This window comes from Ruegeria sp. G2 (assembly GCF_056533505.1).
Map to the genome: position 1 here is coordinate 57,288 of NZ_JBQFON010000001.1, position 57,671 is coordinate 114,958.

Annotated in this window: 51 protein-coding genes, 1 pseudogene and 1 riboswitch (2 of these 53 cut by a window edge); of the genes and pseudogenes, 23 read left to right on the forward strand and 29 right to left on the reverse strand. The window is 56.2% G+C overall.

All coding sequences use genetic code 11. The features are described from left to right. Positions 1-869 carry the 5' portion of a precorrin-6y C5,15-methyltransferase (decarboxylating) subunit CbiE gene (gene cbiE, locus ACR0DU_RS00270; RefSeq protein ID WP_480871813.1) on the reverse strand. 331 nt of this gene lie to the left of the window's left edge, so the window shows 869 of its 1,200 coding nt (coding positions 1-869); its start codon is at positions 867-869; the stop codon falls past the left edge of the window. Here cbiE and ACR0DU_RS00275 point away from each other — a divergent pair. Next, entirely contained in the window at positions 868-1,599 is a 732-nt protein-coding gene (locus ACR0DU_RS00275; RefSeq protein ID WP_480871815.1) for a cobalt-precorrin-6A reductase, read from the forward strand. The two genes, cbiE and ACR0DU_RS00275, sit on opposite strands and share 2 nt — an antisense overlap. Here the strand turns inward: ACR0DU_RS00275 and cobJ are convergent. Genes cobJ through ACR0DU_RS00310 form a run of 7 tightly spaced genes read right to left on the reverse strand, consistent with a single transcriptional unit; the run spans position 1,590 to position 9,572 of the window. Further along, a complete protein-coding gene (gene cobJ, locus ACR0DU_RS00280) occupies positions 1,590-2,354 on the reverse strand; it encodes a precorrin-3B C(17)-methyltransferase (protein ID WP_480871817.1) in 765 nt (254 codons plus the stop codon). The genes ACR0DU_RS00275 and cobJ overlap by 10 nt on opposite strands. After that, the gene (gene cobI, locus ACR0DU_RS00285; RefSeq protein ID WP_480871819.1) at positions 2,351-3,079 is read right to left on the reverse strand and encodes a precorrin-2 C(20)-methyltransferase; all 729 of its coding nucleotides are present in this window, start codon (positions 3,077-3,079) and stop codon (positions 2,351-2,353) included. The genes cobJ and cobI overlap by 4 nt, the downstream gene beginning before the upstream one ends. Then, positions 3,076-3,705, reverse strand: a complete 630-nt coding sequence (locus ACR0DU_RS00290; protein WP_480871821.1) for a precorrin-8X methylmutase — start codon at positions 3,703-3,705, stop codon at positions 3,076-3,078. Before ACR0DU_RS00290 ends, cobI begins: the two co-directional genes overlap by 4 nt. Continuing rightward, a complete protein-coding gene (locus tag ACR0DU_RS00295) occupies positions 3,705-4,844 on the reverse strand; it encodes a cobalamin biosynthesis protein CobG (RefSeq protein WP_480871823.1) in 1,140 nt (379 codons plus the stop codon). Before ACR0DU_RS00295 ends, ACR0DU_RS00290 begins: the two co-directional genes overlap by 1 nt. Then, entirely contained in the window at positions 4,841-8,134 is a 3,294-nt protein-coding gene (gene cobN / locus ACR0DU_RS00300; RefSeq protein ID WP_480871824.1) for a cobaltochelatase subunit CobN, read from the reverse strand. Before cobN ends, ACR0DU_RS00295 begins: the two co-directional genes overlap by 4 nt. 5 nt (positions 8,135-8,139) lie before the next feature. Next, the gene (gene cobW, locus ACR0DU_RS00305; RefSeq protein ID WP_480871825.1) at positions 8,140-9,195 is read right to left on the reverse strand and encodes a cobalamin biosynthesis protein CobW; all 1,056 of its coding nucleotides are present in this window, start codon (positions 9,193-9,195) and stop codon (positions 8,140-8,142) included. After that, positions 9,192-9,572: a DUF1636 family protein gene (locus tag ACR0DU_RS00310; RefSeq protein WP_480608527.1), complete on the reverse strand. Its 381-nt coding sequence runs from the start codon at positions 9,570-9,572 to the stop codon at positions 9,192-9,194. Before ACR0DU_RS00310 ends, cobW begins: the two co-directional genes overlap by 4 nt. Positions 9,573-9,657: 85 nt before the next feature. Next, positions 9,658-9,860, reverse strand: a riboswitch (cobalamin riboswitch). Between the two features lie 145 nt (positions 9,861-10,005). Between ACR0DU_RS00310 and ACR0DU_RS00315 the strand changes: the two genes are divergently transcribed. The 4 genes from ACR0DU_RS00315 to ACR0DU_RS00330 all read left to right on the forward strand — a co-directional run bounded on the left by ACR0DU_RS00315 (position 10,006) and on the right by ACR0DU_RS00330 (position 13,948). Next, positions 10,006-10,953: an NAD(P)-dependent oxidoreductase gene (locus ACR0DU_RS00315; protein ID WP_480871827.1), complete on the forward strand. Its 948-nt coding sequence runs from the start codon at positions 10,006-10,008 to the stop codon at positions 10,951-10,953. 290 nt (positions 10,954-11,243) lie between these two features. Beyond that, a complete protein-coding gene (locus tag ACR0DU_RS00320) occupies positions 11,244-12,251 on the forward strand; it encodes a glycosyltransferase family 2 protein (protein ID WP_480871828.1) in 1,008 nt (335 codons plus the stop codon). Continuing rightward, positions 12,244-12,855, forward strand: coding sequence for a class I SAM-dependent methyltransferase (locus ACR0DU_RS00325; protein WP_480871830.1), 612 nt, complete (start codon positions 12,244-12,246; stop codon positions 12,853-12,855). Before ACR0DU_RS00320 ends, ACR0DU_RS00325 begins: the two co-directional genes overlap by 8 nt. A gap of 94 nt (positions 12,856-12,949) precedes the next feature. Next, positions 12,950-13,948, forward strand: coding sequence for a glycosyltransferase family 2 protein (locus ACR0DU_RS00330; protein ID WP_480871832.1), 999 nt, complete (start codon positions 12,950-12,952; stop codon positions 13,946-13,948). Between the two features lie 294 nt (positions 13,949-14,242). Here ACR0DU_RS00330 and ACR0DU_RS00335 read toward each other — a convergent pair whose 3' ends face one another. After that, positions 14,243-14,839, reverse strand: coding sequence for a hypothetical protein (locus tag ACR0DU_RS00335; RefSeq protein WP_480871833.1), 597 nt, complete (start codon positions 14,837-14,839; stop codon positions 14,243-14,245). A gap of 612 nt (positions 14,840-15,451) precedes the next feature. Here ACR0DU_RS00335 and ACR0DU_RS00340 point away from each other — a divergent pair. The 3 genes from ACR0DU_RS00340 (at position 15,452) to ACR0DU_RS00350 (ending at position 18,352) form a co-directional block, all read left to right on the forward strand. Then, the gene (locus ACR0DU_RS00340; RefSeq protein ID WP_480871835.1) at positions 15,452-15,856 is read left to right on the forward strand and encodes a SnoaL-like domain-containing protein; all 405 of its coding nucleotides are present in this window, start codon (positions 15,452-15,454) and stop codon (positions 15,854-15,856) included. Positions 15,857-16,123: 267 nt separating this feature from the next. After that, complete coding sequence (locus ACR0DU_RS00345; protein WP_170468929.1) at positions 16,124-16,627, forward strand: Hsp20/alpha crystallin family protein; 504 nt, start codon at positions 16,124-16,126, stop codon at positions 16,625-16,627. A 150-nt stretch (positions 16,628-16,777) separates the two neighbouring features. Continuing rightward, a complete protein-coding gene (locus ACR0DU_RS00350) occupies positions 16,778-18,352 on the forward strand; it encodes a trypsin-like peptidase domain-containing protein (protein WP_480871836.1) in 1,575 nt (524 codons plus the stop codon). 9 nt (positions 18,353-18,361) lie between these two features. Here ACR0DU_RS00350 and ACR0DU_RS00355 read toward each other — a convergent pair whose 3' ends face one another. Together ACR0DU_RS00355 and ACR0DU_RS00360 are read right to left on the reverse strand one after the other, a co-directional pair. Further along, positions 18,362-19,978, reverse strand: coding sequence for an MFS transporter (locus ACR0DU_RS00355; protein WP_480871838.1), 1,617 nt, complete (start codon positions 19,976-19,978; stop codon positions 18,362-18,364). 48 nt (positions 19,979-20,026) lie between these two features. Continuing rightward, the gene (locus tag ACR0DU_RS00360) at positions 20,027-21,247 is read right to left on the reverse strand and encodes an APC family permease (RefSeq protein ID WP_480871839.1); all 1,221 of its coding nucleotides are present in this window, start codon (positions 21,245-21,247) and stop codon (positions 20,027-20,029) included. Between the two features lie 264 nt (positions 21,248-21,511). On the opposite strand from ACR0DU_RS00360, the gene ACR0DU_RS00365 reads away from it, so the two are divergent. From ACR0DU_RS00365 to ACR0DU_RS00395, 7 genes are all read left to right on the forward strand, one after another. Next, positions 21,512-21,982, forward strand: coding sequence for a c-type cytochrome (locus tag ACR0DU_RS00365; RefSeq protein ID WP_480871841.1), 471 nt, complete (start codon positions 21,512-21,514; stop codon positions 21,980-21,982). A gap of 133 nt (positions 21,983-22,115) precedes the next feature. Further along, positions 22,116-22,565, forward strand: a complete 450-nt coding sequence (locus ACR0DU_RS00370) for a phasin family protein (protein WP_480871843.1) — start codon at positions 22,116-22,118, stop codon at positions 22,563-22,565. A 60-nt stretch (positions 22,566-22,625) separates the two neighbouring features. Then, positions 22,626-23,033, forward strand: a complete 408-nt coding sequence (locus tag ACR0DU_RS00375; RefSeq protein WP_480871845.1) for a universal stress protein — start codon at positions 22,626-22,628, stop codon at positions 23,031-23,033. A 570-nt stretch (positions 23,034-23,603) separates the two neighbouring features. Further along, the gene (locus ACR0DU_RS00380) at positions 23,604-24,467 is read left to right on the forward strand and encodes a hypothetical protein (protein ID WP_480871846.1); all 864 of its coding nucleotides are present in this window, start codon (positions 23,604-23,606) and stop codon (positions 24,465-24,467) included. A 235-nt stretch (positions 24,468-24,702) separates the two neighbouring features. Beyond that, positions 24,703-25,005 carry a helix-turn-helix domain-containing protein gene (locus tag ACR0DU_RS00385; protein ID WP_058260762.1) on the forward strand — a complete coding sequence of 101 codons (303 nt, stop codon included), beginning with the start codon at positions 24,703-24,705 and terminating at the stop codon, positions 25,003-25,005. Beyond that, positions 24,998-26,218 carry a type II toxin-antitoxin system HipA family toxin gene (locus ACR0DU_RS00390; protein ID WP_480871848.1) on the forward strand — a complete coding sequence of 407 codons (1,221 nt, stop codon included), beginning with the start codon at positions 24,998-25,000 and terminating at the stop codon, positions 26,216-26,218. Before ACR0DU_RS00385 ends, ACR0DU_RS00390 begins: the two co-directional genes overlap by 8 nt. Positions 26,219-26,525: 307 nt before the next feature. Further along, positions 26,526-26,723: a hypothetical protein gene (locus ACR0DU_RS00395; RefSeq protein ID WP_035262952.1), complete on the forward strand. Its 198-nt coding sequence runs from the start codon at positions 26,526-26,528 to the stop codon at positions 26,721-26,723. Positions 26,724-26,898: 175 nt separating this feature from the next. On the opposite strand, the gene ACR0DU_RS00400 is transcribed toward ACR0DU_RS00395, so the two are convergent. From ACR0DU_RS00400 to ACR0DU_RS00435, 8 genes are read right to left on the reverse strand one after another with little or no spacing between them, the layout of a single operon-like run. Then, positions 26,899-27,621 carry a hypothetical protein gene (locus ACR0DU_RS00400; protein WP_298842927.1) on the reverse strand — a complete coding sequence of 241 codons (723 nt, stop codon included), beginning with the start codon at positions 27,619-27,621 and terminating at the stop codon, positions 26,899-26,901. Then, the gene (gene pglZ / locus ACR0DU_RS00405; protein WP_480871849.1) at positions 27,602-29,614 is read right to left on the reverse strand and encodes a BREX-3 system phosphatase PglZ; all 2,013 of its coding nucleotides are present in this window, start codon (positions 29,612-29,614) and stop codon (positions 27,602-27,604) included. The genes ACR0DU_RS00400 and pglZ overlap by 20 nt, the downstream gene beginning before the upstream one ends. Further along, positions 29,611-32,424 carry a DEAD/DEAH box helicase gene (locus ACR0DU_RS00410; protein WP_480871851.1) on the reverse strand — a complete coding sequence of 938 codons (2,814 nt, stop codon included), beginning with the start codon at positions 32,422-32,424 and terminating at the stop codon, positions 29,611-29,613. The genes pglZ and ACR0DU_RS00410 overlap by 4 nt, the downstream gene beginning before the upstream one ends. Continuing rightward, positions 32,421-35,285, reverse strand: coding sequence for a DNA methyltransferase (locus tag ACR0DU_RS00415; protein WP_480871853.1), 2,865 nt, complete (start codon positions 35,283-35,285; stop codon positions 32,421-32,423). The genes ACR0DU_RS00410 and ACR0DU_RS00415 overlap by 4 nt, the downstream gene beginning before the upstream one ends. A gap of 12 nt (positions 35,286-35,297) precedes the next feature. Further along, complete coding sequence (locus ACR0DU_RS00420; RefSeq protein WP_480871855.1) at positions 35,298-36,647, reverse strand: hypothetical protein; 1,350 nt, start codon at positions 36,645-36,647, stop codon at positions 35,298-35,300. A gap of 5 nt (positions 36,648-36,652) precedes the next feature. Then, positions 36,653-40,384: a DUF6079 family protein gene (locus ACR0DU_RS00425; RefSeq protein WP_480871857.1), complete on the reverse strand. Its 3,732-nt coding sequence runs from the start codon at positions 40,382-40,384 to the stop codon at positions 36,653-36,655. 14 nt (positions 40,385-40,398) lie between these two features. Then, the gene (gene brxF, locus ACR0DU_RS00430) at positions 40,399-40,857 is read right to left on the reverse strand and encodes a BREX-3 system P-loop-containing protein BrxF (protein ID WP_480871858.1); all 459 of its coding nucleotides are present in this window, start codon (positions 40,855-40,857) and stop codon (positions 40,399-40,401) included. Beyond that, positions 40,854-41,750, reverse strand: coding sequence for a BrxR family helix-turn-helix transcriptional regulator (locus ACR0DU_RS00435; protein ID WP_480871860.1), 897 nt, complete (start codon positions 41,748-41,750; stop codon positions 40,854-40,856). The genes brxF and ACR0DU_RS00435 overlap by 4 nt, the downstream gene beginning before the upstream one ends. A 584-nt stretch (positions 41,751-42,334) precedes the next feature. Here ACR0DU_RS00435 and ACR0DU_RS00440 point away from each other — a divergent pair. Continuing rightward, on the forward strand, positions 42,335-43,213 hold the full coding sequence (locus tag ACR0DU_RS00440) for an ArdC family protein (protein ID WP_480871861.1): 879 nt from the start codon (positions 42,335-42,337) through the stop codon (positions 43,211-43,213). Between the two features lie 126 nt (positions 43,214-43,339). On the opposite strand, the gene ACR0DU_RS00445 is transcribed toward ACR0DU_RS00440, so the two are convergent. Beyond that, positions 43,340-44,143: an SHOCT domain-containing protein gene (locus ACR0DU_RS00445; RefSeq protein WP_480871863.1), complete on the reverse strand. Its 804-nt coding sequence runs from the start codon at positions 44,141-44,143 to the stop codon at positions 43,340-43,342. A 469-nt stretch (positions 44,144-44,612) separates the two neighbouring features. Here ACR0DU_RS00445 and ACR0DU_RS00450 point away from each other — a divergent pair, with 469 nt between their 5' ends. From ACR0DU_RS00450 to ACR0DU_RS00480, 7 genes and pseudogenes are all read left to right on the forward strand, one after another. Continuing rightward, complete coding sequence (locus ACR0DU_RS00450; RefSeq protein WP_480871864.1) at positions 44,613-44,921, forward strand: hypothetical protein; 309 nt, start codon at positions 44,613-44,615, stop codon at positions 44,919-44,921. Beyond that, entirely contained in the window at positions 44,918-45,121 is a 204-nt protein-coding gene (locus tag ACR0DU_RS00455) for a hypothetical protein (protein ID WP_480871866.1), read from the forward strand. Before ACR0DU_RS00450 ends, ACR0DU_RS00455 begins: the two co-directional genes overlap by 4 nt. Continuing rightward, positions 45,118-45,321, forward strand: a pseudogene (locus tag ACR0DU_RS00460) (hypothetical protein); the annotation flags it as partial. The gene ACR0DU_RS00455 and the pseudogene ACR0DU_RS00460, both read left to right, overlap by 4 nt. 7 nt (positions 45,322-45,328) lie before the next feature. Next, entirely contained in the window at positions 45,329-45,610 is a 282-nt protein-coding gene (locus tag ACR0DU_RS00465) for a hypothetical protein (RefSeq protein WP_480871868.1), read from the forward strand. A gap of 174 nt (positions 45,611-45,784) precedes the next feature. Then, entirely contained in the window at positions 45,785-46,375 is a 591-nt protein-coding gene (locus tag ACR0DU_RS00470; protein ID WP_480871869.1) for a hypothetical protein, read from the forward strand. Then, a complete protein-coding gene (locus tag ACR0DU_RS00475) occupies positions 46,362-48,170 on the forward strand; it encodes a relaxase/mobilization nuclease domain-containing protein (RefSeq protein ID WP_480871870.1) in 1,809 nt (602 codons plus the stop codon). Before ACR0DU_RS00470 ends, ACR0DU_RS00475 begins: the two co-directional genes overlap by 14 nt. After that, positions 48,163-50,055, forward strand: coding sequence for a type IV secretory system conjugative DNA transfer family protein (locus ACR0DU_RS00480; protein ID WP_480871871.1), 1,893 nt, complete (start codon positions 48,163-48,165; stop codon positions 50,053-50,055). Before ACR0DU_RS00475 ends, ACR0DU_RS00480 begins: the two co-directional genes overlap by 8 nt. Before the next feature lie 134 nt (positions 50,056-50,189). Here the strand turns inward: ACR0DU_RS00480 and ACR0DU_RS00485 are convergent, their stop codons facing one another. The 9 genes from ACR0DU_RS00485 to ACR0DU_RS00525 form a co-directional block, all read right to left on the reverse strand. After that, positions 50,190-51,059, reverse strand: a complete 870-nt coding sequence (locus tag ACR0DU_RS00485; RefSeq protein WP_480871873.1) for a hypothetical protein — start codon at positions 51,057-51,059, stop codon at positions 50,190-50,192. A gap of 3 nt (positions 51,060-51,062) precedes the next feature. After that, positions 51,063-51,584, reverse strand: a complete 522-nt coding sequence (locus tag ACR0DU_RS00490; RefSeq protein WP_480871874.1) for a hypothetical protein — start codon at positions 51,582-51,584, stop codon at positions 51,063-51,065. Positions 51,585-51,631: 47 nt separating this feature from the next. Continuing rightward, the gene (locus ACR0DU_RS00495; protein WP_480871875.1) at positions 51,632-52,756 is read right to left on the reverse strand and encodes a helix-turn-helix domain-containing protein; all 1,125 of its coding nucleotides are present in this window, start codon (positions 52,754-52,756) and stop codon (positions 51,632-51,634) included. Continuing rightward, a complete protein-coding gene (locus ACR0DU_RS00500) occupies positions 52,713-53,342 on the reverse strand; it encodes a hypothetical protein (RefSeq protein WP_480871877.1) in 630 nt (209 codons plus the stop codon). The genes ACR0DU_RS00495 and ACR0DU_RS00500 overlap by 44 nt, the downstream gene beginning before the upstream one ends. Before the next feature lie 219 nt (positions 53,343-53,561). Beyond that, positions 53,562-54,560 (reverse strand): TrbL/VirB6 family protein, encoded by a 999-nt coding sequence (locus ACR0DU_RS00505; protein WP_480871879.1) that lies wholly within the window; start codon positions 54,558-54,560, stop codon positions 53,562-53,564. Positions 54,561-54,580: 20 nt separating this feature from the next. Next, positions 54,581-54,757, reverse strand: coding sequence for a DUF4177 domain-containing protein (locus ACR0DU_RS00510; protein ID WP_458878735.1), 177 nt, complete (start codon positions 54,755-54,757; stop codon positions 54,581-54,583). After that, positions 54,750-55,745, reverse strand: coding sequence for an ATPase, T2SS/T4P/T4SS family (locus tag ACR0DU_RS00515; protein ID WP_480871881.1), 996 nt, complete (start codon positions 55,743-55,745; stop codon positions 54,750-54,752). Before ACR0DU_RS00515 ends, ACR0DU_RS00510 begins: the two co-directional genes overlap by 8 nt. Positions 55,746-55,747: 2 nt before the next feature. After that, positions 55,748-57,061 carry a TraB/TrbI/VirB10 family type IV secretion system protein gene (locus tag ACR0DU_RS00520; RefSeq protein ID WP_480871883.1) on the reverse strand — a complete coding sequence of 438 codons (1,314 nt, stop codon included), beginning with the start codon at positions 57,059-57,061 and terminating at the stop codon, positions 55,748-55,750. Continuing rightward, on the reverse strand, positions 57,054-57,671 hold the 3' portion of the coding sequence (locus ACR0DU_RS00525; RefSeq protein ID WP_480871885.1) for a TrbG/VirB9 family P-type conjugative transfer protein. It continues 78 nt past the right edge of the window; the window shows 618 of its 696 coding nt (coding positions 79-696); its start codon lies beyond the right edge, outside the window; its stop codon occupies positions 57,054-57,056. The genes ACR0DU_RS00520 and ACR0DU_RS00525 overlap by 8 nt, the downstream gene beginning before the upstream one ends.

Here is a 57,671-nt window from a genome sequence, read left to right on the forward strand (position 1 = left end):
CGAATGCGCTCGACCCGATCTTCACGCGGCTCGATTGTCGTTGCAGTCAGCGTCGGATCGCACATCAGCCATTCGATGCTGATCGAACCGGTGCCGCCGCCAATATCCCACAGATGCTCTCCTCTACGCGGGGCAAGGGCCGACAGGGTCAGTGCGCGGATAGGGCGCTTGGTGATTTGCCCGTCGGTTTCGAAGATGTCATCCGGCTTGCCCGAGGCTTTGGGAAAGGCGCGCCCTGTGCCCGCAACGTCCAGCCCGACACAGACCGGATGTTCGAATGTTCCCAGCAGCGCTTCGGTCAGCGACACGCTCCGCGCGCGTTCACGGGGGCCGCCAAGAGCCTCCATCACATGCAGGGTACAATCGGCAAAACCAGTCTCGCCCAAATACGTTGCAAGCTCAGCCACCGCTTTTCCATCGCGCAGCAAGAGAATGGCGCGGAGGCCCGGCGCCAGGTGGGGGCGCAAACGGGTGAGAGGGGCGGCGTGCAGTCCAAAGGTCAACGTGTTTTCAAGCGGCCAGCCAAGCCGTGCCGCCGCCAGCGAAAAGGTCGATTGACCGGGTAGAGCGGTCCATTCGCTCGCATCGAAATTTCGCGCGATGACGGAACCGGCCCCGAACCAGAACGGATCACCCGAGGCCAGAACAACAGTTTGCCGACCGCGTAATCTTACTAGGATCGGCAGGCCGTCGGCAAAAGGTACCGGCCATTCAATCTGCTCAGCCGCGCTGCTTGGGATCAGCGACAGGTGGCGGGGAGGGCCCATAACGACTTCAGCGCGATCCAGCACTTGACGGCTTGCGGGGGACAGGCCATCCAGTCCATCTTCGCCCAAACCCAATACCGTCAGCCACGGAGTTTCAGACATGCCCAACCTCCTGATACTTGGCGGGACGACCGAGGCAAATGCTCTGGCAAAATCTGTCGCCGAACAAGGTATTCCGGCCACGTATTCTTATGCGGGCCGTGTCGACACGCCACGCCCGCAGCCCGTTCCAACGCGCGTGGGTGGGTTCGGTGGAACAGAGGGGCTGGCGCATTACATCCGCGACCACGAGATCAGCCATATCGTAGATGCTACCCACCCCTTTGCCGCGCTGATGAGCCGAAACGCTGTGGAAGCCTGCGCCTCGACCGCCACTCCGCTGGCGGCGCTGACGCGGCCTCCCTGGGTCGCTCAAGATGGCGACAGTTGGCAGCATGTTCCGGACATCGACGGTGCCGTCGACGCGCTTTCCGGTCCCGCTCAGCGCGTGTTCCTTGCCGTTGGTCGCATGCATCTTCAGGACTTTGCAGCACAGCCTCAGCATCACTATCTTTTGCGGTTGGTGGATGAGCCTGAAACCGTGCCGTTTCCTAATAGAGACGTCATTATTTCGCGCGGTCCGTTCACTGAAATTGAAGACCGGGGGCTGATGGAGCGTCACGGGACGCAGTTGGTTGTGTCCAAGAACGCGGGTGGCATCGGGGCGCGCGCAAAGCTGGATGCCGCACGGGCGCTGGGTCTTCCGGTTCTGATGATCGACCGTCCGCTGTTGCTGCAGCGGACTGAGTTCGAAAAGGTTTCGCAGGTCTTGGACTGGCTGGTTCATACCTGATCCTTGTCAGGCGTGATTCTCGGCGTGTAAACGATCGGTTTGTCGTCGCGCTCGATCACACGGGTCAATGACGAGCCGACGATCACGACCGTCTGCATGTCCGCCATGTCTGGCGTGGCCTCGGCTAATGTTGAAATCCGCAACTCTTCATCCGAACGCGACACTGCGCGGGCAAACAGGATCAGGCGTTCTGGCTCACATTCCTCGCGAAGGATTTCCAGTGTTTTTACAAAACCTTCTGGGCGTGACTTCGAGCGTGGATTGTAGAAGGCCATCGCAAAATCCCCCTGTGCGGCGAGACGCAGGCGCTTTTCGATCAAGGACCACGGTTTCAGATTGTCGCTGAGGTTGATGGCGCAGAAATCGTGCCCCATCGGCGCACCCGCACGGGCAGACGCAGCTAACATCGCTGTGATCCCCGGCAGTACGTCGATCTGAATGCTTCGCCATTCAGCAGGACCATTCTCCAATGCCTCGAACACGGCAGCGGCCATCGCGAACACGCCTGGGTCTCCGGAGGAAACAACCACGACACGCTTGCCCTCGGCCGCCATCCGTAATGCGTGCTGCGAGCGGTCGATCTCGACCCGGTTGTCACTGGAATGTAGGGTCAACCCTTCACGCTCAGCAACGCGCGCGACGTAGGGGATGTATCCAACAACATCCGTCGCCTCGGCCAGAGCAGCGGTAACCTCGGGCGTGACCAGAGCTTCGTCTCCCGGTCCGAGGCCGGCTATTTTGACCCAGCCACTCATGGGCGACGGCCCTGACCGTGAACCAGGATGATCGAGAAATAGGGTGTGATACCCTCGCAATTGTCCGAGAGTTTGCAAACCCGCTGGTTGGGCATCTGGGCGTATTCGACGATCCATGCACGGTCATATAGATCGGCCCGTTTCAGGGCGCGTTTTACCTTGTCAAAGTTGCGACCGATCTTCATGACTACCAACGCATCGGTTTGGGCCATGCGTTCGGTCAGCGTGTCCTCGGACAATGTACCGACCAGAACCGTCAGGACGTCATCACCCCAGGTTATTGGATCGCCGGTAGCGGTCCAGGCACCCGACATTCCGGTAATGGCTGGTACGACCTCGACCTTAGATATATCCCGTAATCGATTGTAAAGATGCATGAATGACCCGTAGAAGAAAGGGTCTCCTTCGCACAGGACCACGACATCCTCACCATTCTCTGTCAGCGACTTCAGGTGCGCGGCGCAATCCTCGTAAAACACGGAAAGCAATTCGTTGTACCTCGGGTCCGTCACCGGGATTTCGGTTGTTACGGGATACTCCATCGCAAACTCGATAGCGTCGCCGGGGATCATTCCATTGACGATCTTGCGGGCCTGCCCCGTGCGGCCCGGCTTGCGGAAGAACGCTACGTGTCGGGCATTGCGCAACAGGCGGTCTGCGCGGACGCTCATGAGATCCGGGTCACCAGGGCCAAGGCCCACGCCGTAGATCTTGCCCCCACTCATTCCGCGCGACTCGCGATGGCGTTGATGGCAGCAACGGTGATTGCACTGCCGCCCAAGCGACCTTTGACGATGCAGGAGGGTACGGGCTGCGCTTCCCATAAGGCGTCCTTGGATTCGACTGCGCCGACAAAGCCCACAGGGCAGCCGATGATGGCGGCCGGACGCGGACAATCTGGGTCTTCCAGCATGTTTAGCAGATGGAATAGCGCAGTCGGAGCGTTACCGATCGCGACCAGCGCGCCGCCAAGATGCGGACGCCACAACTCTAGCGCAGCGGCAGAGCGCGTGTTGCTCATCTCAGCGGCCAATGGGCGCACGCGTTCGTCATGCAGGGTACAGATTACCTCATTATCCGCAGGCAGGCGGAATCGGGTCACACCTTCGCTGACCATGCGCGCGTCGCATAGGATCGGTGTGCCATTTTCCAGCGCGGTGCGAGCAGCTGTGACGAAGCCGGGCGAGAAATGCACGAACTCCTCCAGCCCAACCATTCCAGCGGCATGAATCATGCGCACGGCCACTTGCTCTTCATCGGCATCGAACCGAGCGAGATCGGCCTCCGAGCGGATGGTGGCAAAGCTTTGTTTGTAAATCGCCGCGCCGTCGGTTTCGTATTCATAGGGCATCAGGTGAAGTCCATGGTCATAAGTGTTTCTTCGGTCAGGCCGCGTTGGCAGGGCTCATCCCCTGCACGACCTTGTTTGACAAGATCAAATCGTCCATTGCATCCCACTAAGGTGACATCTGCAGGGCCCATCCGGGCGCAACCCTTTGCACACCCCGAGACATGCAGAGATCCGGGCACTCGAGCCGCCAAAACGCGCGCGATCTCTCGCGTTTCCACTTGCGCCTGCGGACAGAACGGCGTGCCAGGGCAGGCGTCGGTGGTAATCAGCGGGTCAGTACCGTCAGTGACGAAGGCTGGTGCGGGAGTATCTGCTCCGCCTTCCAGCAGGATCAACCGCCACGGTGTAACTCGCAGGGCAGACGCACCGCTGCTCTCGATCAGTTTCGAGAGCGGGCCTGCGGGCAATTGCCCAAACGTCGCGCCCAAAAGTGTTCCCAAATCGCAAGCGCCAGGCTGTAGAGGGGTACTTATTGGGCCAGGCGGGCTGCCTTGCCATTCGAGCGGAAGGTCTTGCGCAGAGATCACGCGGGCCATTCGGCGGGTCTCAGGCGTATAGGTGTCAGAGAACCACTTTGCCAGTTCGATCAGTCGATCGATGACATCAGATTCAGAAACAGTCCGCCCAGTCTCTGCACCATCTGCGCGCAGAATCAGGCCGTTTTCGCCGGTTTCCACGCGAATGTCAGCCGAGTCTCCGGCTAACATGCGCTCAGGTCTCGTATCGATTGCAAATCCGAACTTGGCGGGCAGCGAGGGCAACTCTGCTAGGCGGTCAATCAGATGCTGCGTTAGTCGCGCTGTCAGATCACCTGCACGGTAGAGCGGTGTGACCAAAATATTCCGTCTAATCTCGATGCCGGGCTCGGCATCGAGAAGGTTCAGATCAGACAGCTCGGCCAATAGCGGCTGGTGGTCGGCTTCCTTGACGCCGCGTAGTTGCAGGTTCGCACGATTGGTCAGGTCGATAGTGCCATTGCCGAAACGGTCGGCCAATTGGCACAGACCCAAAGCCTGCTGAGCGCTAAGCCGCGCCAACCGCGGGCGTACGCGCACGACCAGACCATCGCCGGACATCATCGGGCGATGTGCGCCGGGGCACCAGCCTTGGACGATAGGTTTGTCGGTGAGAGCGCTCATCCCAGACCTTCCAGACTGGCACGGATCGAGTTTCGGCGCGTGTTCCATAATCCAGCGTCCAACAAGGCGCGGAATCGGTCTTGCATCGCCTGATGCGCACGCGGGTTGGCCTCTTGTAGAAAGGCATCGACGCCTTCGTCGCCAAGCGTGGCTTCGTGATAAAGGTCGAACAGATGCGGCGCGACGGTGCCAGACAAATGTGCAAACGAGGCCATGTGATCCAGCGTCGCTGCAATCTCGGCCGCGCCTCGAAAACCATGCCGCTGCATACCAGCGATCCAACCTGGATTGGCGGCGCGCGCATGGACCACGCGACTAATCTCTTCGGTCAAGGTACGGGCGCGTGGATTTTCCGGGTTGGTATTGTCCAGGTGATAGAGCTGAGCGTTACCACCGCTGATTTTCTTGGCGGCAGCAAAGCCTGCTTCATGCGTGGCATAATCATTCGCCAATAGCAGGTCGGTCTCGGTCAGGTCCTGGAGGTGTACAAAGCTGTCGGCATTGGCGACGCGCTGAGTAATGCCGTCCTTATCCCGTGCGATGTGCTCGCCTTCCAACGCGAAGGAACTAGCGTCCAGCCAAGCCTCACCCGCCTGCACGCGCGCCTCATCCGTATAGGTTTCGGACAGATGAGTCATGTTCAAACCATAGTTGCCGGGGGCTGGCCCATAGACCCGCGCGGCTGGCTCCTGACCGGCGTAAGGGTTCCAGTCGGCTGCTTCATCTCGTTTTGTCAGTGCGCGGACGGCCTGACCGTACAGCGCGGAAAGCGTCGGGAACACGTCCCGGAACAGGCCTGAGACGCGCAATGTCACGTCCAGTCGCGGGCGGCTGAGATCGGTGATTGGCAAAACTTCGATGCCCGAGACCCGGTCGGACCCTTTATCCCAAACCGGCTTCACCCCCAGCAGGTGTAGCGCCATGGCGAATTCCTCGCCCGCTGTGCGCATCGTGGCCGAACCCCATAGATCGACGATCAAGCCCTTGGGGTAGTCGCCTTCTTCCTGCAGATGCCGCCGAACCAGCTCTTCAGCGAGCTTGACGCCTTGTGTATAGGCCGCGCGCGTAGGAACCGAGCGCGGGTCGGTCGTGTAAAGATTCCGCCCGGTCGGCAATACATCCGTTCGCCCGCGATAAGGGGAACCGGACGGCCCGGCCTCAATCCGTTTGCCCGCCAAAGCGTCAATCAGGGCGTAGCGTTCAGCGTGGGCCGACGGGGCAGGGTCGAAATCACCCGTCATATCTGGAACCCGTCCAAAGATGTGCAGGCCGTCGCCGAACTGACTTTCCTTGATATCGCAGACAAATCGATCAATGCGCGTGATCGCCTCGGCGATGCAGGTGGCCTGATCGAGGCCAAGGTCGCTTTCCAGCCCAATGGCCTGTGCCTCGTCGCGGATATCTTCCTGTAACCGGTCACGGCGCTTGGGGTCCAGACCGTCCGCGTTCGAGAACTCATCCAGCAGTGCTTCCAGCCGAACCATGCGATCCGGCGTACCACTTTCTTTCATCGGGGGCGGGATATGGCCCAGCGTAACTGCGCCGATCCGGCGCTTTGCCTGCGCAGCTTCGCCGGGGTCATTGACGATGAACGGGTAGATCACCGGCAGATCGCCGATCAACACCTCGGGCCAGCATTCATTGCATAAAGCGACCGATTTACCTGGCAGCCATTCCAGCGTGCCATGGGCGCCAATATGGATCAGAGCATCCGCGCCTATTCCTTTGCGCAGCCAAAGGTAAAAGGCGACGTAGCTGTGACGAGGCGTGCGCGAAAGGTCATGATAGTCATCCTCGCGCAGCTCTGGCGTGCCGCGTTCTGGCTGCAGCGCAACCACAGCGTTGCCACGCCGGAGGGCCGTGAAATGGAATGCTCCATCTGCGAACGCTGGATCGTCCTCGGGGTCTCCCCAGACCGTCTGCAGATCGGCGCGCAATTGATCGGGTAGCTCTGCATACGCAATCAGGTAGTCCTGCAATGACCACGAAATCCGGGCGCCCAGCAGGATTTCGGCAATCGGCTCGGCCGGTGCGGTTGCATATCCTTCATTCTGAAGATCGGTCAGCATCGCTTCGGCAGAAGCGAGCGCATCAAGGCCAACTGCGTGGGCCATCTGCCAGTCCTTACCCGGGTAAGTCGACAGAACCAGCGCCGGTATTTGATCCGAAGTGGGCTTTCCGTGCAGGGCCAGCCAGCCAGAGATCCGATCGATGACAGCTTCGATCCGGTCAGGTTCAGGCTGGTGGGCAAAACGCGAATATTCCAGATAAGGATCGCGCTTGTCCGGTTCTTTGAACGACACGATGCCCGCGTTAATCCGCCCGTCGACCTCGGGCAGCACCACATGCATAGCGAGGTCGGCAGGCGAAAGCCCGCGTTCCGCCTCGGCCCAGGCTTTGCGGCGCGAGGTCGCGAGGGCGACCTGAAAGACGGGCACATTGGCAGCATCCAAAGGTGAAGTGCCTGATGCGCCCTTGCCCGAAAAGGAGGTGGCATTGATGATCGCCGAAGGTTTCAGCGCCACGATCGTCTCACGCAACCAGTCTGCGGCGGTTGGCGCTTTGAGCGATGGGGCGAACAGGCCAATGGCCTCGAATCCACGCGATCGCACACTGCGGATCAAAGCCGCGATTGGGGCAGTGTCGGCAGAGGTCAGGTAGGCCCGATAAAACGTGACGATAATGCGTTTTGCATCGCCCGAAAAAGCTGTGTCTGCCGGTATAACGCCACGATCCGGGCACCAGGCGCCGTAATCCGGTATGGACTTTGTCCCCATCACCGGACCGGCATATAGTCCCGCCGCCAGTGCCATCTGCGCGAGTGCGGCCTGCGCGGCAACCTCTCCGCCGGTGTCACACAGATGCGCCAAGCGCCGCAGGGTTGAGACGGGCAGGGTGGAGTACTCATCCAGCCGCGTATCTTCGCGCCCGTCCGCAGGCAGGACAGCCAGTGCGATCCCCTTGGCCTGTGCCAGTGCCAGAACCTGCTGCAAGCCGTAAGACCAATATGGCACGCCGCCAATCAGGCGGATCAGGATGCCTTTGGCCCCCTCAAGCGTCTGTTCGACATATGTATCGACAGAAAGGGGGTGTTTTAGAGCTGTCAGGTTGGCCAGCCGCAGGGTTGGCATGCGCCCGTCTGGCCCGCCACCGCGATGCCAGCCCGCCGCGAAAGCGCCAAGGTCGCTGTCGGAAAAAGACAGCACCACCAAGTCCGCCGGGCTCTGGCCCAGATCGGTTGGGGTCTCGGTTTCCTCTAACCCGTGGCTTTCGCGGAAGACGACGTGCATGAGTCTTACTCGGCGGCCTCGGTCACACCCACAAGGATATCACGGATTTCGGCCTCTTTGATATCATCATGCTCGGCGATAACCACAAGGCGCGAGCGGCGCTCTTCATCAGGTTCCCACGGGCGGTCATACTGATGACGTACCCGCGAGCCGACGGCCTGTACCAGCAGGCGCATGGGCTTGCCCTGAATCGCGGCATAGCCTTTGACGCGCAGGATGTTCAGTTCCTTTGCCAGGCGTTCGATCTTGGCGACCAGATCCAGCGGATCAGTCTGTTCCGGCAGTTCGACGATGATGCTTTCAAAATCGTCATGCTCGTGATCGTGATGACCATCATGATGGCTGGGACGCGCTTCCATGTCGTCCTCGGCGGCAGCTTCAAGGCCCAAGACAACACGCACGTCCACGACACCATCTGCGACTTCGACGACGGGTAGGGGGCGAGGGGCTTCGGCCGCGATGACCTCTTTGGCTTTGGCGACACCTTCGGGACCGGCCAGATCGGGCTTGGTCAGCAGGATGATGTCGGCGCAGGAGATCTGATCTTCAAACACTTCCGATAGTGGCGTCTCGTGGTCGATCGACTCATCGGCGAGGCGCTGGGCGTCTACCGCTTCGACATTGGGTGCAAACCGACCAGCGGCAACAGCTTCGGCATCGGCCAAAGCGATCACGCCGTCGACGGTGATTTTCGAGCGAATGTCTGGCCAGTCGAACGCTTTAAGCAGCGGCTTAGGCAGAGCCAGGCCCGAGGTTTCGATCAGAATGTGATCGGGGCGCGGCTCCAAGGCCATAAGCGCTTCGATCGTGGGAATGAAATCGTCGGCCACCGTGCAGCAGATGCAGCCATTGGCCAGTTCCATGATGTTTTCTGCTGGGCAATCCGGGATTGCGCAGGATTTCAGGATATCGCCATCGACACCCACATCGCCGAACTCATTGACTACAACAGCCAAGCGCTTGCCTTGCGGGTTCTGCATCAAATGCTTGACCAGCGTCGTTTTGCCCGAGCCCAGAAAGCCGGTGATCACGGTGACGGGCAGTTTTTCGAGATTGCTCATTTCAGCGCTCCAATCGGGGGAATACGGGCCGCGCAATTCTTGCGGAAGTGTTCGGGGCGTTCACGCCATTTGACCAGCCCGTCCTCGGTCTGAAGGTACTTGGTGGCACCTTCAATGATGGTTTCGACGTGATCGGTTTCGCTCAGATGTTTATAGACGAATGTCCATCGATCAGGTCCACCACGCAGCACGATAGAACAGCCTTCATCGCAGTTTGAAAGGCATTCTACTGCTTTCAAGGTGATGCCTTCGGGCAGGTCAGCCTGTTCTAGCGCTTTGTGCAGCAATGTGCCGGGGCGTTGGGCGTCGTCTTCGACGGGTAGGCCGCGACGACAGGTGGTGCAGACCAGCAGTTCGACCGGTGTGGTGTCGGCCATGTCTCTCATCCCCCCAAATCCTCTTCGTGGGGGACGGGGTTTCATGTGGGCTGATTAAAGCCCCACACCGGAACACCCCGTCCGGTTTCATCTTCGGGCGTTGGCAGGTCTCCCGGCTTGCGGATGTCAGAGCGGTGCTCTGTCGGATGTCCCGCCTTCCCGGCATTCGCCAGTGGCTTGGGCACCCTCTCCGGTCACGGTCGCGGGGGCGGCTGCGTTTGACGGAAATTCCGCTGACGCATTCCCTTTTCATCTGCTGCTGCAGACACCAACACTTGGCTCTTGGGACAGCATCACCCCCCTTGTCAAGCGAGTCTCGCTCAACTGTGCGTACAGGGGCAAAAAAGCGACCTCTGAGGGTCGCTGGACGGCATGACTTAGGTCAACAGGCGTGTTCGCATGTGCATCGAAAGACGAACAGGGAGAGCGTCATATGAAAGTAGGCTTCATCGGGCTGGGAAACGTGGGCGGAAAATTGTCGGGCTCGCTGCTGCGCAATGGGATTGACCTGACCGTTCATGACCTCAACCCTGATCTTGTGTCTGGTTTTGTCGCGCAGGGTGCGAAGGCAGCTGAAAGCCCCGCCCAATTGATGCGTGATTGTGACGCCGTGATTACCTGTCTGCCATCTCCTGCCGCCTCGGACGCGGTAATGCAGGAGATGCTGTCCGAAGTGACATCCGGTAAGATCTGGATGGAAATGTCCACCACCGACGAAGCGGAAGTAAAACGATTGGGTGCTTCGGTGATCGAACGTGGGGGGGCTGCAGTCGATTGCCCGGTATCGGGCGGATGTCATCGGGCAGCTACGGGCAATATTTCGATCTTCGCAGGCTGCGATCGGGAAACATTTGAGTGCATTCTGCCGTTCCTGACGACGATGGGGCGCCGCGTTTTGCACACAGGCGATCTGGGATCGGCCTCAGTGTTGAAGGTGCTGACAAACTATTTGGCAACCGCAAATCTGATCACTTGCGCCGAGGCTTTGGTGACCGCAAAGGCCGCAGGGATGGATCTTGGCACGACCTATGAGGCGATCAAAATTTCGTCGGGCACATCATTTGTGCACGAAACGGAAAGCCAAGTGATTCTGAATGGGTCCCGCGATATTTCATTCACCATGGATCTGGTCAAAAAGGACATCGGTCTGTTTCAGGAGGTCGCCGACCGCGCCGGGGTGCCGCTGGAGATAAACCCGGTGATGATGAAAATCTTCGACGACGGAATCGCACGCTACGGTGACCGGGAACTTTCCCCCAACATTATCAAACGCCTTGAGGACGCCACGGGGCTGGATATCCGTGCTCCGGGGTTCCCCGCGGAAATGCAGGATGATGAGCCGGAAGAGCCGGGTTACGAAGTGGTTCCTCAGAATCGGTAAAACATAATGTGCTGACGTTCAGGAAGAGTTTCGTTTGTTGATGCCACGGTTATCTGCGGTTCGGAGGTGGTTATTCGGATTGTCGCAGGAAAGTTCTGATCAAGTCAGCGGTTAACTCAATATTAGTTGGCGCTGAATGCATATTGAGTTCCATCATTTTCATCAGCCCCCCTGGGGGCCGGGGTGCGGTAGCCGGTTCTTCCTGGAACTTGCTGCGTTGGACAATTTCCGGAGGCTATTCTAAACAGATCAACAATAGTCCGATAATGGCACAGGCAAGAGTTTAACTTATGGGAAACGAGACCTTTCTCATCGTGACGACGATGAAGAACGAAGGGCCATTTATGATCGATTGGGTGGCTTACAACCGCGCAATCGGGTTCAATGATATTCTGATCTATACCAACGACTGTTCTGATGGCACAGATGTTATCGGTGATCGGATGCAAGCCTTAGGCTGGGCGCATCATGAGCGCAACAAGGTCGGACCACGCGCTGCGCCCCAGAACCGGGCTTTTACCCGATCTCGCAGTCATCCAAGTTATCAGTCCGCAAATTGGATTATGAGCCTGGATGTGGATGAATACGTCAACATCCGTTTGCCTGAAGGCAATGTTCAGTCACTGGTAGAGGCAAGCGGTGAAGCTGATGCAATATCGATCTGTTGGCGTATGTTCGGAAATGCCGGCTTAAATGACTTTGTCGATCGACCTGTCCCTGAGATGTTCTTTCAGGCGGCCACCGAAGACAGCTACCCCCATCACCGGACGAAAGGTTTCAAAACGCTATTCCGAAATAACGGCAAGTTTAGTCGGTTTCGCGCCCACCGTCCTCGGATCAATCCAGAGGACGCTCCAAATCCCGACGCACCGTACGAAGGGGTGTTGTGGAGAGATGCAGGCGGAAACCTCTACCCGGCAGATCAGGTGAAATGGAAGGCGTGGCGCGGATTCAGCCATGAATTCGCGCGTATTCACCACTATGCAGTACGAAGTACCGATAGCTTTCTTGTCAAACGTGAACGGGGCCGTACCAACCATGTTGGCCAAGACCAAGGTCTGAAATACTGGCTTGTTATGAATCACAACGACGTCGAAGATCGCTCGATCTTGGGCCACATGCCCGCCATGCATGACATCAAAGCCGAGATGATGGCTGATCCACAGTTGGCCGAGCTTCACCACAAAGCCTGCGAATGGCATAGTACAAAAGCCGCAGAGTTGAAGGCCAGACCTGATTGGCTCGATTTGGTTGAGGCCCTGCAGAATTCTCATATCGGAGAAGACGCCCATGGCTGAAACCGTATCCGCCGAAGACCGCCGCAAGAAACAAGCCCTGCAGCGCGAGCGGAAAGATGCGCTGAGGCGCGAAATGCTCAGGACAATGCCGCACGGAAAGCTCAGCATCGAAATCGGCGTCTGGCGGGGCGAGTTTTCGCGGATATTACTCGATGAATTGAAGCCTTCTAAGCTGTGCCTCATCGACCCATGGGGCGTGCAGCCCGACGCAGATGGTGGCGCATCTTTGGCCGGAGCGCGTAGCCAAAACGATATGGACCGCATCTATGAAGCGGTGAAAAACACATACGCCTATGAGATAGCGAAGGGTCAAGTTTCGGTAATTCGCGATTATTCAGTTCCTGCACTGCGCCTCTTCGAAGATCAGAGTATCGGTTTCGCCTATCTTGATGGCGACCATTCATATGAAGGGGTCAAAGCGGATCTGGATGCGGTATTGCCGAAGATGATCGAAGGCGGTGTCATCATGTTGGATGACTACCATCGGAGGGGATGGTGGAAAGATGGTGTGATGCGTGCCTTCCACGAGTTTTTGGGCGCAAACTCGGCGGGCTTGCGTCTTAAGGCGATCAAAGGCGCTCAGGTCGCGGTTCAAAAGCTATAGTCAATGAGCCAGTTTCATATCGAATTGGAGATGTTGGCACCCGAGAAGGACCTACAGAAGATGGCGCCACTTTGGTTCAACCGCAGGACTTGCAATGACTGACAGGATCGTTGTCTACACGACGATGAAGAACGAAGGCCCGTTCATGATTGATTGGGTGTCCTACTACCTGTCACTCGGCATCGACCATTTCCTCATTTACACCAACGATTGTGATGACGGCACCGATCTGATTGCAGAACGGCTCGGGGATCTGGGCATTGCAACCCATGTTGATAATCGGGTCAAGCCAAAGCAAAGCCCGCAGAACACGATGCTCAGGCGAGTTCGTTCACATCCGAGGTTTCTTGATGCGGACTGGACCTTTTCGCTGGACGTTGATGAATATCTGAACATCCGCCTTCCTGATCCCTCCATGCACAAGTTGCTGGAAAAGTTACAGGAAACCGCAGGAGAGCCTTTTGATGTTGCCTCTTTTGCCTGGAAGCTATTCGGTTGCGGTGGCGTCGAAGACTTCAGCGATATTCCAGTGGCTGAGCAGTTCTTTCTTTGCGATACCGAGCAGGGCTATTATTCGGGCGTTGCGGGCGGGCTGAAGAGTATAACGCGCAACAACGGGTTATTCACCCGATATGGTCCGCATCGCCCCAAAGGGGTTGCGCCTGAGCGCATGTCCGAGATCAGATGGGTTGATGGTGGGGGGCAACTTCTTGACCCCGAAGCTGTAACCTGGCGCGCCACATCCAACTACCGCCATGATTTTGCGCGTATCCATCACTATGTGACGCGTTCAATCGAGTCGTTCATGGTTAAACGGGATCGGGGTAAAACCAATCATATTCACGATGATCAGGCCGAATCCTATTGGAACAATATGAACGCGAATTTGGTTGAGGACCGGTCGATCTTGCCGCTTTGGGAAAAGGCTGCGGTAGAGCGGGAACGTTTGATGTCCGATGACCAACTGGCGTCCTTGCATGCCGCCGCGTGCTCCTGGCACGCGCAGAAAATTGTCGAGCTAAATCAAAGACCGGATTGGGTGGAATTCCGAGAGTTTTTGCACCGGTACAAGACCATGGGCCCCGGTCGCTGACGCATCTCAGGGCCGTAAGAAGTCTTCGACGGGGAACCATACAAAGACGCTGAGGCACAGCTTATTGGCAGGGCTGCCGGCGGCGTTAGCGCTCTTGGGTTCTATCAATCAGGGATGCAATACGGCACCGAACAGCGAGAGTGTTCCAACAAATGGGAGACGAGCGCAATCCTAACAGAAAAATGTTTCAAGTGGTCCGATATCAGCCCGTTTCCGAAGGAGCCGCCGTTGGTAGTTGCGCAGGGTTGAGTGGCCGGCCGAGTGATATCGCGAGTAGTTGCTTCTTCTAACAGTTCACTGCACGACAAACGACACAGTAACCCTCGTCCGCCTTTTATCCTCGTCCTGTATGGAGAGTCGCATCGTGTGCCGCCCAACCGGCAGTTCAGCCGAACGTGCGAGCAGGCGCGAACCTTCGACTGAGGCGTGCTTCATTATTCGTTTGGTTACATTGATCCATGCTGGACCCATACGATAGTCGATCCGAATTGACGACAAATCAACTGCCGTATCTCCTCTCGGGCTAATGTCTACATCAATATTGACAGGCGACTGGACAATATCCTTTTTGGGCGAATTGAAATTTACGAAGGGGCCATCGGATTGAGTAACGGTCAATCCTCGGTCTAGAGACTCAGTAATTTTAGGTTGATTGTCGAGTTCTGCCATTTCGGCTGGAGTAAGCAGGGAGAACGCTTCTTGCTCGCTATTTCGCGGAAGAAGACTCCATACGGAAAAGGCCAACACAAACAGTATTGCACCAATCAACAACCATCTCGCACGCACTACCCACACATACATCACCTTAAGCAAACCAGAATGAAACGAGACTATCACACAACGAGACAATATCTCAATTTGCGGGACTTGGTCTGAAATCGAGTCGCCCAATTATAGAGAAAAATGGGCATTGCGCATGGAATCACACGGCAAGTCTTGCGGCGCGATAAATGCCCAAATCGGGCTACATTTCCCCTATGTGACCCCAGAACAAGCATTTGTATCGCTCGGTCTGGGAAGGTCGTGTAAGCTATTGAGTTCTTTTGGAGGCGAGTACCAAATTCGAACCCGCGTAAAGGAACTCTATTTCTTAATAAATAACAATTTTTTAGTGAAATGTTGGCGGTATGTGGGTTTGTGAATGTTGCGGGATTGTTGGTTGAAATTGTTCGTTGGCTTGTCTTCGCGGTCGATATCGATTGTCGCATGATGGTGCAACACGAGGGGAAGCGGCACAGGCTTGCCTAAGTCCGCTGATTGGGATGCGGGTCGGTTGATCAGTCAGATATGAGAGTTGGATGCGGAGGTAACTCACCGACCACGAGGCAAGGAGATGGCGCACTGGCTGATGCCGGCACCGGGAATTGGGCCGCTCGTTGCGACTGCACTAGTTGCCCTCTCGTTCCCGAACTGGATTCTTCGCCAACATCTAAATTCATTGATCCTCGTCAAGATTGGAAAAGGTATGATGTGATACAGTTGATGCCAAAAATGGGGGCTATCATGAAAGAATTAGTCGAGATTGGAAGAACATTTGTTCAGGCAATGCGTGATCGCAGGGGCCTTGCAAATGTTGATGAAATGTATGCCGAGAACGCTCAATCCATAGAAGCGGTTGTGCCTCCGGTTCGACAGTTTCGCATTACCAAAGGCCGTGATGCTATCAAAGGGAAAAGAGAGGATTGGCTGGCAGCTCATGAAATCATCGAACTCGAAGTCGATGGCCCCTATGTTCATCCCCCAAACCGCTTCAGTGTGCGATACAAGGCTAAGGTAACGCAGAAGGAGACTGGGCAACGTATCGCCCTGAGCGAGATTGCTGTTTATTCTGTAGCAGACGGAAAGATTGTATTGGAAGAGTTCTTCATGTTGCCGAAGGAGGAGCGGCAACCCGCAATACTGACGTAGTGTTGGTTTCATCCGCACGCTGGAAGTGTGGCTTGTAAGTGCTTTGACGCGATGGATGGACAATTGGGCATTTGTTTCTACCGCGTGATGCTTGGCCTGGAGGTCTGACCGGTAATGCGCCTTGTTTCATTCGCAATGCCGATACGACCGGGATGTCTTTTGACGCGATACCGAGGACGCTTGGTTGCGCAAGATCAAGGTAATTAGATGCATTTTTTGCGATAATGCTGCCTCACCCCAATCGCACCAAAGGAGGAGGATCAGAAAATGCTTGAAGACAAAAAAAACCCGCAACTGTTTGCTGGAACACATCCGCTATCTGATAATTTTCGACGCGAAATGGAATCCATGATGTCACGCTTTTTCGGGGGCGCAGCGCCATTCCTGCCACTGGAAACAGCCGCGCAACGCACGGGCTTCCCGTCGTTGGACATGACGGGTGCGATTTCGCCGGCGATTGACATCCACGAGACGGATGCGGCGATAATTCTCACCGCTGAATTGCCGGGCCTCGAAGAAGACGATGTCGAAGTCGAAATCAAGGACCGCAGATTGACCCTACGAGGCCAGAAGAAGGTCACGCATGATGACACGGGCGATCTGCGCGTTAGTGAGAGAAGCTATGGCAGTTTTACCCGGACAATGACGCTGCCTGATGCAGTCGATATCGAGGAGATTTCTGCTGCGTTCGACAAAGGGGTCCTGCACGTCACGATGCCGAAAACCGAACCTCAGGATCCCAGCCGAAAGATTAAGGTCTCATCGAAATAGGCGCGATGGAGGCACACGCGCAACCATCATGGTCCGGGCAGCATGCGCGGACCCTTGGTGTTCTTAAAACGAGCACATTATTGCCCACCATAGCGGTTTCACTGCTGGGCATGATAATGTGTCAATAGCGCTGGAGAACTGAGATGGACGATGCGGACGCCTGACAAAAGCGATGTGGAAAGTGAAACGGGCGATGTCCGTGCATTTCTGGAGAGCTTGACGGGGCCGTCCCGCGGAACCGTTACTTGGCTTGTCGGCAACGCTTTGGCTGCTTCGGTGGGTCCTGATCGTATCCTGAAGTTCAGGCGGAAAGAGGATTTGCCCCCGCATGACGAAGACGTGGCGACCATTCAGTGGTCGCAAGGCGGTTACACGCTAAACGCGTTGCCCGGCCGGGATATCTGGGTCAACGGTCAAAAAACCGCTTCTACAATTCTAGGGCATGGCGACATGATTGAATTCGGTGAAGAGGGCCCCATGTCGCGCTACAGGGTGTGTGACCACTCATTCCCTGCACATCACACGGTCGAAGACATAATAAGTGACGCTTATGTGTATACGCGCTCCAGCCGACGACCCTTCGTCAGAAAAATGTCCGGTGCGCTGCGCGAAGGTGGGCGTCGGCTGACATCACAAACCACGGTTTTGTTCAGGGTTGCCGTTATCGGTGTGCTTCTTCTGATCTTTGCCTTTGGCTATTTGCTTTTTCAGAACGACCGGAAGCTGGCGGACAGCCTTAAACAGGAATCTCTCAAGATCGAGGCGGTTGCCGTGATGCTCGCGCAGACACGAGAAGATGCATTGACGGCGGATGATCTGGTCGCGCTCAGAGAGGCGTTTGACAACCAGGTAATTTCCACCGAGCAACGCCTTGGGACATTGGAAGACCGTGCAGGTGCGTCCAGGCGGGTAGTCACGGCCTCGACGCGATCCATTGCCTTTATCCAAGGGGCCTACGGATTGCGACAAACCGAAAGCGGAAAATTGCTGCGGCATGTGCTTGGCCCGGACGGGGAGAAACTAAAAACTCCATTCGGGAAACCATGGATTGAGCCTGATGCGGTCGGCGCGCCGGCAGAGTTTCAGTTTACCGGAACCGGGTTTCTGTTGCAGGGCACCCCCCTGCTGGTGACCAACCGTCACGTGGCCTTGCCCTGGACGACCGGGGATCGTGCGCAGGCCCTGAAGGCAGCAGGGCTTGAAGCCGAGATACTTAGTCTGCTGGCTTATCTGCCAGAGCAATCCAAGCCAATGGAAGCGGTATTGCTTAGGGCAAGCAAAACGGCCGATCTGGCGCTTCTGTCTGTTGATGCGAGCCGGGTTCAAGGGCTCGGGCTTCCACTGGCACCTGAATCGCCGCGGGCAGGTGAAGAAGTTTTCCTGCTTGGATTTCCGACTGGCCTCAAGGCTTTAATTGTGCAGGCCGGGCCGGACTTTCTGAAAACGCTTGAGAGCGATGGCACCGTCGATTTCTGGACGATTGCAAAACACCTTTCAGAGCAGAACAAGATCCGGCCTCTGGCCAGCCGGGGGATCGTCGCTCAGACCAGCCCTGGTGCGGTCGTTTATGATGCGGAAACCACAACCGGCGGAAGTGGCGGACCTGCCCTGAACCGAAACGGCGAGGTGGTTGCCATCAATGCCGCGATCTTACCGGAATTTGGCGGATCGAATATTGGCGTTCCGGTGTCACACCTCAAGACACTTCTCGATGAAAGCGATTGATCGGCATATTCAATCGCGTGTCTGATAAGATGAGTTTTGCACAAGAAAAACCACAGCCAATGGAACGATAACAGAGATCAAGCCCACGGTAATCAGCAAGTTCCCCAAGTGGCTGTAGTCGGCGACGGAGGCAACAGTACCCGTTCTGGGATCGGTAACCGCGCGGGTAACGGTAAAGATCTGGTTCAGGTATTTTGTACCGAGGCTGCTTGCTGACAATGCCATGTTGGTGAACGACGCCATGACTGCGAAAAAGGTAGCTTTCAGATGTGTTGGGGCGTTGCGCGCGATCCAGGCCAACATTGGGACCATCGCGATCTGACCCAGCGGTGACTCGACTGCTGTGTCGAGTATGGCGATAAACCTTGCATCCACGACACCACCAGTGCGCGCGGCCGTCCATTCATGCACCCCAAAATACAAGGCAAGGTTTGGCAGGGCCAGCACTCCTGCGGCAATCGTGAGTAACACTACAACCTGCGCAATCGAACGACTTGCCATAAATGGCCTGAGGATAATCAGGCCAAGCAGAGCAAGTAGTGAGGTCAGAAGCGCTAGAATGGCCAGAAACTGTTCGTCAAACCCAAGCTTGTCGATCTCGAACCAGGTCAGGCCCGGTCCTGGCAAGGGAACTGCTCGAAAAACGAAAATGATAGTTGCTGTCCCGATCAGAACTTTGGCCTGTTTCGGCTCCAGCTCTCTTAGCAAACGCGACATGAGGTATAGAATGACCGTGAGCGACACCGCAAAAACGGTCTCTTGCGCGAAGGCAAAATTTGCGGTTCCCAACACTATGCTGAGAACAACAAACGCAAGTCCGCCCAGCAGTATCGGCCACCTGACTTCGGTGGTTTGATCTGGTCTGTGCGGAAGGTGTCCTCGACGAACGAGGCGACGCTGTGTCAGAGCGTGAAGAACCACTCCGCTGATCGAAAGCAAGGGGATAACCAGAGCGACAAGATAGACCTGACCGTAGAGAACCAAACGATCGCCTTTCTCCAGATCTTCTGCCCCCGAAAAAATCCAGATGTTAACCGCTGCGACTCCTGCAAACCCGGATATGATCGCGATCCTGCCGAGGGTCTGCATTGTGGTGTGCCGGGCACGAACTACTTCCGGCGCAAAAGCGCGTCCGTCGCGGTCCGATTGCGGCACCGCTTCTACTGTCATGGCGTCTGCAACGACATCCTGAATGGCATAACCTGAAGGAGCCAACATCAAAGCAACGACGTACCAATCCTCTAGTGGCATAATGCCGGACATATGGTCAGGCGCAGCCACAAGCCTGTACATGATGAGCAATGACGCCGTGATAAGGGTTGCGCCAACGACAATCAGCAGGGATTTCCAGCGCCAGAACAGATCAACTAGATGACCCAGCGGCATTTTTAGAATCCACGGCAACCCGGCCCAGAATGCCAATCCCGCAACAAAAGCGGCGGATAGATTCAGATATTCCTTAAGAAAAAACGCACCGACGACGGATGTTAGTCCCGAAACCCCGGCTGCAAAGTAAACCATCAACGGTGGTAGGTAAGACCATTGCAATTGCTCGATCAGATCAACAAAGGTCCGGTGCCACCAGCCTGAAATCCGCCTTCCAAGTGTTGATCGGTCAGTGTTCATGCGTCAGTCGGACCCCGTTCTGGTGACCCTGTGCTGTCGGTTTTCCTCTCAGAGAAATCCGGCACCAAAAAGCAGGGCGCTGGTCAGCACCCCAAGGATTGGTACAACAAGAGGTACGCGGAAATGTTCCCGAGTTGACCCAGGCCGGGACTTCAGCAATATCAGCGAGATGTTGACCAAAACAAACACTCCCAAAACGATCTGGGATGTGCGTTCCGCCAGTATTCCGATTGGCAGAGTTTGCGTCAGCAGAAGGATTATCGCAACAACCAACAGTGTTGCGACGACCGGTGTTTGGGTTACCTGCGGGACAGTCGCCAGTATTTTCGGCAGATGGTCCCGGTCGGCAAGGCCATAGATCACTCGCGACGCCATGATCATCTGGATCAGGACGCCGTTGACTGTCGCAACAACCGCGACTGCGGCGAACCCCTGTTTGATCACTTCGGGTGCGTTCGAAAAAACCAGGGTAAGCGGGGCTGCCGAAGCTGACAAGGCATCGATAGGAACAACAAGCAGAACCGTCATTGAGGTCGCCAGATAAAGACCTGTCGCCAGAACGAGTGTCAAAAGGATGGCCTTTGGAATTGTGTGGGTTGGGTCTTTTACCTCTTCGGCGACGTTTGCCATGTCCTCAAACCCGACAAAGGCAAAAAAGGCCAGCAGAGATGCCGCCATAATACCGCGCCAGGTATTGAGCTCGAGTCCCGGCACCATCTCACTAATTTCATAGCCTTGCGCTTCCTGTACGGACATGCCCCAGCCAATCACAAAAAGAAGCCCCGCAATCTCGATGACCGTGATCACGGCTGCCACAAATACCGATTGTGTAATGCCCCAGAGTGCAATCAGACCCATGACCGACACAACGCCGATCGTAAGCAACGCGGTGCCCAGCCCCGTCAGGGTGTGAAGGTATGAGGCCGCCCCGATCGCAACAGCGGAGGCTGAAATAATCCCAGACGCAGCAACGGCAAGACCGATTAGAACCGCCATCCAGCCCCTTTGAAATCCCGCTTCAACGTATGCCGCTTCTCCCGCGCTAACGGGAAAGCGTGTCGCGAGTTCGGCGTATGACAAAGCCGTCAGCGAAACGACGAGAGCAGCAACAAGAAACGAAATTGCAGCATAAGGGCCCGCGGTCTCGGCGGTAGCGCCGACCAGCACATAAATTCCCGCACCGACGGTAACACCGAGCCCATATAGTGTAAGCAACGGGGTGGTAAGAGAACGCCGGAGTTTAGGTGCCGGTGGATCAACTGTATGCATTCACCTCACTCCTTGATGGACAATTGCCTGGGCACCGAAGCAGTGCCGCGAACAAGCACCCCAATCATAAATCAAGGACTCGTCACCACTCATGCCGAGCTTCCTCTGAAACATTCATACTTTGAAATGTAATGCTTCATTTGGCATTGATCTATATCATTAGGCGCTAAGACCCGATCAGCGAGGCGGATTCGACTGCTACGACCGTCCTTTCGTGAAGGTTTTTCTCAGTTGGTACTCAAAGGCTGAATATGAGCGAGATCAATGAAACATTCATTCGATATCGCGTATTTTCAACTCGAAATGCTGAACTTGTCGGAGGAACAGATGCTAGTTTGTCGTACACTTCTTTTGTCAATTTTTACTGCAAGCGCTGCACTGGCGCAGGACATAGACCTTCAAAATGGGCACGATCTCTACAGAACTTATTGTTGGCAATGCCATGGTTTCGAGGCCACAGGAGATGGTCCAATGGCGGAGATGCTGGCAATAAGGACACCTGATCTGACGAGGCTCGCGGCCCAAAACGACGGCGTTTTTCCGATTGAGGCAGTGGCGCGTCAAATTGATGGTCGCGCACCATTGCTCGCGCATGGCGGAGAAATGCCCATTTTTGGACCAGCTTTGGATTCGGATCAAAAAGTTGCGCTGACGATGCCTGACGGCCAGCCGATGTTCGCAGGTGTTCCGTTGGCAAATGTAATTTATTATCTGGAGTCTATTCAAATCGAGTAGGATGGTACAAATGCCGCCATTAGATTGTAGAGCACCACTGCTTAAGTTTGGTGACACTGGTTGATCTACATTAAGGTTATTTTTTGCGAGATCTGGTAACATTCAGCATTTGGAAGATGAGGAGGAATCTCCAATGCCTGAAGAGAAGCCAAAATCATGTTACTCCAACCCACTTGTCGATGTTTTTAAGCAGATGCAGCCGACTACCACGGCCAATCCGTTTTTAGGCGCTCAGCTTGAGCAATTCTGGGACACGCAGGAAAAATCACTTAAAGAGGCAGAGGCCTTTGCTCAACATTGGTTTGAGAGGCGTCACGAGGCTGTTCGAACCGCGCTGGAAGCTGCGCGTTCGGCGTCTGCCGCAGACCCGACTGATCCGGCGAAAGCACTGCAAACCATAGCGGAGTGGCAGAAGCATTCAGCCGAACGCCTTGTAGCTGACGCACAGGAATGGTTCGAAACAGTTGCCCGATGTGCAGCATATGCAGCGGAAACCGAAGCCGAAGCAGTAGAAAAGACGATAGATGATGTTGCAAGCACAGCAAAGAAAGCGGGTAAGTCTTCGAAATCAGAACCGGTTTAGTGTGCCATATCACTGCGGAGGCCAGATAGATCGTAGCTGGAGCAATGGAAGGTAGCTAATATGTACAAAAACATTCTGGTACCAGTCGCGCTGGACAAAGATCATGATACACAGGCCTCATTTGAAGCTGCTCGTTTGCTGGCGAATGCAAATGCGGAATTCACAGTGCTCCATGTGCAGGAACCGATCCCTGCATATGTGGCATCTCAGATACCCGAGGAAGTTCTGGCAAACACGCGAAAAGAGCTTCAGGAAGGCTTACATCAGAACGCTGCAGAGCTACCGGGCGCGAAACCGCGGCTTATCTCGGGGAGTGCTGGCCGAGCGATCGTTGATTTCGCAAATGAAAACGACATCGATTGCATAGTGCTGGCCTCACACAAGCCGGGAATCGAGAACATATTTATTGGGTCGACTGCGAACCGGGTCGTTCACCACGCTAATTGTTCTGTCCACGTGATCCGCTGAACTGGTTCCTGGTAAGTGCCGCACGTCGATTTAGCGTCGTGGATGAGTCGACTATCCAGACCCGAGTTATTTTCGATCATCACACGCAGCAAGACCATGTGGAAACGGAAAGCGTTGATAGGCTCAATGAGTGGGTTCGAGTGAATGGGTTCGCCGGGTGAAACTGATGACGTTTTGACGCTTCTAAGTGAGGCCAAGGAGAGCAAAGCGTGAACGGAATTGTAAAATGGATTGTAAAACGCGCTTCGGCAGAAATTGCCAATGCTTCTAACTCATTGAAAAGTAGTGGAGGCGAGTACCGGAATCGAACCGGTGTACACGGATTTGCAATCCGGAAAATTTTGCTGATTTCAAAGGGAAAAATTGTAAACGGACTTGTTTCGTTCAGGGTCACTTTTCAATAGGTTACAAGCCCCAAGTAAACGGTTTTTTACAGTCTCACGCTCTGGCAAAAAGGCAAAGAAAAACCGCTGAGGGGGCGGCCACCCACCTCAACGGCATAGAAGAATATTTCCGTCCCAATACCTACGGCATTTCCAGTCTGACCTCAACCCAATTGGCGGTGAGATCATGAGCTGGCGCATCGCGAATGAATGCGCCGAGCGCCGCTTTGGCAGTGCTGCACGCAAGCAGATCATTATGTTCCTGGCCGACAAGGCGAGCGATGATGGCTCGGGGATCTGGTGTTCCAAAGGGACGATCCAGCGCCACACAGAGCTCAGCGAGAGCACGGTAAAGCGCACCATCATCGACTTCCTGCGCGAAGGCATTCTGATCGAGACAGGGCGGCGGCATTGCAAGAACGGCTATACGGTCATTTACCGCATCGTTCTAGAACGCGTGGCCGCGCTCGAACCCACGGCTGAGCCCGACATTGAGACGGGGGTCACTGTGAACCCCGTCCAGCCTGAACCCGGTACGGGGTCCACGGTGAACGGGGTACGGGGTTCACGGTGGACCCCAAACCATCCTAAAACCATCCATAAACCACCTACGCGCAAGCGCGAGGCGGCGGAGGAGGTTGAAGATCTTGAAGCTGAGAAGATCTTGGCTGCCTATCCCGAAGACAGGATCCGAGACCGGCGGACCAGTCTGCGTTTGATCGCAGCAGCTGTTAAGGCCGGAGTGAAGCCCGATGATCTGAAGCAGGCGGTCAAAGCCTATGCCAAGGAAAGCGAGGGCTACACCCGCAGCAAGGTCTGTTTCTCGGACAACTGGTTTAAGATGCGGCGTTGGGAGAAAGGGCTTGCCCAGGTGCAGGCGGACCGCGAGAAGGCGCGAGAGGCCGAAGCCAAAGGCCGTGCGAGCCTCGCCGAGTGGATCCACGAGCGCCATCCCCTGTGCCGCCATATCACCAACCGGCAGATTGAAGACTTGATTTCGTCAAAGCTGGTGACGCCTGAACAGGTTCGCGCTGCGGGGTTGCAGGCGTGACTTTCGAAGGAAGGCGACGCAATCGTTTCGTTCGAGCAGACGCGTTGTATCAGTGTGGTGAGGTAACTAGGCCATGTTTCGCAATGGTAACCTTAATGCTCTCAATGTTATTCTGAGATAACATAAATCGCGATGTGAGCAGGGGCGTTGGTTCGTCAGGTTGAGTTGTGAAAATTGACATTAATGTTTTCTCGGTGTAACATTTTTGGACTTAGTGTTGCTTGGAGGTATCTTTATGGCTGTTCCGATCAAAATGCCCAGGGCGGCTCGCAAGGAGCTCGTGGCACTTGGGGAAAACATTCGCGTTGCGCGACTGCGCCGCAAGTTAACCGCTGAGATTGTTGCGCAGCGTGCTGGCACAACGCGGCAGACCATCGCCAAGATCGAAAGCGGCAACCCCGCAGTCAAGATCGGCACTTACGTGGCCGTGTTGCAGGCGCTCGGCCTTCTGAAAGGTTGGGGGGATATCGATGACCCGGTTGGCGAGCAGATGGCCCTGGATGACCTCCCGCAGCGCGCGAGACTGAAAAATGGTTGAGGTCTGGATCGACTGGAAAGGGTTGAAACAGGTCGGCAAGCTCCACCGCACAGCGGGGCGGGGCCGAGAGCGGGTTTCCTTTACCTATCATGACGACTGGCTTGCCGACGAAAATGCCTTTGGGCTTTCGCCGGACATGCCTCTCGTCAAAGGGCAATTCGTGCCTGAGGCAGGGCAGGACATGCTCGCACCGCTTGGGGATTCTGCCCCTGATACCTGGGGCAGAACGGTGATGCGGCGTTTTGAGGGGCGCATGGCAGAGGCCGAAGGGCGACGTCCGAGAACGCTGCAAGAAACCGACTACCTGCTTGGCGTTAATGACGAGACCCGTTTGGGTGCGCTGCGCTTCAAGGTTGATGGCGAGTTTCAAGCGCGCGAAGGCATTGGCGTGCCTGCGCTCGTGAGCCTCGGGGATTTGCTTCATGCGTCTCAGCGCGTTCTGCGCGGGGAGGAGACCGCTGAGGACCTCAAGATGCTGTTTGCACCGGGCAGCTCGCTAGGTGGCGCACGGCCGAAGGCCAGCATACTTGACCAGCACGGACGTCTTTCTGTCGCCAAGTTCCCAAAAGATACGGACGCCTATTGCGTGGAACGCTGGGAAGCCATTGCACTGGAATTGGCAAGACGCGCCGGAATCACGGTTTCGGATCACACGCTTGAGATGGCGGGCGACAAGCCTGTTTTCCTGTCCCATCGGTTTGACCGGAACGGTGACGGCAGGATCCCGTTCATCTCAGCTATGGCGATGTTGGGTGGCAAAGATGGCGAAAGCTACAGCTATTTGGACCTGGCTGATATTATCACCTCAGAAAGCGTCACACCTGATCAAGACCGCGAGGAGCTCTACCGGAGGGTTGCCTTTTCCATTCTCGTCACGAACCTCGATGACCATATGCGCAATCATGGATTTCTGCGTGGGCGTGGCGGCTGGCACCTCTCACCGGCCTACGACATCAACCCTGTGCCGAACCAACCGCGCGTGCTCAAAAGCTACGTTGATGACGACAATCCGGACGCCAGTATCGCCCTGCACCGCGCACAACATGAAGCCTATCTTCTCGAACGCGGCGAGGCAGATCGTATCATTGCAGAGGTGGCTGAGGCGGCTATGGCTTGGCGTGATGTTGCCCGTGCCTTAGGGGCTCCGGAGAGGGAAATCAGGGACATGGCAACAGCCTTCGAGCACGAGGAAGCGGATCTGGCGCGATCGTGAGCTGGGGCCGCTGTTGAATTGGATTGACTGAAAGCCGTTTGGCTGCAGCGGCATTTTGATGTCCTTGGTAATTCCGATGCGTGATGACGTGGCAGTCGATTTTGGAGTGCCGAACTGAGAGCCTCAACGCCGTGTTTCTGATTGCTGAACATATGCAGGCAGCCGTGTCAGACGCGGTGCAAGCCCCGCTTCAACAAGAAAATTCCCCTGCGCCAGCGCATTCCTCGCGAAGCAAGTTTCTCGCTGACATCCCCTTGGTGCCAGCTTTGGTCATGTTCATCGAAACACTCAAAGTGAGGATCAAAAAATGGCTACTCAAACTCTGAAACTGAATGTCAAATCCGGCGAAAAAGACGGCAAGAACTTCTGGGACCGCTGCGGCGTCCTCTTCGTCAACACCGACGACAGCGGCAACATCACGTCGATCAACGTCAAACACAGCATGTTCCCCGACGTCGAAATGGTTGCCTTCCCGCGCCGCGACGAAGATCCGGTCACCGAATGACCTTAGCGCCAGGGCGGAGTTCCCGCCCTGGCGCAAGTTCGTTGTGGCCAGTGCCAAGTAGGTAACTCAACCGCAGTGAGCGATTTGTGCAAGCATCGGCGTGTGAAAGTCTTTCTTTTCAGCGGGATAGATTTGAGCGCTCCACTTGATACCGACCGTAGTCGAGATTTTTGGTCTACGCTTCTTTGACCTGCGAAACGGTTTGGTTTCCAGCACTATCCGCACGCAGTTCAAGATCTGCCGCAGACGAGAGAACAAAACCAAGATTATCGCCAAGGACAAAGGGATAGATCACTGGTTGGGCATCTAGTGTCCCGAGCCCTATAGGACGCCCCACGGCTTCCAGAACGGCCGTTGCCATCCAACGCATGAGATCCGGTTCTTCTAAGGCAATGGCTTTTTTCCGAGTGAGGGTTTTGCCGTTGTCACTGCGATTTAGCAGTCCCCAGTCTATCTGGGACTGAAGGACCATGTTGGTCATTCTTCTCGTACCTTCGCGCTCGCCGTAGATTTCTGCCATCCGACGATGCACTTCAGCGGTGGTGCAGTCGCCTTGGAGCGAGGTCAATCGGCCAACGATTTCCGCCACTTTGGCAAAGAAGGGATATGTCACTATGGCCATGCCCCACGTAAGGGCAGCTGGTGATGTAGACGGTGACGATTGGAAAAGTTCCACGGCGCGTTGAGCAAAAGGCTCCAGATCCTTCCGCGGCTCTAACCAGAGGCGGTTCAGTACGGTTCTGGTCTTTTTCTTGGCGGATGGGCCTGAGTGAGCTTCATCCAGGAGAACATCAAGCTCGTCGAGCTCAGTGAGACCAGCTCTGACTTCCAGAGCTCTTTTTGCCCATTCAAGGCGGATGAAACGGTCAAATCCTATCTTAGGCGCTGTCGGTCGCATGCTCTTCTTTCTTCATTCTTATTTTCACAAACGGCACAATCAGTTCCTCTAACGCCATTCCTCCGTGAGCAACAACCATGTTCCCTTTGGGCACAAACGCGCCGCGTTCATTCGCGTAAACGGGCAAGAAGTCGGGCGGAAGTCCTGGACCGCTAAACTGAAATGCATCGATCTCTTGCGGAACAGACGCCGCGAGGTCCTCACTGCGATACGCTCTGACGCGTTCCCCCTTCATCTCTGATACAACACCCTGGCTAAGCCGTCCAATGCCCGCAGCATCAACATTGCCATGATCAGCAGTCAGGTAGATATGGTAGCCATGCCTACTGAGGATTTGAAACAGCGTTTCGATGAAGCCGGTATCACACCATTCGCGAATTTGGCTCGCAATCCCGCGTTTCCCGAGCATTGCGCCATGGACGATTTCATCGACCATGTCGACAACAAGGCCTGCAACTTTGGTGGTAGGATTCGAGAGCACTTCTTCCAGTCTTGCCAATTGTTCAGAGTGTTTGAGCCCTTTCTGGAATACGACTTCAGGCTGCTTGAGCTCGTTCTCCTGCCAGAACTTAGTCCACAGAGAAGGCTCCTTCGCCGTTGTATCCATCGAGCCTTGAAACTCACGTGGCTTGAGGCCCGAAAAGAGCGCCTGGCGAGAGATTGACGTTAGCGTGGGCAGCCACGCAAAGCAGCCACCCTCGTCGGCGGAAAAGTCGGGAAGCTTGGCCGACAGGTGTTCCCTGATCTGAGCCCACTGGTCTAATGCCAGACCATCAAAGACAAGAAGAGCAATTCGATCTTCGCCAAAGCCTCTGCGCATCGCGAGATAGCGCGGCACGTGATGAACCATCACTGGCGCCTTTGAGACAGGTAGCGAGGGCAAGTCCGCAAAATGCTGAAGTACCCAATCCTTGAGGCGGGCATCGGCATCTCTTTGCAAGATCTGGAGCTGCCCCCGCAGGCTATCTGCATCCACCGCCTTTAGTTCGTTGAAGCGGTAGATGAGTTCTCCAAGGCGCCGTGCCGCTTCTACCCAATCTCGATGCGACGCCCCCTCAGAGGGTAGACTCGCCGCGATCCTTTTCGCTCCCTCCGACACCAAATGAACAAGTGCCTGAGGATCATCGATCAGGCCCACCTGTATCCAATCAGGAAGGTGTGCAGGGCGGGCGTGTGCTTCAATGGGTTGAAGGGCTCCCTCAAGGAACATGGTGTCTATAATCACCCTTACGTCGGGGTGATCAAAGGGCACGTCGAACGTATGGCCTTCGACCGGCTCTTGATCCCTATCGCGGGCATCAATTTCAACTCCATAATGTGAGACGAAACGCGCCCAAGATTCTTGTATGGAGCGTACCATAAATGGCTTTGAGGCGAGCAGTTCACTAATCGGAAGACTGCGAAGAGATGTGTCCCGAAGTACGGTTGTGACATGGTCTGCAAATAGGCTGGGGAGGCCCGCACCGCGATAGTGAAGCCGCAAAGCTTCTCGCCAGAAATCCTCCGGTCGATTCAGCAGATAAGGGCTCAGCCTGAAGATGTGCGTGAGGACAAAATCCTTGGTTGCGCCTTCTCCCAGTAGCTGCGTCGCGTGCTTCTGATAGGCTTGGAAGAGCTCTTCGTGGTGTTCAGCGTCAAGCTTGCGGACAACCCCATAATTCAGGTTGGGGAAGAGATCGGCCAAGCTCAAGCTGACTTGCCGTCCAGACCTGATGTAGTCCCAAGGGAGTGAATTGATGTCCGCGCCCCGCCACTGCAGGATGAGTGCCTTGGCGGAACCTTTCTCACCCGCATCCCATGCGGATCGATAACGCTCTTCATACTCCGTTCTAAAGGAAACAGAATCTTCGAAGGGGAGAACTTCGAAATCGCGCTCCCGAAGCCCGAGCAGAATGGTTTCATCCAAGAGCAGGCCATCCGGATCCAAGGCGATCCAGAAGCGAGACAGATCTGCGGGAAACTCCCGCAGGATACGATCAGCCCAAATACTCATCGTGCACCAGCCACCGTTTCACCAATTCGCAACACGAGGAGCGCATTGAGATCGGGCGAGTAAGATGCCGCAGCATCGAGCTGCGCCATACGAGCTTCATGTTCGTTCTGCAGCCGCTTCCGTCGATAATCACGAACAGTCTGAAGCCCCACTCTGCCAATCGCCTGGTGTCGAGCTTCGAAAGCGTAGAGTGCGCGTTCGCGTTCCTCCTCGATCCGAGCCTTGTGCTCTGTCACAAGATCAGAGAACATCCGCTCTCCTTGCGTGACCGCAGCCCCTTTCGATCTCTCGAAGCAGTCGCGCGGCGCATCGATCTGAGGCACATCAATCGGTTCGATCTGCTCCGTCAGAAGCACGTCCCAAATGCGTTTTGCCGTCGGTTGGAAGGCGCGCCCTTCATCATTGACGAAAACGGATAGGAAGCGGCGGCGGCTGAAATCGTCAGCTGCCAGACTGACTTCCCAAAGAGACCAAACGCCTTTCACACTATCAGGCAGACCTGTTATGCGGACAGCGGGGATGGGTTGACCGGCGATGCAACGCGGAAGATCGGCAATCAAAGCCTGCGCTCTTGGATCTTCCAGCGTGACCCACTCTACTTCGGGCCGATCTCCCGCGGTGCGCGCATCAAAACACACCGAAGATGACTCTGTGCCATCGGCCCACCGTATCCGCCAGGTATCGCCTTCCTTCTTGGCTTCTCCCCCCCGCGAAGGGAGGCCAGTTGTGATTGCCCGCTCCAGCCAAAACTGTGCCGGATGGTCTCGCCACTTGCGCGCATCATCGGCTTCTAGTTTATGGCCGTCGGCGAGCAGATCACTATTCTTCCGGTTCTCTGCCAACGAGGAACGAAGCTGCGTCAGAACGGCATCGCATTCTGTTTCGATCGATGCCGGGTCTTGGATCCCCTGAACAAAGAGTTCGTCGAACAGTGGCTCCGCCTCGACCGAATCCATCACATCGGCAACTTTGTCCACGCCGAATTCCTCGGCGATCACAGCGAGCTTTGTTTCGAGAACTTCGCGAACCCGATGCTCGACGGTGTCTTCGAGTACGAAATTGATGGCTCGCACAATATGCGGTTGCCCAATGCGATCCACGCGCCCAATACGCTGCTCGACCCTCATCGGGTTCCACGGCATGTCGAAGTTGATGATGACATGGCAGAATTGGAGATTGAGGCCCTCGCCGCCAGCGTCCGTCGAGATCAGAATACGCACATCCTTGGAGAATGCCCGCTGCGCGCGGCCACGCGCCTCAAGGTCCATGCTCCCATTAAGCGTTGCAACCGAGAACCCCCTACCTTCGAGAAATTCCGCGAGCATGGCTTGGGTCGGAACAAACTCGGTGAAAACCAGGACCTTGAGTTCAGGATCGTTTTCTTCCTGTTGGATCTTGTAGATCTGCTCGAGAAGAGCCTCGGCCTTTGCGTCGGTGCCTTGCGCCTCGGTCTGACGAGCGAGGAACAAGAGTGCTTCAACGTCTTTTCGCTCGTCATCCAAGGCATCGAAGGCCACGGCGATATCGATCTGGTCGTCACCCGTTAGCTCATGCCAGTCTCCGACACCTTCGGTGGAAAAGAGCTGAAGCTGTCGCTGGTCGTCGTCCAGGGCGAGGAGGCGCTTTTCCAAGGTTGCACGTATGGCTGCGGTGCTGGACGTCACCAAACGCTGCATGAGGATCATCAAGAAGCCGATGTGCCGCTGCTTCGATGCCATGGCTTGGTTATAGCCGTGGCGAACATACTCAGTGATCGCTTCGTACAACCCTTGCTGTGCTTTGTGTCGGTCAAGCCAGGCGACAGCCTGAATGCGGGTCATTCGTGGCTTGAACAGAGGCTTGCCTTCAGCATCGATCGCAAGCCTCTTCTCTGTCCGCACAACGAACGGGCGCACGCGGTCGCTCGAAACGCTGTTCTCATCGGGGAAAGAGTCCCGATCCAGCAGCTGCATCAGACGGTGGAATTGATCCGTTTTCCCTTGGTGCGGCGTTGCCGACAAAAGCAGAAGGTACGGGGCAGCTTCGGCAAGTGCCGCGCCCAACTTGTACCGCGCAACCTGATCCGTGCTGCCTCCCATTCGGTGAGCCTCGTCGATGATCACAAGGTCCCAGTTGGCCGAGATCAGATCTTCGAACCGTTCACGATTGTAAGTGCTGAGTTGCTCCGCGCTCCATCCGCGCCGCCCTTCTAGCGGTTTCACCGAATCCAGCGAACAGATCGCCTGATCGTGCAGCCGCCAGAGATTCTCCTCATCATCTCGGAACTGACGATATGCCGAAAGCTCTGACGGCTCGATGAACTGAAAGTTCTCACCGAAGTGCAGGCGCATCTCGGCCTGCCATTGCCGCACCAGCCCCTTGGGCGCGACGACAAGGATTCGCTTGGCCATGCCGCGAAGCTTCAACTCCCGGAGGATCAGACCGGCTTCGATGGTCTTGCCAAGCCCTACCTCATCCGCAAGCAGATAACGGATCCGATCTCTGCTCATGGCGCGGTTCAGGGCGTAAAGCTGATGTGGCAAAGGAACGACGCTCGACTGGATCGGCGCCAGAAGCAGGTTGTCCTCCAGCGCATCCAGTAGCTTTGCCGCGGCGGCCGTGTGCAGGATCTGATCCACTGTCGTTCGGACAGCGTCGAGTGGCCCTAGCTCCCGGGACCTGGCACGGACAACGGCATCCTTGCCCGGGAGCCAGACGCGGTATGCGGTTTCGCCCCACATCTCCTCCCGGTCCACGACGCGGCAGGGTGCTGCATGTCGTTCATGCCAGCACCACGCGCCAATGACAAAGTCCTGGGAGGCATGCGTCACGCATCAGCCTCCGTGCGGGTCAGCGCCTGGTCGTACCAGAGCAGGAGCTTTTCATCCTCTTGCAGCGTTGCGTCTGGCAGCTTCTCGGCGATGCCAATGATTGTCTTGTAGTCCTTCGCACCCCAGGCAGTCTTGAAGCCCACGCGCAATACCTCGAGGCGCGACTCCTTGAGCTGGCGCTTGTTTGCGGTCTTATATGCCTCGAACTCCTTCAGGAGCGACCTTTCACGTTTCCGTTCTAGATCCTTCGCCTTGTTCGGATCGGGCACATACCAGCGGTCCTTCGCTTTTGCCTTCAGGCGCGTGTCTTCCTTTTCCAGACCACGGAGATCCTTGAAGTTGGTCGAAAGGTAGCTGTGGATCTGGTTGGGCACATCTTCTTTGCCTTCATATTGAAGGAAGTTGTCCTCTAGGAGAGCTGCTAGCTCAGGTCGAGTTTCGTGCTTCTTCCACCCAGCTCCAAGCTGACTCATGAATTCCGGGTGTAACTCCTGATAGGTAGATGGTCTTTTCTTCAAAAAGTCGGATAGCCAATCGATGGCACTTCGTTCGTCTGCGATAAAGAGTTCCATCTGAGGAGCCTGAGCGGCTCTCGACCTAACTTTGTCATACCCAGATACTTGTTCTGGCAAAAATATCATGCCATCGCGTTCGACGAAGCGTTGCTTAAGCCCCTCTTGAAACTCTTGCGACGACAATGGGACAGGCAAGCTGTGCCTCACGAACCAAGCGACCATCCTATCAAAGATAATCCTTGGTTCGCGCTCCGGTATAAAATCGAGGATACCTGAAACAGACTTTGTGACCGGTAGATATCCAAGATGGGACCGGGCGAAGTCCCAAGCGGATTCTTCCCCGCCACCGCTCTGGGATATTCTATCCTCAAGTCCGCCATTCGGCTTGTAGGCAGAAATTACTAGATCTTGCTTTACCGCTGTTGTCGTTGTGACAGCCTTGAATCCTTTATGTGTTTTCTCTAGGACCGAAACGTTTGCAACGACGAAACCAGCTTCCTGCAACGCGGTCTGAATCGAGTTCCACACACTTGCCTTAGTATTCGAGAATTCAATAGTCATCCACCTCCCTGGCTTCAAGACGCGATATGTTTCTTTAAAACAGCTAGTCATAAGGGAACGATAATCGTCCACAGACTTTTTTTGGGTCTTGTTTTCGATAGCTTCATGCTGCTGGTTCGTCGTCACTCGAAGCCAAGACTCCCACAAAAAGTTAAGCTCGGAGTACATGATGTTCGCTCCGAACGGGGGATCGATAAAAATATAATCCAGTGAGCTATCTGGAATTGGAAGGCTTGTAGCGCTTCCATTTGTAACAATTGCATCTTTCCTCGGAGCGGTGAAAGGAACCGATTTTATTCGAAGTCCAAAGCGTTCCAAGGGATTGGTCTCAACCGATATTGAGCTGATGTAGAGCGTTCCTTGAAGCGTCTGGCCAATTACACCTCCGCCACCGCCAAAGTAATTTGACGCCAAAAGGCGGTTTAGGCGGTTTGTCCAAGCCATTGAAGACGTAAACCACAGACCAAGTGCCGGACACTCATGAAGCTCCTGAAAAATTTGCTCTCGTAGATGTGCCAGGACAGACAAAGTTCGGTTGGTATAAAAATGGTGGGCGTGGGTGACGCCAATCCTGAGTGGCTCGCCTGTCTTGTCTCCCTTCATCAATGGAGTGACGGGATACCAATCGCGAGGCGGGCTGTTCGTACTCTTTTCAAAGATCGCCAAGTCAGCTTCGTCGAGTTTCTTCTCGAACCTTTTTTTGCCGATCGAGTAGTTTAGCGCCACGGGAACTTGCTTTATTTGACGATGCTCTTTTGAAATTCCTTCGTCCAAGTAGGTAGTCCAGGCGCGATCCAGCTTTCTTTTTGATAACTCCGCACTACAGCTAGGACAATTAAATGTATTGGCGACTGCTCCCTTTTCTCTGTCAACGGCCGAGTTCCAATAGTTGATCTCTTCTTGGCATTCGGAGCAGATAAAAACATCTGACCAGATTACGAAATTCACCCACCCAACAGGGCCAACATCCGTCAAAACAGGATTGTCATCCGAATGTATGAGCTTCGCTGCCTCACGGACCACTTCAGGTTTTGGCTCGTGAAGGGTTTGATACATCCATCCGAACTTATCGCGGGCTTTGCCAAGAATTCTTTTGGAGCGCTCCTCAAAATCTAGAATGTCGACTGGTGTGTTGAACCCATGAGCGATAAACGAAGCTGCTGGCGACAAATCATTCAAGACACAGAAACGGCGCCCGATCTTTGAAACGGGAACCCACCCTGACTGTCCAATTTCATCTCTCTTTTCAAAGATGGTTCCTTCGTCGTCAACCCGGTAGCCTAACGACTCTACTTCACGCCGATCCCCGCAAAACTGGGCTGCAACACCGGTCATACCGGTCCCGCAGAAACCGTCCAGAACAACGTCACCTGGCCGCGTGTAATGTAGGATGTATCGCATCACAGCCTTGTGCGGCACCTTAGTGTGGTAACTGTGTGCGTTATAGACTGCCGCGTTTTTCCCTTCTTTCACGTCAGATGCAAACGGCTCTTTTTTGTACTCGTCATTTCCATCATAGGATGTTCCATGATGGCTCACATACGCATCAAGCCAAGGGTTTGGGCAGGCGGTGTAATAGGGTGGATCTGACATGGCGAGGATTGCGTCATCAGACCCTTGGGGAAAACCCTCTTGAGAACGAAATTCAGGTTCTTTCAGCTTCTCTGCCAAGAGCTTCAGAAAGTGCTCCCTGCGCGCGTCATCGCTCGGAAATGTTTGACCGAGGCATTCAACTTCGCTCGACTGGTTGCTTTTCTTTGTTGCCTGATCGAATAGGTCATTCATGTGGTTATTCCTTTACGCAGCGTCAAGCTTAGCGCGAATACTCGGGTAGGAATACGGCGTGTCTTGTTCGCCGCCATGCTGAGCGGTCATCTCGTCAACAAACCTCTGCCAGTGCTCGCGGGACGCAGGGAAAATTGATGCGGTTAATTTAAAGACTTCGACTAGCACATCCGAGGTGCCAGATGCGTAAGAGATCTGGCTGTTGCCTAGGATCGCTTCTAACAAACTGCGGACGTCGTCGGCGCTAAAATGCGACGCCAAGGGGATAACAACAGATTGTCCTAGTTTTTCAGCCTCTCGATAACTCCCGACGGCAGAATAAATCTCAATCCCAAACGAAACAAATTGTTTGCTAGGGTTGTCCGAGAGCAGCTGAATTCGTTCTTCGGTGCCGTAGCTCGTAAACTTTGCGAGCAGTGAATCGACAAGTTCGGGCACTTCAAACGCGTCAAAGACGAGGTGTTCTTTTAGGTCGTCAATTGGGCACTCTTCTATGAGGCGGACTAAACGCAGCTTGACTGGTTCGCTGAGCCAAGACCAAAGCTGTGGTTCAGCCCCTAGGAAGGTGCAGATATTGAGCAGTCTTTCATCTGCCACGCCGTCAAAGAACTGCCCGACAAAGGGTCTGGCGATTTCTTCGAATATGGGCGTCTTTCGTGCGGCGACTTCGCTCAACGTCCACGCTAACTGCCGCTTCTTTCTAAGGAGTTCGTCTTCACCTTCAAGAAAAGGCGCTTTCAAGAGAACCTTGATTAGGTTGGCGACCAAAGCATCCTTCGAACGGTTTAGGTATTTGGCAAAAACGAATGTTCTGATGCCATCTTGGGTCGATGGGAAGGACGGACTTAGAACGTCTGCTTTGAAACGATTTAGGGCACTCTTGCCTTGCAGTGGTGCGTGTATGAGCAAGCATTGCAGTGCGTGCACAAGATGCGATCTGACTAAATCTGGAGACGGCTGGAAAAGTTCGTCCTCCGTAATAAAGGCTGGATGCGCGCACATGTGTCGATCGTCTTGAATTCGTTTGAGAGTCTCGTGTTCATGCGGCGTTACTAGTTGCAATTCGTCTTTTGCCGTTTCGAGCAACTCGCGCTCTAAGGATTGCATTTGAACAATGTTTTTGTGCTCAATAGCGTTATCGATCTTTGCAACAAATGTTGTGGACGCGGCGTCTCCTTGCGCTGCCAACTCCCGTGCTTTTGAAAAAACATCATGCACTACTGCAATCCACGCCGACATAATTGCAGATCTTAGGGCGCCACCACGGTACGCTGTTATGGCCTCTTCGATCAGCCGCCGAGACTCTTGATCGCGCACGGAAAGCGCAAGAACGTCAATGTCAGTTACTGCCTGGTTCGACATGTCCCTCACTCCACCACAAAGCGCAGTTTTGTGGCGTCCTTGCCCTTGCAGCGATCGTTCAGGAACGCCTCGAACCGCTTGCGCAGGTCTTCGGGTGTCGCGGGCGATCCACCCTGAAGCAGGGCCTGCCGGATGTCGCTACCCGAAACGACGACCTTGTCGAGGCCGGAAAGCGCCTCTTGCACAGCGCTGATAAACTCGGGCGTGACCGGATCAGGCAACGACTTGCTGTCGACAAAGCTGGTGACGATCTTGCGCGAACCTTCCTTGAGCAGTTCGAAGTTCGACTGGATGATTGGATCCTCGAGGTTGTCTCGAAGCGTCTGCACCCATCCGTCCAGCAGCTGATCGAGCTCATCATCGAGCTGCTTGAGCACATTGGCGGCGGGCAACATATCGCCTTGCTCGTTCGCTGGGCGGAAGTTGCAGTGCGGACAAACCGGGCTGGCCGCGAGTTCGGAGTCGATCAGCGAGGCGCAGCTCTTCAACTTGTCGAGCTTCTCCTCGAAGGTGGTGAGCTGACTTGTCGGCATCAGCGAAATATTCGCTAAAACCCGCATGGCGACGAGACGGGAGTCCTTGCGCAGCGCGGTTTTTGTCTTGTCCTCAGACACCCCGAGCCGTGCCTTGCTGTGCAGGCCGACATACGCCGCCACATAGTCCTTTTTGAGCTTTGCGAGCGTCTGCCGGTGCTCGGATCCGTTTTGTCCAGTGCGGCTCTCCGACAATGCGTCGAGAACCTGTTTGCGCGTATCCTGAGCCTGCTTCACCCATGCGTGGTCAGACGGTAGCACCATCTCGGCTTGACCAAGGTAGCTTGCCGTGTTCCCGAGCTCACCGATCAGGCTGATGAGCCCCTCGACGGAGTTCAGAACGTCGAGGTTTTTCTTCTGGGCTGCGATGTCGTCAGACCCAATGCGCAGGTTCTTGAGCTTGCCGACCGTGTTGTAGGGCGACATTTTTTCTGAGAATGCCTTGAGCTCGTCGAGCTTCAATCTCCAGTCGCTGATTTCTTCGTCGCGCAGGAGAGGCTGACCCCAGAAGCTCAGCCGGTTCGCCATATCGGTGGAGGCTGCAAGCACGCGTTTGGTGAGTTTGCTGACCTCCTCCTGAAGCGCCTTGACCGGCTCGTCCGAACCTTGCGTGGCCTGCTGCGCTAGACCAGGCGGCAGCTCCAGCATCTCGAACAGTGACCGAAGCACTGCAACGTTGATTTCCTTCGGCGCTTCAATGTGCTTGAACTGCTTCAAATCATCAAGGGGACGGCCAGCGAGCAGCCCGATCTTGCCGGAGTCAATCTTGTCCCCGGTAATCGCCAGGACGATGTCACCGGAATAGACCAATGAACCGAGCACTGTAACTAGGAGGTCGGTCTCGAGCCGGTATTTGTCAGGGCTGAAATATTCGATATCCGCATTGCCAACGAGCAACTCACTGCGATTGAGCACTTGCCCATGACCTTTGGCCTTCAGACGCCCGAGAACCTCTTGCGCGTATCGAGATTGAACTGGGTCGATACGATCACCATCGAGCATTTCGAGGCCATCCAGGACGATCACAGCATCTTTCGTACGGCTGCTGCCGGTCAGAGCACGAAGCGCGTTGCCAATGAGCTGCTTTCGATTGGACTCCGTCACCAGCGCTGAGAACGTTGGGTATTCAGGCGAAACATCTGCGAAGCGGCTGCTCAGCGCGATCCCCGCGATCACGTTGACGACATCGCGGAAGTTGATGCGCTCGTCAGGCCCCAAGCGAGCCTTGTCCCTGAGCGAAATGCCCTTTGTCCAATCCCGAAGTGTCTTGGACTTGCCCTGGAAGGTGACCTCGAATGCCTCCAGCTGTCTTTCCTGCAGCCATTTGCTCATTTCGCGCAGCGTGTCGCGAACCCGATCAAGATAAACGCCCTTGGCACCGCCACTAGCCGTAGATGCGAGCTCCTGCGCAGCCGCATAGAAGCTCAGCAATCGCTTGATCGTTTCGTCAGGCGATTTCAGGCGGAAGAACACTTCGTCGGGCTTTTGTTCGTCACGGAAACGCGGGGGATCGAAAGGCTGAATGAAGTACAAATAGAAATCGCGCTCAGGTTGAGCGGTCGGCCGGTCATTTGGTGCGCCGAAAAACAGATAGCCAATACGTTCAACGCGGCGTTCCTGCCACTCGATCTGGTACTGCCAAATCTGGTGACCCGTCACGTAGCTGGACTCGTCCGTGCGCTCCATGAGCTGGCGAATGGCGCCGTAGTAAGCGCGATCGAGCGCATCCTCGGAGAGGGCCTCGGCCCGCTTCTCGATTTGCGCGTCGTAGTCGACGTCTTTCTTCAGGTCGAGATAATATTGCTCGGTGTCTGGCGCTTTGGAGATGAACTGACCATTTACCGTCTTGAGGGTCTCTCGAAGCGTGGTCTGGACTGCTGTGAGTAGATCGTCGGACGGGTCGCCACCCATGTCTTCAATACCCGGCTGAAACAGGCACAGCGTGTCGCGCAATTCCTCAGCCGTCGGTCCGACGGGAACATAGATGTCCCCACCCGTCGTCAGACGATGGACTGAAAGACCATCAATGATGCGAAGCGCCATCGGCTTATATGCAGGACGAGTGAATGCCTTGGAGACCCTCTCCGCAAGCACTTCTGAAACTTTGAGAACTGGCCCGATATTCGGATCTGAGCGCAGAACGGAGTTTGTTGCGACAGTGTCCCAAAACTTGTCGAAGCCGATTAAACCAGGCCGATCTGAAGGAACTTCATCGTCGAGGATTGCCTGGATCTGATCACGCAATGTCACCAAGGCACCTCGTTTCTCGGTGAAAACCAGGCGCTCAAACGTACCGATGTAGTCTGGGTGTACTGGGAACAAACGCACATACTCGTCCATCCGCTCATTCATTGAACCATAGAATTTCGAGAATGGGGCAAGGTAGGCGCGGATCTTGTCCTGCTGGTCCGCGGACTTCTTCAAGAGGCGTTCCGCGACAACGAAACTGACATCTTGTCTTGCCAGCAAAACCTGAGTGAAACGGTCCTTAACCCTCCGCAGGCTATCCGCCACATGTTGGAAGCGGCTGCTATCGAAGATCGCTTCCTGAACGCCTGCAACGAAACGGAACCGGAGATGTTTGGTAACCTCTCCGATCTCGCGGAGGAAGGACAAGTCGAGTACCAGTTCGTGGTCCTTGCGCGATCGCAGGTATTCGAGAAACTCATCGACGACGAGGAGAACACCTTGATCCGGGTGAACCTCCGCAAAGGCCGACATCATCTCCTCGAACGCAGCCTTGTTATTGATGACCTGATCGGCAGGCGGGAACGTGTAGTTCACACCGTGCTTTTCCAGGAAGACTTCAAGCTGTTGGGTGATGATGTCGCGCAATGACATCTGACTCGAAATCTCGATGCGATGCACCTTGAAACGACCTGCAATTGTCTTTGCAGCCTCAGCCACTTTGGGGTGCTGGATCATCGGCAAATAGGCATCGTCCTCAGCGACGAGTGACAACACCGACATCAAGTGCGACTTACCAGTACCATAGTTTCCGACTACCAAGACGCCTTTGTGGTCCACCGCCTCATCGAAGGAGAGCTGCGGGATCATGAGCTTGGCGATGCGTTCGGCCATGTCATCCGAGATGACATAGGTGGACACAAGCTTCTTGGCTTCGCCAGGACGATCTGCATCGAGAAGCTGAATAACCGATTCAATGGGCTCAAACTGAATGAGATCGCCGTAACGCATTGCCATCTCGAGATTTCCTTTCAATTTACTCTGAACGGAACCACGCCATCACAGCTGTAGTCCTGATATTCTGGATGTCCTGTCATTGCATACGACAGCCTGTTGTCTGTGAGCGTCCCCGGCCAAGCCGCAACAACCCGTCGCGCCTGAGAGTGCCGCCGTAGCAAATCGAGCGGACTTAGCTTCAGCTCCTGATCGAACAGGAGTTCGAGATTGTCCATGAGGAGAAGTCCTTCCCGCGAGAACTCATCCGCCAACCCTTTCAGAAGGTCGGCTGCTTGAAGGTGTCTCCGGGGACTCGGGATTGTGAGCAGTTCACGTCCGAGGGCGGCTCCGATGTTGAGGATGTGCAGCTTTCGACGTCCAGCCAGTTGGCGTAGCAAGTCGCTTTTCCCGGAATTTGGTGCGCCGATCAGCAGCAATAGCTTGCTGTTCACCACGGCAAGATCGTCGACAACGCGTTCAAGTGCCTCGATCATCCGCTTAGGCCTCCGCTCACAGGTGCCGAGACGCTTAGTGTTGAGTGCCCGATTTCGGGGGCGTTCATAAGGACAATCTGTTGGTCTTGCGGGCGCCTCGCTGCGGGATCTGTATCCAATCCCAAGCGCCTCAGCGCGTAATAGAGCAACGCGCGCCGCACCTTGATCTTCGCACTGCCGCCACGCATCCCGTAATCAAGGGCAATCACCTTTGCCTGCGTTTCTGACAAGTCGGGATGGGGTGCGACTTCAAGCACGACTTCCGAATTCCAGTCAAGATCATCATCGGCCGAGGCCTCGCTCGCGCGCGATCCACAAATCTCGATCATCCGGGAGAGAAGAAAATCCTTGAAACACCCGTCGGTTAGGCAGAACGCGCGGGCGTGCCAACGAAATCCATCGAAGGCAATTGCATGAGGTGCAATCCACCGCCATCGCGGATCCGGACTGGAAAGCGACTGGTATCGGATCTCTATCTGTTCGGACCGCCTGATCGCTCGCACAACGGAACGAAGAGTCACCGGATCAACTCCACGGACCGGCGTGGGCGCAGAGGCGAAGGACGGAAGATTGGCGATCCAAGAGTCTTCACGGTCAAGAATATTTTCGGCCACGGACCGCAGCTGAGCTAGATAGCGGCTCGCATCAGGCTCCAGGAATTGTGGTTGGAAATCATTGCCTCGCACGTAAGTCCGCGCACTCTTGTCGTAGATCATGTTTTCAGAGGCGAAGCCGATATAGCGGTTCAGGTCGGCGGACGCTTGGTTGACCGAAAGTCCAAACTGATCCATCAAATCGCTCCGGTTCACATGCCCCTCCCAGAAAAGACGAAACTCAATAAATTCGAGCCTTTGCTCGACTCCCCATCGAAGTCCCGTTTTTTCGTTCTTCAAGATGGCCTCCCAGCAATAAATGCGTACGAAAACTATGCGCGCACAATTTTTGGTCTGGCGCCACGCTAGCTTTGCAGCTGTTCAATTACAAGGCCGTTTTTGGTGTTTTTCAGGTGTTTAGAACACCACAGGGTTGTAGGGTTGGTGGTCTATTCGGAAGCATTGCTTGCGCCAGTCTACACATGGCGTCAGTGGGTTTTGAAGCGCGAGTGGCAGTATTGCGGATCGGCAGCTTTGCTAACCTCCCTGCAATACTGAAATCGTCTTTATTTAGGTCCGCCCAACATCCCTGACCGTGGCGGTCAACCTTAGTCCATCCCCAAAATCAGCCACCAATTTCCCGTGTCTCGCGAGCGAGCCATTCCTCGCGCAGCAAATTGGCGTCTGATTTTGGCGCAGACATTTTCTTCGCAAATGTGGCCGATTGACAGCCCCGTTCAGGGCCGTGGGTCGGGCTTTGCCCTCTCCCACTCTGTTCCGCCGAATACATGCGTATTCGGTCAGATCAGGTGGCCGAGGCGCAGCCCATCGGCGGAAGAAGGCACCAAGCCTCACCCGCGTCACTTTGATCGAGGAGGCCACAAATGGCACCGAAGTTTGATGTTTATGCCCATGTCACCGACACCATTATTGCAGAGATCGAGGCAGGCACGCCGCCATGGCGCAAGCCGTGGACAGGGAGCGCGTCCGGTATTGCCCTGCCGACCCGACACAACGGCGAGGAGTATCGCGGGATTAACATCCTGATGCTCTGGGTTATGGCGGCCAAGCATGGTTATGTGTCCAGCCGATGGATGACCTACAAACAGGCCCAAGAGCTGGGCGGTCAGGTCCGCAAAGGTGAGACGTCGTCCACCGTGGTCAAATACGGGACGTTCACCCGAGAGAACGAGTTGGGCATCGAGGAGGAGCTGCCCTATGCGCGCGCCTACCGCGTCTTCAATGCCGATCAGATCGAAGGTTTGCCCGAGGATTACTATATCCGGCCCGAGGCCCCGCGCGATCTTGGCACTGAGGCTGATCCCGAGCTTGAGGCGTTTTTTGCTCGCACGGGTGCGGAGATCGTGACCACCGATGAGCCGCGAGCCTATTACAGCCCGGCCAAGGATCACATCCATATGCCGCCCGTAGCGACCTTTCATAGTGCGAAAGGGTATTTTGCGACCCTTGCCCATGAATCAATCCATTGGACCGGTAGCGAAAAGCGGCTTGAGCGGATCAAGAAATTTGCGAACCGCGAAGCCTATGCCTTTGAGGAGTTGGTGGCGGAAATCGGCGCTTGTTTCCTTGGTGCCCAGATTGGCGTCGCGCCGGAATTCGACCAAAGCGCCGCCTATGTTGAAGGGTGGTTGAAAGCGCTCAAAGAGGACAAGCGGGCGATTTTTCGCGCGGCGTCCGAGGCCCAGAAGGCAGCCGATTTTGTCCTAGCAGCCGCAGGTCAATCGAAAGCGGCCGCAGCATGAACGGCCCCACAATTCTACCCCCGATGACGTGCCGCAAATGCGGCGCGTCAAATCCGGTGAAAATTCGCCCGAGTAAACAAATGTGCGTTTCTTCTTGAATATCTTGGCGCCAATTTCGTCAAAGTCTCATCCATTGATCAGCTTTGCTTTCTGGGTTTCAAACTCTTCCTGCGTAAGCGCTCCTGCTTCCTTCAAGCTCCACAGTTCGCCAATCTGTTCTGTGATTGATGTATTACCTTTTGAGGCCGTCGGTGGGAATGCCGAATTCGGCTTCGCGCCGTCCGCCTTCCGGACGGCAGCCTCAATATGGGCGGCGAATTCTGCAACCTGCTGAGCGCCTTGGTCAAAAAACATCTCACCGCGTTTTCCCCCCTTCTTGCGTTCAGTTTCGTAGAACGTGACTTCGTGGAGTGGCTTTTGTGGGTCGTCTACCGTGATTTGAATGGATAGCCTTTTGGTACCACTTGAGGACGTTGAAGAGCCAGAGAGGCCCCCGATAATCGCACCAACGCCGCCAAAGGCTACAGCGCCAACAGCAGCGCCTAATGCTTGGCTTCCCCTATTGGTTGAAGCCACCTGTGTGCCGTCTTTCAAAACTTCAGCTTTGACAATTCCTGAGAAAGGAATTTCCGAGCGGTAAGGTTGTTCTTGGGCTAAGATCGTGCCGCGAGCCTTTTGAAGGCCCACAACCATTTTCTCTTTCCTGAAATCGACCACAAGGAATGAGCTGTCATTGTGACTGACATGAATCTTCGCTTCCGGAAACTCATTCTCCAATTCCGTGCGCAAAGAATTGATCTTCTGCCCCTGAGAAATGCCAACAATAATCGCAATTACGACTACGGCGATTACAACGAAAATTATTACTTCCAAATTACCCTCCTCGGAGCCAAGCCTCGGCCCAAAGCTAATGTCCTCGATGTCTATCATTCCTCCTAAAGAGCTGCGCGCAAGAAGAAAATTGCTTCGTTGGACCAAATCGTTGCTCGGCTGAACAATGTCAAAAAATTGTGGCCCGTGCTGCTGCGCTCGGGCCGCTCTGAGAAACGGACTGTGCGGAGGATCGCCCGGCTTTCAGCCCGCTCACCTCCTTCAGGCTTCTTTCAATTTGATTAGTCCGCCCAACATCCCAGTCGCGTCCCGTCAATGGGCAAGCGCCGCGCGGGCGCGTCGTCAAAGACTGCAACCCGTGTCCTCGCGCGGAGCGCGCTGCGGGCCGCACCAGTTGCTGGCTTTGACCCATTGACCGGCCGCTCCTGGGCCGTGGGTCGGGCTGTGCCCCCACCCACTCTGTTCCGCCGAATACATGCGTATTCGGTCAGATCAGATTGGCCGGTGTGCAGCCCATCGGCGGAAGGGGAGCCAAGCCCCAACCGCAGCACCCAAGAGGAGGCCACAAATGGCTCACAAATATCAGCCCCCGAAATTCTGGACCTGCGACTGTGATCGCACGACCGGCGGTCACATCATCGACGGGCTTTATAGCGCCTGCGTCTATTGCGGAAAGCATCGGCACGAGCTGAAGGAGATCGTTGTCCCGTCCGGTTTGGGCGGCGTGTTCTGCGTCGAGATCCTCAGCGTCGAGGATGATTGCGCCAAGGTGAAGGTGGCCAAAAGCTCGAACGGCTTTGACGCGCTGCCGCCCTTCACTGTGCCGTTCAAGGACATAGCCCCGCGTTGGAAACACAAGGCGGGAGAAATCCGATGATCCCTGACTATCACAGCGATGATTTTGCGACGGCACGTCTGGAAGACACCGTCAGCTTGCGTAGCGCTGCCCGTGAGGCCCGCGCCTCGCTTTACGCGGTGTTGAACCGGCTGGAGCTGAACGATCTGGAGGGTGAGGAGCAGCCCTATATCGACGATTGTCTTGGGGCTCTCGCAATCCTTGAGGAGGCGTTGCGATGACCTTGGAAGAGATCAAAGCAGCAGTGGACGCGGGCAACCGCGTTCACTGGCTCAACAGCGGGTATGTGGTGACGCGTGATGACCTCGGACAGTACCTCATCAAATTCACGCGGAATGGGTCGGCTATTGGCTTGACCAGTCGGGATGGCACCCGCTTGAACGGCAAGCCTGACGAATTTTCCATCGAGGAAAACGCCGAGGATTGCCATGAAGTATTTTGACATTAAGCAGGCGGCCCGAGAGGGCCGCGCCAGTGTGCATCTGCATGGGTTCTGCAATCTGCCTGATGGCGGGCAGGAGTATTGTGATGATCCAGAACTGATTGATGGCTGGGCGATCTATGTCCGAGTTGAGACCCCGGGCGACCCGCAACAACCCTTTGATCTGCACGAGCTGCCCGATCATCAAACCTATGCCAGCGCCGAAAGCGCGGCCCGCGCAATAGCGCTGCAATTGCTTGGCGATGCTGAGGCGTGGAACCACGACTAGTGGTGCCATGCCTTGCGCATGTGGCCGGGCATTGCCCGGCGGTCGCAGCCTATGGCTGCTCCAAACGGAATACAGGTAGTTGATGCAATATTATAATATTGAATCAATTATGGCCAAATGCCATAACAGAGCTGCCTGTATGATGCTGGCAAGAAATAGGGGTGATTACTTCACATGGGCCGACCGCGCGCACCACGGCACAAGCGACTGACGCAGAACCAGCGTTTTGCCATCGTGCGCAAGCGTGCCGAGGGGGTGCCGATCGAGGATCTGGCCCGTGAATTCGGGGTAACGACCCGCAGCATCTTCTACACGTTGAAGGCCGATCAAAGCCGCAAGCTGGATGCACGCCTGCGCTCTGAACTGGTGAATGTCCGGCTGACGCCAAAGGAGCTTGCGAGCTTTGATGCGGTGCTGACGCGGCATGATATCACCAGCCGCGCCGAGGGGCTGCGGCGACTGATCCATGCTTCAAACGATCTCTTTGTTCCCGACGACGAACTGGCCAACCAGATGCAGGGACTCTCGGCCTCGCTCAATCGTACCGGCAACAACATCAACCAGATCGCGCAGCGTCTGAACGAAGCAAAGCGACAGGGCAAGACGCCGCCCTATGGCAATTCTGCCCATAGCCAGGTCCGCGCCTTGGCCGGGCTGATCTTCGACATCGCTGACCAGGTTCAAGATATGGCGCAGCGCCGCCGTAGTGCATTGTCCGGCGAGGTTGCCCGCGTTCTGGGGGGCTTTGCCGATGGCCCGGAATAGCGCCGTTGCCGCCGCGCAGGAGGCCTTCTTTGACCGCGACTGGAGCCGCATTCGCGGCAACGTTCCACGCGCCCGTGCCAAGCAGATGGCGCGCGCGGCCATGGGGCATTCACCCGCGATCTTCAAAGCCATTCGCGACGGCGGCACGCAGAACAAAGTGCAGCTGCGCAACCAGCTGGAATACCTCACAACCAAGTCGAGCTTCATCATCGACAGCCGTGGCACCTATGATGGCCAAAGCGTTCTGTCAGCCAAAGAGATCGAACAGGTCACGCGCCGGTTTTCAGCGCAATGGAATGAGGGGTTTCATCCCAAGCTGGGGAACACTTCTCATCTGTTGATGGCTTTCCCGATTGGCACGCGCGGCGAGGATGTTGCCGAGATCACGCGCGAGATCTGCGAGCGGTTCTTTCAGGGCGAAGGCAGCCATTTTGACTACATCGCCGCCGTGCATGAGGACCGGGATCACCCGCACGCCCACATCGTCCTGAACAGGCGCAGCAAGGATGGAGAGTTCTTCTTTCTAAAGGAAGGGCACCACTTCAACTACGACAGTTTTCGCGAGGCGATGGTGGAGGTGTCGGACCGCTATGGGTTGCGCCTTGAGGCGACGCGAAAGCTCGAGCGTGGCATCACGACGAAGAAGCCAAGCGATTTAGAGCTGCGCCGCGCGGAAACCACGGGCCAAAAGCGGACCGAGCGTGAGCGCGTGGGGCCAGAGCTTGATCGTGCGTTGGCTGAGGTGGCGCAGAATGCTCGGCTTTATCGCGGCCTAGCAGCCGAGGCCTCGCGCGAGAACCAGCATGACATTGCAGCAGCTTTGGAAAAGGCCGCGACTCTCTTGGCGCAGGGCAAACCGATTGAAGCAGATGGAAAGGTATATGGCATGGCCGAAGAACAGCATTCGTTTGATGAGGTCGTGGATGCCTTTCACGACAAGATCAACCAGGCCGAACGCATTGTGGCGGACGCCCCGGTAGAGCGGCGCGCGGCGTTCGAGCATGAGCTGAACGACATCTATCGCTCTTTGTCACATCTGAGCCCAATGGGAACGCAGTCCCATACCTTGCTCGAAGACGCGTCCCAAAGTGGGATTTATTCTGCCGCAAATATACGGGCCGAAGCTCAAGAAACGTTGCAGGATCCAGCACTGGCAAAACGTCTTCAGCAGGCTTTGAAAGGCACCGGCATAGACGCGCAGGATGTGACGCGTCGCGTCGAAATCGGCGCGGGAAACGCAGCGCTGGAGCGGCAGTGGCTTGGGCACGATTTGAAGGCGATTGCCGAGAAGGAAGGCTTTGACCTGTCACGCGCCGAAGAGCTCGAGAAAGCCATCGACCGCCTTGACCAGGTGCACAGTGATCTGGGCCGTGTGTTGGCAGATGCTGAGGTTCTTAAAGACAGTGGGACGGTGGAGACCGACCGGCAGGATGCCATCATCGACCGGCTGCCGCCAGCCACTGCTGAAATCCTGAGCCGTATGAGGGGCGACCCAACCGCAGATCCATTCCGAAATGATCTGGAACGCAAGACTTTACGTGCCGAGATGGAGGAGCTGGTCGGAGGAGAAGGTACCTCGGACTTGGCGATTGGCGATGAGACCACGCTGGAGGAACATATAGACGACCGCCTGGACCGGCTCTATGCGGCGAAGGCCTATCTGCAGAGCGATGCCGCTCTGGCGAACAGTTTGGCGATGGAGCATGTCCTCGACGAGATCGCCAATGAAGAAATTGATGTTCAACGCGAGCGGCATGTCGATGCCGATGGCGAAAAGGGCGTGACGCATGGGTAAGACGCGGATCGCACTCGGCGTCATGAGCTTTGCTCTTCTGGGAGCGGTGTTGGGCAATGTTCTGGCGTCGGCCTTTCTGACGTTCCGCTGGTTCGGGGTCGGGGCGGACATCGATTTTCTGATGTTGGCACGCAGCTATGGGGTTCTCCGAACGACCCATCCGGCCGATATGCAGATTGTTCACCTGATCGTGGGGGGCAGTACAGCAGCCGGTGTTTTGCTCAGTGCGGTCTTGATGAACGACGCTCTGACCAAATTTGGGGAAACCCACTGGCAGCACATGTCCGAGATGAAGCGCAACGGTTTCTTCGGCAAGCCTGGCCACGGCTTTGTGCTCGGAAAAATGGGCAAGCCCAAGAGCCGCAAACCCTTCGTGATGTCCAAGGTATTCCCCCATGCATTGATCGTGGCCCCGACCGGACGCGGGAAGACTACGGGTTTCGTCATTCCGAACCTTCTGACTTATCAGGGCAGTGCCGTCGTGCTCGACGTGAAGGGCGAAAACTTCGATGCGACGGCGCGCCACAGGGCCGCGCAGGGCGACAAGGTGTTCCGGTTCGCGCCAACAGATTGGAAGGATGGTCGCTCGCACCGCTACAATCCCTTGCTGCGAATATCGGCGCTGGAAAACGTCGACCGCCAGCAGATGGAGCTGCAGCTCCTGGCCTCCCTGTTTCTGCAAGCAGATAACGACCGCGTTCAAGGGCTTCTCGACGGCGGTATCGATCTATTCGTGGCGGCAGGGCTTTTAGCGTTCGAGCGCAAGCGACCGACCCTGGGCGAGATTTACCGCATCACCGCATCAGGCGGGGACAAGCAGAAGGAGTATCGCCGCCGCGCCGATGAAGTGGTCAATCCAGCCGCCAAGCTGATCTTCATGCGCATGGCCTCGACCAACAACGACACGCTGACATCCTACCTGTCGCTCTTGATGACATCTGGCCTCAAGCAGTGGTCAAACCCGGCCATCGACCGTGCGACCGCAACGTCGGACTTCGATTTTCGCGATATCCGAAAATCGCCGTTTTCGGTTTATCTCGTGGTCGAACCGCTGATGGTAAAACCGCTCGCGCCGTTGATCCGCCTGTTTTTCTCGGATTTGCTGGCATCGCTTCAGGATCATGAACCCGGCAAGGACGAACCCTGGCCGGTGATGATCATGCTCGATGAGTTCAACCGCCTCGGCAAAATGCCCATCGTTCTGGACAGCATCGAAACTCTGCGCTCTTACCGCGCCAATCTCGCGATCGTCACACAGACCATCCCGGCGCTAGATGAAATCTACGGCGAAAATGCCCGGCGTGCCTTGCAGGGCAACGCGGGCATCAAGCTCTATCTGACTCCCTCAGATGAGAAGACCATCGAAGAACTGAGCAAAGCGGTAGGGAAAACCACCAAGCGCGTTGTGACCCGCTCGCGCTCAGTCGGTCGCAACCCCTTCGCCGGTCGCAGTATGTCTGAACGGACCGAAGAGACCGCGTTGCTGCCCGAAGATGAAGCGCGGCGCATGGATCTTGATGACATTGTTCTGGTGGTCGACGCGCAAATGCCTGTGCGAGCCAAGCGGATCAAATACTATGAAGACCGGTTCTTTCAGCGGATCTTCGACAAGCAGAGCGGAGAGCTGCCATATCCCTCGGCCGGTGACCAGATGCGCGGGCTGCAAGGGCAGATCAAGGCGCTGGAGGCAAAGATTGGAGCGCTTGAGATGCCGAAAGCGGTTTCAGGTGACGGGTCCGAAAGCGGAGGGACTCGGCGCGAAGAGATCGATGCTTTGGCCAATGAAGAGCGGGGTCCGGCGTCAGGCGAAAAGCCTGGTTTGAGCGAGTATCAAGCAGGAGCTGAACGGGTGGAGAGATTTATGGAGGAGGCTGTTCGGGAATGAAGGGCGGAAAGCGGGCCTTCTCTGCGAGTGCGAGCTAACAATGAAGGCGCACAGAAAGTCGACATCCAGGAGACGCAAAACTCAGCTAGTGGCTTGCCTTGCCGCAAGACGGCGTCGTGCCCACAGCGGAGGGTTCAGGCCACAGGGCGCTTGGAGTTGGTCAAGTAGGTCTCTTCAGAAAAGACCCCCTTATAGACGCTTTCCTCCAAGAAGCTGAGGACCGTTTTAAGGTCGCGCTTGACTGATGGTAGAGCAATGCGACCACCGTCTTCGTCCAGCGCAAGCCCCACGGTTTCTGCCCGCGCGATGATCTCTGCGACATTGTGATCGACCAAGACACCCGATTTATGGATGCCCCGTATCAATTTTCGGCAGCGTTCATCCATATGGCTGTCGAAGACGGCTCGATTCTCGATGTGAAAAGATGGATGCTTTGCGAAGTCGTCGACTTCCTGAGCTGTCGCTTCGGCAAAATGCTCTTGAACTGTCAAGATCGACCGCAGCACGTGGAAGCTAACGAACATGACGGTGTCGCCGCGAACAACAGCGCCCAGCCGTTCATCCAGCGAAAACCCTTGCTCTGAAAGTCTGCCAAACTGGTTGTCGTTAAACGTCAGCGTCAGACCCTTGCGTTGCAGATACTGAGACGTCCGAAACTTCTGCATTAGAATATGCCCTTCGATCTGCTCGGAGTGCATGAACAGAGCTTTGACCCCAGCCTCGTCATAGTTGGTGATGTCTAAATGGCCGTAGGCCCCCGCGCCGTTGGCCAACGTCTCATTCAGTTGCGCAAGAAGATCAGCGTCCGTGATGCAAAGCAACTCGTTTCCGTCGGGCTTCCAATCGCCGTTAAACTCGATGGGCTCATCCTTGCCGTGAAAAAAGGACCGTTCCTGTTCATCGAAGATCGCTTCGACCTCGCCCTGCACGCCGGCTTCCAAGGGCACCCTTCGCACGACATTCTGCCCGTCCTGTTTACAAAGCGCGAAAAGCGTTCTCGGCATTGGTCACTCCGTTTCCAAAATCACATAGTCCCCCAGTTCGATCCCGTTGATCGTCTGGTCGCCTTTGCGGATCGTCCGCTTGGTAATCAAGATGTTGGTGACGTTCTGTGGTGTGCCGACACGGTAGAAGTGCCAGCCGAACGCACCAAGCAGGGGGTTGAAAAAGTAGCTGTGGCTGGTCACCGCGATAAAGGCGAAGATCGCAATCGTGGGCACCCACATGATCCAGTTCAACTTTTCGAAATCGGCCGTAAACAAGGGCAAGAGATACAAGAGCATAATTGCCATGTTCTCCCGGTCGGCAGGCTCCACCGTGGTGATCTTGTGTTTCTCAGAGGCAGGGGCGCGGTTGGAACGGGTCGTCTTGAGAACCCATAGGCACACCACCACCAATGTCGTTGAGCCGAGCAACAGCCACACCATCGTTGGCCACGCATCGTTGAAGGCGGCGACGAATGCATATGTGTACCCAACGGGCGCGATAGCCGTGGCAGTCAGGGCAAGGCGGGCCAGGCTGTTAAGCAATTTCCAGAACCTTTTGCTTGTCGGCTTGGACTTGCGGGAGCAGCGCGTCAGACAGCATTGAGTGATCCTCTCCTAGTTGGACGCTCGCCTCGTTCAGTTCCTGTCAGACTCCCAATAAGGCTGTCCAGTTCATCGACCGGCAGACCCAGTTCCTCAGAAATATCGTCGCGAGTGACTCTTTCCTGCCAAAGTATTGTCAGCACCTTCTTCCACAGTACCGAGGTTTCCCGCTCGATGCCGACAGGCTCGCCTAACCGATAGCCTCGGCGTGAAAGGTCGATGCAGATTGACTTGTATTGCCAATCCGACAGCCGCCCTATGTGGTGCAACCTATAGGCCAAAGCCATCGCAGACACGCGCCAGCGTAGCTTGGCCTTGAGGATGATTTCGGTCGAGATCACACGAGGAACGCGCGCCCGCACATCGTCGGCAGGCATCAGGAAGGCAGAGGCAAAGCTGTTGGCCTCTTTCTCAAGAGAGCGGTCGCCTTTGGGATCACCATGCCTGTGCAAGACCAGGTGGCCAAGCTCGTGGGCCGCATCGAAGCGGCTGCTTTCGGCACTCTTGAAGTTGTTAAGAAATACGTAGGGCTTTCCACCACGCCAGAATGAGAAGGCGTTGACCGATGCCGTATTCTCAGACAGCGACAGCATCCGTATGCCCTTGGTTTCCAGCAAACCCAACAGATTGCCGATGGGCTGTTGCCCGATCCCCCAATGCTGGCGCAGGCGGGTCGCGGCGACTTCGGGGTCGGTTTCTTCCGACAGCTCGTCAGGGAAATCCGGATCGGGCAAGCCGAAACGGTCCTCAATCCAGCTGTTGAGCAGCAAGCCGAGTGATCCGGCAGCGATGGCCGCGTTTCGCTCGCGGGCAGTCATCTTTGAGAAGGAGCGGAAGCTGACGGCCCCGACATCAACCGCCTCAATATCCTCGCCCATGAAGAAGCTTGGCGGATAGCCCAAGGCCTCCCCCAACTTCTCAATGGTTTCGGGCTCTGGCTCATTGCGGCCTTTTTCAAGCCGCGTGATCGTATCCACGCCAACCCCGGCCTTTTCGGCCAGGGCTTTGGCCGTCATGCCGCGCCTTGCGCGGGCAAGTGATAGTCTCCCAGCGTTGAACATCGGCGTTCTACTTGCGAACGATCTGCGGCTCGAAATCATCCGCGATATCATCGGTATCGAGCGGCAGGATCGTGTCGTCTTCTTCAACGTCCTCGATCAAAAAGATGCGCTCCAAAGCCGCCACGAAGGTGCGGCGGGCAATCACAGGGCGCGTGAGTTCTGCCCGGCCCTGCTGATCCACCATCAGGTAAAACAGCGCTGGCCCATCAACCGGTTTCGGCGCATGGGGTGCAAGATCGCCCGCTCCAGCGTGCTCAAAAAGGTTCGGCCCGCTGGCGCGTTCCGCCCCCGCGCCCTTTTCCGAGCGCGGTTTGGGGTGATCGCGGCCGCATGCTTCATCGACATTGCAGAACGAGACCTTGATCCCGAGGGCGTCGTTGCGGATCGCCTCGATCCCGTCGCGGCGGTCGATTTCCCAATCGTCCCCCAAGTATTCGCGGCGGATGGCCGCCACGCCGTGATGGTAGGAGAAGGTGCCAGCCGCGTTCGACGGATGCAGGCCAGTGGCGTTATTGCGTTCGGCTAGCGCCACTTGGACCGCGCGGATCAACCCCTCGCGGGTCAACCCAAGCTGGGCAAGCCGCTGGTTGATGTCGGCGGGCTCCTGCAGAATGCTGGTTTCGATATGCTCGGTCATGTCTGCGCCTCGTGTCGATTTTCTTGACCTACAGGTTGGTCGAAAAAATCGACACGGTCAAGCTTCAATTCGTATTGACCCCACGAATAGTGAGAGGCGAAACTTCGCACCTCCACAGTTGCGATGATTCAAGTGCTGCACGTTGCGCGAACGGCAGAAAAGTGAAACGCCGCGTCGCGGTATCTTGGCGCCTAATGAGTGGCAGGTAAGGGCCGGATTTTACTCCAGCCTTTTGGCCCTATCAGCAACCCTCTGGACCACCGAAACAGTAGCTCCACCTGCCTGGCGTATCCCAGCCCCGGCGATCTCAGCATTCGACCTGGTCCCAAACCGTGCCCGCGCCCGTGACCCTTTGGTGCCAATCAAGCCTTTTGCGAACCCGCCCGGACCGGGAATGCTCGGCGGTCCGGCCATCATGAAGTTGCCTGAGATTGAGCGCACGATCAGCGGGGTGGCGATGATCATGCCGCCTGCGAGGAACATCATCATGAAGAAGGGCACAAGCGCGCCGATGTTACTTGCGCCAGAGGGATCGCCGAGTTCGGTCATCAGCGAGCGCGACATGCCGACGACCGTTGAAAACACCCCTGCAATCACGAGGGGGTAGAGCGCGTAGGATACCGTGCTGGACAGCCAACGGTGAAAATAATCCTTGCTGACATCAAACAGCGAAAGCGCGATCATGATGGGGGCGATGCCGATCATGAAGGCCAGCATGATCTTTGCGAAGATCAGGACAAGGCCGCAGAGTGCGCCGATGACGCCCAAGAGGAATGCGCCGATTGCGCCGATGAGGGCACCGGCCATCCAATGCATGTTGTCACCGGCCGCGTTCAGATAATCGCCAAATTCTTCGATAAGATCGTCGAAGGCCTCGGCAAAGTAGGATGCACCTGCACCGCCGCCGCCAAGCCCAGCCACCATGCCGCCCGCGAGTTGGTCGAGCCCGTCAATGAGCGCGCTGGCCACCGCGTTGAATTGGACCCAATTCATCGCAAACAGAGAGATCAGCATGAGCTTGAGGGCGAACCAGAAGGCGGTCCGCCCATCCATGGATTTGTATTGAAACACCATGTTGAGGAAGACGCCGATCACAGCCAGCGTCGAAGCCACGGCAATCACGCCACCAAGCTGACCGGCGACGTTGCCAAAGGTGGTTTGGGCGGCGTCTTCCAGAAAGTTGTCGGTTGTCTCTACCATCCAGGTCACGACGCCCATCGGCTCTTCCTCGGGTTGGCTTAGGTGCTCTCACCAGTGCGACGCTTCAAGAAGGCCTTCAGGATGTGCTCACCGTCGAAATCCGGCACGACGGAGACCAGCTCCCAGCCATCTTGGCCAAGGGCGGTCAGCTGCGCCTCGATCTTCGGTGGCTTTGTCTTGGCGGTGTTGATCAGTTCAATCTTGTATTCAAACATGGGCTGTTTCCTTTGAATGGGCCGGATCAATCGGCAGGTAGAATTCAGTGATGCCGCGTGCGCCTTCATGGCGACCAGCCTGGATGATCACATCGATCGAGCGGGTGATGTAGTCGTTCATGTCCTGGTAGGTCATGGGCACGTCGGTTTTCAGGGCGGCGATGGCCAGGCGCTGGACCGCAAGTTGTGGCGTTTCAGCGTGCAGCGTGGTGAGAGAGCCGCCGTGGCCGGTGTTGATGGCCTCAAGGAAAGTCATGGCCTCTTTGCCACGCACTTCGCCCAGGACAATGCGGTCCGGTCGCATGCGGAGCGTAGAGGTCAGCAGGACATCAGCGCTGCGCGTGGCCTCATCGCGGTCAGACATCAACGTGACGACATTGGGCTGCGTCGGACGCAACTCGGCGGCCTCTTCGATTGTGATGATGCGCTCGTCGGCGGGCACGAACGAGAGGATCTTGCGCGCCGTGACGGTCTTGCCGGTGGAGGTCCCGCCGGACACGATCATGTTGAGCTTGTGGGTGACGCAGAACTTGATCGCGGCGTCGATGTCGCCGGTGGCCACGACATCGCGCAGCTCGGCATTGCGCTTGCGTCTTGCACCCTCGTTGCTGCGCTCTTTTCCGAACAGGTAAGACAGCTTGATCTGTTCTAACGGAAGGTCTGCGAAGAACCGCAGGGAAATTGCGTAACCGCCATCGACGGCGGGGGGCTGGATGACTTGCGCGCGGATGGGGCGGTCGCGGTAGGCGATACTGACCGAAACAATAGGCTTGGTCCGGCTGAGGGTGGTGTTCGCGGCCGAAGCAATCTGATTGCCAAGGTCTTTGATTTCATTGGGCGAGAGCTGTCGATTGACGCGCCGCATGAAGTGATCTCCCTGAAACTCCGCCCACAGCGCGCCGTCAGGATTGATGCAAAGCTCGATCAGCTTTGGATCGCGCGCCTCGGGGATCTTGTCCATCGAGCTTTGCAGATAGCTGGCGGCCATGGTCAGAAGATCTCCAGATCGCGGTCGACCATCACTGTGACGCGGGCTCCTTGGTCGACATAGATCACGGGCGAGACGGAGAGATATTCGCCAATCACGCTTTGCGCGCTGTCCTGAAGGTCTTCGCCAATGCCCTCGAGCACATCCGAGGCGATCTCATCTTCTGTGTTTTGGGCGGCGACGGCAGGCAAGGCTCCGATCAGTGATATCAGGGCGGCTGACCCGAACCGCGTGCCAAAACGGCTGTCGACAAAACCGGTCGTGCCGGAGCGTCCCAGTTCGTCGCCACCAAAAGCGCTGATTTCAACGGTCTGGTTGCTGGGCAGAATGATCCGGTCCCATGCGATGGTCACGCGTTGCTGCGCAATATCGAGACCAGATTGATACCGCCCGATCAGGCGGGCCCCGCGCGGGATCAGGATCCGCGAGCCGTCATAGGCGTGGACATCTTCCGATACCATCGCGCGGACCTGACCGGCGAGCGAGCTGTCGATCGCTGTCTCGAGCACGGCCTGGATCATCGTGCCCTGAACAACGGTGTTTGACGGGTTCACGATCAACTGGGCCTGCGTCACCTCAGCGGGTTCAGCGCCATTGCGGACAAATTCGGTGTCCCCATCAAGCCGCCGCTGCTGCGCGGCGGTTTCATTGTTGCCGCCTCCGGTGCCGCCAAAGGCGATGATAGGACTGGCGATGCGGGCTTGGAGTTCCTCAAGTTCGGCTTGCCGCCGCCGCTCGAGCTCCTGAAGGCGCAGTTCTTCGGCCGTGGGGCCGGTTGGTGCGGGCGTGCGCGGCGTTTCCAGGCGCGCAAGCTCTAGATCGTTCTGCAGTCGCTGGATTTGTCGTGCACGTTCTTCCAACTCTTCGCGCAAGGCGGCTTGCGTTGCTGCTGCCTCGCTGCGCAGGGCATCGATCTCTGCGCCCAAGGTATCCAATGCTTCTGTGTCGACGGCCGGTGCTTCGGGCGCTGGTGCGTTTCGCAGGGCTTCAAGCTCGGTGCGCATGGCGTCCATCTGGGCGCGCAGCTCCTCTGTTTCGCTGGCCGGTTCCGGCTCCGGCGGTTGGGATGTGTCGATCGGTGCAGGCGCGGGCTCGAGCGCACCAAAGCCCGGTCCTGCCGCCTGGAATTCATCGGGTGAGGCGGTTTCGAGGCCTTCGGGTTCAGAGCCGCCAGAGAACAACAGCAAGATACCGCCAAGGCCAGCGATTGCCCCAATGCCGAGGGCAACGGCGGTAACAGACGGGCGCGCCTTTGGGTTTTGTGGTTTGCCTTCAAGCGCTTCGAGGCGTTTCTTAAGCTCGGTTGTTTCACTCATCCTGATTTGCCTCGCTCATCTCTTGGACGCAGATCTCGTCCTCGCCGAGCCGTAGAACCCACCGATCACTGACACCTGAAACGCGGATCACGCCGTCTGGCCGCGCGAGCGCATTCACGCTGCGCTCATTGCCACCGGACCAGCGAAAGATCGCGGGCAGCGGCGCGTTTGCAGCAAAGCGGAAATAGGTGAATGTGCCGTCGTCCCAGATTTCGCGCGGCGTGATCTCGGATCGCGCGCTGACCCCGTAAGCATGGTTCGCGGGCTCGCTTGCGGCAACTCGAGACTGCTGGGGAGCAGAATCGGGATAGGCAAAGCGAATGACGTAGAATGTCGGTGAACTCGCCTCAGTGACGTTGAAATAATAGCTGCGCCGGTTGGTGTAGACGGTGATGTTTGTATGCGCGCCGCGCGTGACGGGCTTGATTGCAAAGGCCTGGCCACCGGGCACGCCGTCGAGAAGGAACCCTTCTGTGTCGCCAGCAATGATCGAGCGGATGGTCTCGCCTTGGCCGAATTCAATGCTGGTCACATGGGTCAGGCTTGTGCGGATGCGGTAAACCTGCCCGTCTTGATAGGTGGCCAGCCGGACGCGGGCATCATAGGGGCC

Bases quoted from the DNA above. Each gene is read 5' to 3' on its own strand.
- ACR0DU_RS00275 (WP_480871815.1), top strand. From the start codon at position 868: ATGCCCAACCTCCTGATACTTGGCGGGACGACCGAGGCAAATGCTCTG.
- cobJ (WP_480871817.1), bottom strand. From the start codon at position 2,354: ATGAGTGGCTGGGTCAAAATAGCCGGCCTCGGACCGGGAGACGAAGCT.
- cobI (WP_480871819.1), bottom strand. From the start codon at position 3,079: ATGAGTGGGGGCAAGATCTACGGCGTGGGCCTTGGCCCTGGTGACCCG.
- ACR0DU_RS00290 (WP_480871821.1), bottom strand. From the start codon at position 3,705: ATGCCCTATGAATACGAAACCGACGGCGCGGCGATTTACAAACAAAGC.
- ACR0DU_RS00295 (WP_480871823.1), bottom strand. From the start codon at position 4,844: ATGAGCGCTCTCACCGACAAACCTATCGTCCAAGGCTGGTGCCCCGGC.
- cobN (WP_480871824.1), bottom strand. From the start codon at position 8,134: ATGCACGTCGTCTTCCGCGAAAGCCACGGGTTAGAGGAAACCGAGACC.
- cobW (WP_480871825.1), bottom strand. From the start codon at position 9,195: ATGAGCAATCTCGAAAAACTGCCCGTCACCGTGATCACCGGCTTTCTG.
- ACR0DU_RS00310 (WP_480608527.1), bottom strand. From the start codon at position 9,572: ATGGCCGACACCACACCGGTCGAACTGCTGGTCTGCACCACCTGTCGT.
- ACR0DU_RS00315 (WP_480871827.1), top strand. From the start codon at position 10,006: ATGAAAGTAGGCTTCATCGGGCTGGGAAACGTGGGCGGAAAATTGTCG.
- ACR0DU_RS00320 (WP_480871828.1), top strand. From the start codon at position 11,244: ATGGGAAACGAGACCTTTCTCATCGTGACGACGATGAAGAACGAAGGG.
- ACR0DU_RS00325 (WP_480871830.1), top strand. From the start codon at position 12,244: ATGGCTGAAACCGTATCCGCCGAAGACCGCCGCAAGAAACAAGCCCTG.
- ACR0DU_RS00330 (WP_480871832.1), top strand. From the start codon at position 12,950: ATGACTGACAGGATCGTTGTCTACACGACGATGAAGAACGAAGGCCCG.
- ACR0DU_RS00340 (WP_480871835.1), top strand. From the start codon at position 15,452: ATGAAAGAATTAGTCGAGATTGGAAGAACATTTGTTCAGGCAATGCGT.
- ACR0DU_RS00345 (WP_170468929.1), top strand. From the start codon at position 16,124: ATGCTTGAAGACAAAAAAAACCCGCAACTGTTTGCTGGAACACATCCG.
- ACR0DU_RS00350 (WP_480871836.1), top strand. From the start codon at position 16,778: ATGCGGACGCCTGACAAAAGCGATGTGGAAAGTGAAACGGGCGATGTC.
- ACR0DU_RS00355 (WP_480871838.1), bottom strand. From the start codon at position 19,978: ATGAACACTGACCGATCAACACTTGGAAGGCGGATTTCAGGCTGGTGG.
- ACR0DU_RS00360 (WP_480871839.1), bottom strand. From the start codon at position 21,247: ATGCATACAGTTGATCCACCGGCACCTAAACTCCGGCGTTCTCTTACC.
- ACR0DU_RS00365 (WP_480871841.1), top strand. From the start codon at position 21,512: ATGAAACATTCATTCGATATCGCGTATTTTCAACTCGAAATGCTGAAC.
- ACR0DU_RS00370 (WP_480871843.1), top strand. From the start codon at position 22,116: ATGCCTGAAGAGAAGCCAAAATCATGTTACTCCAACCCACTTGTCGAT.
- ACR0DU_RS00375 (WP_480871845.1), top strand. From the start codon at position 22,626: ATGTACAAAAACATTCTGGTACCAGTCGCGCTGGACAAAGATCATGAT.
- ACR0DU_RS00380 (WP_480871846.1), top strand. From the start codon at position 23,604: ATGAGCTGGCGCATCGCGAATGAATGCGCCGAGCGCCGCTTTGGCAGT.
- ACR0DU_RS00385 (WP_058260762.1), top strand. From the start codon at position 24,703: ATGGCTGTTCCGATCAAAATGCCCAGGGCGGCTCGCAAGGAGCTCGTG.
- ACR0DU_RS00390 (WP_480871848.1), top strand. From the start codon at position 24,998: ATGGTTGAGGTCTGGATCGACTGGAAAGGGTTGAAACAGGTCGGCAAG.
- ACR0DU_RS00395 (WP_035262952.1), top strand. From the start codon at position 26,526: ATGGCTACTCAAACTCTGAAACTGAATGTCAAATCCGGCGAAAAAGAC.
- ACR0DU_RS00400 (WP_298842927.1), bottom strand. From the start codon at position 27,621: ATGCGACCGACAGCGCCTAAGATAGGATTTGACCGTTTCATCCGCCTT.
- pglZ (WP_480871849.1), bottom strand. From the start codon at position 29,614: ATGAGTATTTGGGCTGATCGTATCCTGCGGGAGTTTCCCGCAGATCTG.
- ACR0DU_RS00415 (WP_480871853.1), bottom strand. From the start codon at position 35,285: ATGAATGACCTATTCGATCAGGCAACAAAGAAAAGCAACCAGTCGAGC.
- ACR0DU_RS00420 (WP_480871855.1), bottom strand. From the start codon at position 36,647: ATGTCGAACCAGGCAGTAACTGACATTGACGTTCTTGCGCTTTCCGTG.
- ACR0DU_RS00425 (WP_480871857.1), bottom strand. From the start codon at position 40,384: ATGGCAATGCGTTACGGCGATCTCATTCAGTTTGAGCCCATTGAATCG.
- brxF (WP_480871858.1), bottom strand. From the start codon at position 40,857: ATGATCGAGGCACTTGAACGCGTTGTCGACGATCTTGCCGTGGTGAAC.
- ACR0DU_RS00440 (WP_480871861.1), top strand. From the start codon at position 42,335: ATGGCACCGAAGTTTGATGTTTATGCCCATGTCACCGACACCATTATT.
- ACR0DU_RS00445 (WP_480871863.1), bottom strand. From the start codon at position 44,143: ATGATAGACATCGAGGACATTAGCTTTGGGCCGAGGCTTGGCTCCGAG.
- ACR0DU_RS00450 (WP_480871864.1), top strand. From the start codon at position 44,613: ATGGCTCACAAATATCAGCCCCCGAAATTCTGGACCTGCGACTGTGAT.
- ACR0DU_RS00455 (WP_480871866.1), top strand. From the start codon at position 44,918: ATGATCCCTGACTATCACAGCGATGATTTTGCGACGGCACGTCTGGAA.
- ACR0DU_RS00465 (WP_480871868.1), top strand. From the start codon at position 45,329: ATGAAGTATTTTGACATTAAGCAGGCGGCCCGAGAGGGCCGCGCCAGT.
- ACR0DU_RS00470 (WP_480871869.1), top strand. From the start codon at position 45,785: ATGGGCCGACCGCGCGCACCACGGCACAAGCGACTGACGCAGAACCAG.
- ACR0DU_RS00475 (WP_480871870.1), top strand. From the start codon at position 46,362: ATGGCCCGGAATAGCGCCGTTGCCGCCGCGCAGGAGGCCTTCTTTGAC.
- ACR0DU_RS00480 (WP_480871871.1), top strand. From the start codon at position 48,163: ATGGGTAAGACGCGGATCGCACTCGGCGTCATGAGCTTTGCTCTTCTG.
- ACR0DU_RS00485 (WP_480871873.1), bottom strand. From the start codon at position 51,059: ATGCCGAGAACGCTTTTCGCGCTTTGTAAACAGGACGGGCAGAATGTC.
- ACR0DU_RS00495 (WP_480871875.1), bottom strand. From the start codon at position 52,756: ATGATATCGCGGATGATTTCGAGCCGCAGATCGTTCGCAAGTAGAACG.
- ACR0DU_RS00500 (WP_480871877.1), bottom strand. From the start codon at position 53,342: ATGACCGAGCATATCGAAACCAGCATTCTGCAGGAGCCCGCCGACATC.
- ACR0DU_RS00505 (WP_480871879.1), bottom strand. From the start codon at position 54,560: ATGGGCGTCGTGACCTGGATGGTAGAGACAACCGACAACTTTCTGGAA.
- ACR0DU_RS00510 (WP_458878735.1), bottom strand. From the start codon at position 54,757: ATGTTTGAATACAAGATTGAACTGATCAACACCGCCAAGACAAAGCCA.
- ACR0DU_RS00515 (WP_480871881.1), bottom strand. From the start codon at position 55,745: ATGGCCGCCAGCTATCTGCAAAGCTCGATGGACAAGATCCCCGAGGCG.
- ACR0DU_RS00520 (WP_480871883.1), bottom strand. From the start codon at position 57,061: ATGAGTGAAACAACCGAGCTTAAGAAACGCCTCGAAGCGCTTGAAGGC.